Annotated in this window: 36 protein-coding genes and 1 tRNA gene; 13 read left to right on the forward strand and 24 right to left on the reverse strand. The window is 71.6% G+C overall.

What is annotated here, in order from left to right:
- Positions 1–28: 28 nt before the first annotated feature.
- From ABD127_RS08415 to ABD127_RS08425, 3 genes are all read right to left on the reverse strand, one after another.
- A complete protein-coding gene (locus ABD127_RS08415; RefSeq protein WP_344199927.1) occupies positions 29–1,612 on the reverse strand; it encodes a choice-of-anchor G family protein in 1,584 nt (527 codons plus the stop codon).
- A gap of 181 nt (positions 1,613–1,793) precedes the next feature.
- Positions 1,794–2,759: an HTTM domain-containing protein gene (locus ABD127_RS08420; RefSeq protein ID WP_344199930.1), complete on the reverse strand. Its 966-nt coding sequence runs from the start codon at positions 2,757–2,759 to the stop codon at positions 1,794–1,796.
- Entirely contained in the window at positions 2,756–3,511 is a 756-nt protein-coding gene (locus tag ABD127_RS08425) for a DUF5819 family protein (protein ID WP_344199933.1), read from the reverse strand. Before ABD127_RS08425 ends, ABD127_RS08420 begins: the two co-directional genes overlap by 4 nt.
- 152 nt (positions 3,512–3,663) lie before the next feature.
- Here ABD127_RS08425 and ABD127_RS08430 point away from each other — a divergent pair, with 152 nt between their 5' ends.
- The 3 genes from ABD127_RS08430 to ABD127_RS08440 all read left to right on the forward strand — a co-directional run bounded on the left by ABD127_RS08430 (position 3,664) and on the right by ABD127_RS08440 (position 9,106).
- Entirely contained in the window at positions 3,664–5,274 is a 1,611-nt protein-coding gene (locus ABD127_RS08430) for an ABC transporter substrate-binding protein (RefSeq protein WP_344199936.1), read from the forward strand.
- A gap of 77 nt (positions 5,275–5,351) precedes the next feature.
- Complete coding sequence (locus tag ABD127_RS08435; RefSeq protein ID WP_344199939.1) at positions 5,352–6,449, forward strand: ABC transporter permease; 1,098 nt, start codon at positions 5,352–5,354, stop codon at positions 6,447–6,449.
- Complete coding sequence (locus tag ABD127_RS08440; protein ID WP_344199942.1) at positions 6,449–9,106, forward strand: dipeptide ABC transporter ATP-binding protein; 2,658 nt, start codon at positions 6,449–6,451, stop codon at positions 9,104–9,106. Before ABD127_RS08435 ends, ABD127_RS08440 begins: the two co-directional genes overlap by 1 nt.
- 159 nt (positions 9,107–9,265) lie before the next feature.
- Here the strand turns inward: ABD127_RS08440 and ABD127_RS08445 are convergent, their stop codons facing one another.
- Positions 9,266–11,158: a TIGR03767 family metallophosphoesterase gene (locus tag ABD127_RS08445; protein ID WP_344199944.1), complete on the reverse strand. Its 1,893-nt coding sequence runs from the start codon at positions 11,156–11,158 to the stop codon at positions 9,266–9,268.
- Between the two features lie 225 nt (positions 11,159–11,383).
- Between ABD127_RS08445 and ABD127_RS08450 the strand changes: the two genes are divergently transcribed.
- Together ABD127_RS08450 and nemA are read left to right on the forward strand one after the other, a co-directional pair.
- Positions 11,384–13,015, forward strand: coding sequence for an ABC-F family ATP-binding cassette domain-containing protein (locus ABD127_RS08450; RefSeq protein ID WP_344199946.1), 1,632 nt, complete (start codon positions 11,384–11,386; stop codon positions 13,013–13,015).
- A 4-nt stretch (positions 13,016–13,019) separates the two neighbouring features.
- The gene (gene nemA / locus ABD127_RS08455; RefSeq protein ID WP_344199948.1) at positions 13,020–14,111 is read left to right on the forward strand and encodes an N-ethylmaleimide reductase; all 1,092 of its coding nucleotides are present in this window, start codon (positions 13,020–13,022) and stop codon (positions 14,109–14,111) included.
- Positions 14,112–14,184: 73 nt separating this feature from the next.
- Here the strand turns inward: nemA and katG are convergent, their stop codons facing one another.
- On the reverse strand, positions 14,185–16,422 hold the full coding sequence (katG, locus tag ABD127_RS08460; protein WP_344199950.1) for a catalase/peroxidase HPI: 2,238 nt from the start codon (positions 16,420–16,422) through the stop codon (positions 14,185–14,187).
- Positions 16,423–16,480: 58 nt separating this feature from the next.
- On the reverse strand, positions 16,481–16,900 hold the full coding sequence (locus ABD127_RS08465; RefSeq protein WP_344199953.1) for a Fur family transcriptional regulator: 420 nt from the start codon (positions 16,898–16,900) through the stop codon (positions 16,481–16,483).
- 149 nt (positions 16,901–17,049) lie between these two features.
- On the opposite strand from ABD127_RS08465, the gene ABD127_RS08470 reads away from it, so the two are divergent.
- Together ABD127_RS08470 and ABD127_RS08475 are read left to right on the forward strand one after the other, a co-directional pair.
- A complete protein-coding gene (locus ABD127_RS08470) occupies positions 17,050–18,291 on the forward strand; it encodes an HNH endonuclease (RefSeq protein ID WP_344199956.1) in 1,242 nt (413 codons plus the stop codon).
- Positions 18,288–19,163 (forward strand): alpha/beta fold hydrolase, encoded by an 876-nt coding sequence (locus tag ABD127_RS08475; RefSeq protein ID WP_344199959.1) that lies wholly within the window; start codon positions 18,288–18,290, stop codon positions 19,161–19,163. The genes ABD127_RS08470 and ABD127_RS08475 overlap by 4 nt, the downstream gene beginning before the upstream one ends.
- 134 nt (positions 19,164–19,297) lie before the next feature.
- Here the strand turns inward: ABD127_RS08475 and ABD127_RS08480 are convergent, their stop codons facing one another.
- From ABD127_RS08480 to ABD127_RS08495, 4 genes are all read right to left on the reverse strand, one after another.
- On the reverse strand, positions 19,298–20,551 hold the full coding sequence (locus ABD127_RS08480; protein ID WP_344199961.1) for an RNA polymerase sigma factor: 1,254 nt from the start codon (positions 20,549–20,551) through the stop codon (positions 19,298–19,300).
- Between the two features lie 3 nt (positions 20,552–20,554).
- Entirely contained in the window at positions 20,555–20,929 is a 375-nt protein-coding gene (locus ABD127_RS08485) for a YciI family protein (protein ID WP_344199964.1), read from the reverse strand.
- A gap of 28 nt (positions 20,930–20,957) precedes the next feature.
- Positions 20,958–21,383, reverse strand: coding sequence for a YciI family protein (locus tag ABD127_RS08490; RefSeq protein WP_344199967.1), 426 nt, complete (start codon positions 21,381–21,383; stop codon positions 20,958–20,960).
- A gap of 141 nt (positions 21,384–21,524) precedes the next feature.
- Complete coding sequence (locus tag ABD127_RS08495) at positions 21,525–21,725, reverse strand: hypothetical protein (protein WP_344199970.1); 201 nt, start codon at positions 21,723–21,725, stop codon at positions 21,525–21,527.
- Positions 21,726–21,830: 105 nt separating this feature from the next.
- Between ABD127_RS08495 and ABD127_RS08500 the strand changes: the two genes are divergently transcribed.
- The 4 genes from ABD127_RS08500 to ABD127_RS08515 all read left to right on the forward strand — a co-directional run bounded on the left by ABD127_RS08500 (position 21,831) and on the right by ABD127_RS08515 (position 26,851).
- Complete coding sequence (locus ABD127_RS08500) at positions 21,831–23,177, forward strand: GntP family permease (RefSeq protein ID WP_344199973.1); 1,347 nt, start codon at positions 21,831–21,833, stop codon at positions 23,175–23,177.
- A 272-nt stretch (positions 23,178–23,449) separates the two neighbouring features.
- A complete protein-coding gene (locus ABD127_RS08505) occupies positions 23,450–24,700 on the forward strand; it encodes an MFS transporter (RefSeq protein WP_425545818.1) in 1,251 nt (416 codons plus the stop codon).
- 91 nt (positions 24,701–24,791) lie between these two features.
- Positions 24,792–25,454 (forward strand): response regulator transcription factor, encoded by a 663-nt coding sequence (locus ABD127_RS08510; RefSeq protein WP_344199978.1) that lies wholly within the window; start codon positions 24,792–24,794, stop codon positions 25,452–25,454.
- A complete protein-coding gene (locus ABD127_RS08515; protein ID WP_344199980.1) occupies positions 25,451–26,851 on the forward strand; it encodes a HAMP domain-containing sensor histidine kinase in 1,401 nt (466 codons plus the stop codon). The genes ABD127_RS08510 and ABD127_RS08515 overlap by 4 nt, the downstream gene beginning before the upstream one ends.
- Here ABD127_RS08515 and ABD127_RS08520 read toward each other — a convergent pair.
- Positions 26,781–27,761 (reverse strand): TAXI family TRAP transporter solute-binding subunit, encoded by a 981-nt coding sequence (locus ABD127_RS08520; protein ID WP_344199982.1) that lies wholly within the window; start codon positions 27,759–27,761, stop codon positions 26,781–26,783. The genes ABD127_RS08515 and ABD127_RS08520 overlap by 71 nt on opposite strands.
- Before the next feature lie 76 nt (positions 27,762–27,837).
- On the opposite strand from ABD127_RS08520, the gene ABD127_RS08525 reads away from it, so the two are divergent.
- Both ABD127_RS08525 and ABD127_RS08530 read left to right on the forward strand, forming a co-directional pair.
- Entirely contained in the window at positions 27,838–29,064 is a 1,227-nt protein-coding gene (locus ABD127_RS08525; protein WP_344199985.1) for an MFS transporter, read from the forward strand.
- Positions 29,065–29,131: 67 nt separating this feature from the next.
- Entirely contained in the window at positions 29,132–29,587 is a 456-nt protein-coding gene (locus ABD127_RS08530; protein ID WP_344199988.1) for a hypothetical protein, read from the forward strand.
- A 71-nt stretch (positions 29,588–29,658) separates the two neighbouring features.
- On the opposite strand, the gene ABD127_RS08535 is transcribed toward ABD127_RS08530, so the two are convergent.
- The 13 genes from ABD127_RS08535 to ABD127_RS08595 all read right to left on the reverse strand — a co-directional run.
- Positions 29,659–29,731, reverse strand: a tRNA-Ala gene (locus ABD127_RS08535).
- 66 nt (positions 29,732–29,797) lie between these two features.
- Complete coding sequence (locus tag ABD127_RS08540; protein ID WP_344199990.1) at positions 29,798–30,442, reverse strand: histidine phosphatase family protein; 645 nt, start codon at positions 30,440–30,442, stop codon at positions 29,798–29,800.
- The gene (gene rsfS, locus ABD127_RS08545) at positions 30,439–30,801 is read right to left on the reverse strand and encodes a ribosome silencing factor (RefSeq protein WP_344199992.1); all 363 of its coding nucleotides are present in this window, start codon (positions 30,799–30,801) and stop codon (positions 30,439–30,441) included. The genes ABD127_RS08540 and rsfS overlap by 4 nt, the downstream gene beginning before the upstream one ends.
- Positions 30,798–31,457, reverse strand: a complete 660-nt coding sequence (gene nadD, locus ABD127_RS08550) for a nicotinate-nucleotide adenylyltransferase (RefSeq protein ID WP_344202593.1) — start codon at positions 31,455–31,457, stop codon at positions 30,798–30,800. Before nadD ends, rsfS begins: the two co-directional genes overlap by 4 nt.
- Positions 31,454–31,603, reverse strand: a complete 150-nt coding sequence (locus ABD127_RS08555; protein WP_344199994.1) for a hypothetical protein — start codon at positions 31,601–31,603, stop codon at positions 31,454–31,456. The genes nadD and ABD127_RS08555 overlap by 4 nt, the downstream gene beginning before the upstream one ends.
- A gap of 26 nt (positions 31,604–31,629) precedes the next feature.
- Entirely contained in the window at positions 31,630–32,904 is a 1,275-nt protein-coding gene (locus tag ABD127_RS08560) for a glutamate-5-semialdehyde dehydrogenase (protein ID WP_344199996.1), read from the reverse strand.
- Positions 32,905–33,006: 102 nt separating this feature from the next.
- The gene (locus ABD127_RS08565) at positions 33,007–33,603 is read right to left on the reverse strand and encodes a hypothetical protein (RefSeq protein ID WP_344199998.1); all 597 of its coding nucleotides are present in this window, start codon (positions 33,601–33,603) and stop codon (positions 33,007–33,009) included.
- A 609-nt stretch (positions 33,604–34,212) separates the two neighbouring features.
- Positions 34,213–35,742, reverse strand: a complete 1,530-nt coding sequence (locus tag ABD127_RS08570; RefSeq protein ID WP_344200000.1) for a LuxR C-terminal-related transcriptional regulator — start codon at positions 35,740–35,742, stop codon at positions 34,213–34,215.
- Between the two features lie 58 nt (positions 35,743–35,800).
- Complete coding sequence (gene proB / locus ABD127_RS08575) at positions 35,801–36,895, reverse strand: glutamate 5-kinase (RefSeq protein ID WP_344200002.1); 1,095 nt, start codon at positions 36,893–36,895, stop codon at positions 35,801–35,803.
- The gene (gene obgE / locus ABD127_RS08580; RefSeq protein WP_344200004.1) at positions 36,892–38,505 is read right to left on the reverse strand and encodes a GTPase ObgE; all 1,614 of its coding nucleotides are present in this window, start codon (positions 38,503–38,505) and stop codon (positions 36,892–36,894) included. The genes proB and obgE overlap by 4 nt, the downstream gene beginning before the upstream one ends.
- 118 nt (positions 38,506–38,623) lie before the next feature.
- The gene (gene rpmA / locus ABD127_RS08585) at positions 38,624–38,878 is read right to left on the reverse strand and encodes a 50S ribosomal protein L27 (RefSeq protein WP_344200008.1); all 255 of its coding nucleotides are present in this window, start codon (positions 38,876–38,878) and stop codon (positions 38,624–38,626) included.
- Between the two features lie 12 nt (positions 38,879–38,890).
- On the reverse strand, positions 38,891–39,196 hold the full coding sequence (rplU, locus tag ABD127_RS08590) for a 50S ribosomal protein L21 (protein WP_344202594.1): 306 nt from the start codon (positions 39,194–39,196) through the stop codon (positions 38,891–38,893).
- 120 nt (positions 39,197–39,316) lie between these two features.
- The coding region (locus tag ABD127_RS08595) for an Rne/Rng family ribonuclease (protein WP_344200011.1) at positions 39,317–41,665 on the reverse strand (2,349 nt) is incomplete at its 5' end.

The following is a 41,665-nucleotide window of genomic DNA, read 5'->3' on the forward strand; positions in this document are numbered from 1 at the left end:
TCACCGGCATCCGTTCAGTGGTCGCTGATCAGGCGAGGAGAGCCGACTCGCGGCGCTTCTCGTTGATCATCGCCGCGGCACCCAGGGCCACGAGGAGCAGACCCAGCAGCCAGAAGGGCCACAGGTTCGAGGCGCCCGTGCTCGGCAGGGTGTCGACCGACTTGTCGGCCAGGCCGCCGTTGCCGTTGAGGTTGGCGTTCGCCGGGGCGTTCGCGTTGGCCGGAGCGTTGGCGTTCGCCGGGGCGTTGGCCGGAGCGTTCGCGTTCGTCTGGTCGTCGGTCGTGACGGCCGAGTTGGCGCCGGCGAGCGAGTTGCCCAGGTTGAGCGCGAGGGCGGGGTCGCCCGCAGCGCTCAGGAGGGCGACGCGCAGGGCCGTCGTCGAGAACACGTTCGTCGTGGTCGGCAGGCGGTCCGCGATGAGGCTGCGGTAGCTGCCCGGGTTGGCCTCCTGCACGTTCACGCGGATGTCGACGAGCGGCTCGAGCGCCGTCAGCAGCTGCGTCAGCGCCGGGCCGAGGGCGTCGCCCACGGTGACCAGCAGCGGGTTGACGATGTCGTCGACCAGCGGCTTCAGGACGGGGCCGAGCAGACCGTTGAGCGCCTCGCCCAGCGGGACGACGATCGGGTTGCCCAGCAGGTCGAGCAGCGTGACCTCGAGGTTGGCGATGCCGTCCGTGAGGGTGCTGGTCAGGTTGCTGAGCAGCGTCGGGAGCTCGTCGAGGACGCCCTCGATGACGACCGGGAGGATCGGCGTGTTCGGGTCGAGGTTGTTCACGTCGACGCCCGCGGCGACCAGGAGCGGCTCGATGTCGATCGTGACCGTGCCCGTGGACAGGTCGATCGTCAGGCCGTTGCCGGTCAGGGTGGTCAGCGAGTCGACCAGGGTGCCGACGCCGTTGATGCCGACGAGACCCAGGACGCTGATGTCCTCGACCTGGTCGAGCGTGCCCAGCAGGTCCGCCAGGAGCGGGACCTCGAGGACGAGCGCGCCACCGGCGATGCCGTAGTCGTGGATGCCGACCGTCGGGGCGCCGGCGGCGACCTCGGTCGACGAGCCGACGGCACCGATGATCAGGCTCGCGTTCGCCAGGCCGTTGAGGGCCTCGAGCGGGCTGCCCGGACCGGTGAGGTCGAGGCTCGCGTTGGTCGGGTCGGCGGCGTCGAAGTTGCCGACGTCGACGATGCCGTCGGAGGTCAGCAGGCCGGAGGCCGCGCGGGACGCGTCCTGGTTCGCGACGGCGAAGCTGCCGGCCGGGCCGACGCCAGCGCCGAGGAGGTCACCGAGCGGGCCGGTGAGGGCCTCGAGTGGCTCCAGCGGCGTGTTGTCGGTGGAGAAGGGGCCCGACGTGGCCGGGGTGCCCGCGGCGGTGTCGACGAAGGCGGCGGCGCCAGCGGCGCCGTCGTCCTCACCGAAGGATCCACCCTCGAGGAAGTCGGCCAGCGGGTCGACGAGAGCGTCGCCCAGCAGCGCGCCGGAGGCGGCGATGTACTGCGCCTCGGCGTAGGACTTGTAGTTGGTGACCGTCGCGGCACCAGCGTTCAGGCTGGCGACGGACGTGATGAGCAGCGTCGCGACGCCGGCTCCAATCACCTTCTTGCCGATGTGCTTCATTCGGGAGAGCTCCTCGTAAGTTCTTACGTCGGACGGGGCGTGGGGGTGTTCCCGGCCCGTGACAGCAGGACTAGTCCAATCGGACCGGTTCTGTCCGATCGACAGTTAACCACATTCTCAGCAGGACTTAATACCCGTCCGAAACCCGGCGCTGTGGCATGGGTCACAGCCTCATGGCCCCTCAGGCGGGGACCGACCGCTGGCGCCATCGCGCACTGCGTTTCCGGAGATTCCCGGCCGCGGCCCGCCAGCTGTCGTCACTGATGAGCACGGCGTCCGCGGCGATCATCGCCAGCGAGAAGTACATGAGTCCCATCAGGACGCCGATGCCCAGGTGCGTTCCGGTGATGAGGACGAATCCGATGATGCGGGTGCGCCTGGTCAGCAGGAGCAGGGGGAAGCCGAGCTGGATCACCATCGCGCTCCACGACGCCAGGTGCACGAACGGGGACCACTCGTAGAGCCACCCCAGCTCGCCGAGCCAGGGCGAGTACTGGTGGACCTGCAGCGGGTAGTAGACGGCCGTGCCGTCGATCCACACCGATCCGTCGAACTTCCACAGCGCCGACCCGACGTAGATCATCACGATCTGGTGGGCGATCAGGACCACGGCGGCGTTGTTGAGCAGGATCGTGACCCACTCCCGCGACGGCGTCGGGCGGTCCAGACGCCGGCGACGCCGGGCGTCCAGCGAGGCGGCGGCGCCGCTGTCGCTGAAGCACAGGTAGAAGAGGACGAGCCGCACGACGTCCTCGGCGCCCGAGCGCAGGATGGGCGACGCGTCGATCATCAGGGCCCACAGCAGGAAGGTCGCGATGCACGCCGTGCGCGTGTGCCACCCCAGCAGCAGCGCGATCCCGGCCAGCACCGAGGCCAGCACCGCGAGCTCGGTGACCCACGCCGGGCCTGCCGGCAGCCACGGGATCCACGTGACCACGGCCTGACGGTCGTGGAACGGCTCGGCCCACCGGTGGCCGACGCCCCAGATGTACTGCCGATCGGCGAAACCCACCGCGATCTGCACGAGGATCGTGAAGGCGAGGGTGATCCGCGTCGCCGCCAGGCCGAAGGTCGACCAGCGGTGCGACGTCAGCCAGGCGACCAGGCGGTCGACGGAGGTCGCGACGACGTCGGTGCGGGCGCTCACGAGTTCCGCTCCAGGTAGCCGGCGATGCTCTCGCGCCGCTCGGGATCGTCCCGGGCGGGCGTCCGCCAGGGCCCGTCGATCACCGCACCCACGGACTTCTCGGCCTCGTGCCTCTGGTCCCACGTCGGCGCGGTCGACAACCGGGTCCCGTAGCGGACCGCGACGAGCTCGCGATCCGGCTCGAGCGACCGGAAGACGTCGGTGAGGTAGGTCGTGGCGCCCTGGTCGCGCTCGACGATGAGGTCACGGGCCAGGCCGGTGACCTCCTCCGCGCCGAGCAGGTCGTGGAGGTCCTCGGTCGTCAGCGGAGACGACTCGGTCGTCTCGTCGGACACGCCCCTGCGGACCTCCGCGGACACGTTCGACCACACGGCGTCGAGACCTCCGGCCAGCCGCGATGTCAGGTAGGCCGACCGCGGGGCTCCGACCGAGTGCGCGACGACCGCGTCGTCGACCGCCGTGATGTTGACCCACTCCCCCACCTCGACGGTGTCCCCGTCGCGCCAGGCCGCCTGGATCATGAGGTCGCGGTCGGCGTTGACGGGGCTCGGCGCGAAGAGCTTCCACTCCTCCTCGAAGTACGCGTTGAGGACGAGTTCCGACGCGGCCCGGGTACCCGGCGGCGCCGACTGGGGCGGGATCGAGATGAACGTGACGCCGAACAGCTGGACGCAGGTCACGAGCACCACCAGCACCACGACCACCCCGCGCACCCTCGAGGCGCGGCTCGGCGTGGGGGGTTCGTTCGACACCGGGCCACTGTAGGGCGCACGGCTCCGGCAGGTGACAAGTTGCCTACGTCACCCTTTTGCAACCTGCTGAACCTCCCCAGGACGCCTCCCCGCTGGCTACGGTTCCGAGGACTCGGGTCCGACGGGCGGGCCTGTTCTCGTGAGGAGTTCGCATGACGTTGCGCCGAGGCGCTGCCATCGCGCTGACCACGGCCGTCTCGGCCGCCGCTCTCGTCGCCTGCGGTTCGGGCGACGCCACGGCCGGCCTGATCGTCGGCACGACCGACAAGGTCGTCTCGATCGATCCCGCCGGCTCGTACGACAACGGCTCGACGACCGTGCAGACGCAGGTGTACCAGTACCTGCTCAACTTCAAGCCGGGCTCGACCGAGCTCAGCCCCGACGCGGCGGAGTCCTGCGACTTCACCGAGCCCACCGTGTACACCTGCACGGTCAAGCCGGGCCTCACGTTCGCCAACGGCAACGACCTCACGGCCTCCGACGTCGCCTTCTCCTTCCAGCGCGTCGTCGACATCAACGACCCCAACGGCCCCGCGTCGCTGCTCGGCAACATGGCCTCGGTCGAGGCCGTCGACGACTCGACCGTGACGTTCACGCTCAACTCGCCGAACGACCAGACGTTCCCGCAGATCCTCGTGACCTCGGCCGGCCCGATCGTCGACGAGGAGACCTACCCGGCCGACGAGGTGCTGGCCGACGACGACGCGGTGGAGGCCAACGGCTTCTCCGGCCCGTACACGATCACGTCGTACGACAAGAACGAGCTCGCGGAGTTCACGGCCAACCCCGACTACGACGGTGCGTACGACGCGCCGGCCGAGGACGTCGTGACGCTGAAGTACTACGCGAAGTCCGAGAACCTCAAGCTCGACATCGAGAACGAGGCCATCGACGTCGCCTACCGCTCGCTGACGCCGACCGACATCGCCGACCTCGAGAAGAAGGACGGCATCACGGTCCACACCGGCGCCGGCGGCGAGCTGCGGTACATGGTCTTCAACCTCGACACGATGCCGGGCGGCACGCCCGCGCAGAAGCTCGCCGTCCGTCAGGCCGTCGCCTCGTCGGTCGACCGCAGCGAGCTGTCCGAGGACGTCTACCAGGGCACTTACTCCCCCGCGTGGTCGATGGTCCCGGAGGGACAGACCGGCGCGACCGAGGCGTTCAAGGAGCTCTACGGTGACGCGCCGAACCTCGACGCCGCGACGAAGTACCTGACCGACGCCGGCGTCACGACGCCGGTCGAGATCCAGCTCCAGTACAACCCCGACCACTACGGCTCGAACTCCGACCAGGAGTACAACGCCGTGAAGCGCCAGCTCGAGGACACGGGGCTGTTCACCGTGAACCTGCAGTCGACCGAGTGGGTCACGTACTCCGAGGAGTTCCCGACCGACGGATACCCGGTCTTCCAGCTCGGCTGGTTCCCGGACTTCCCCGACGCCGACAACTACCTGTCGCCGTTCCTCAGCCCGTACTCCGAGGACAAGGCCGGCAACTTCACGAACTCGCACTACAACGAGGACGGCACGCCGTACTCCGATCCGGAGATGACGAGCCTCCTGGAGTCCGAGCGCACCGACGGCGACCCGACCACGCGGGCCGCGACCCTGGGCCAGATCCAGACGCGCCTCGCCGAGCAGGTGCCGTTCCTGCCGCTGCTGACCGGCACCTCGGTCGCCATCGCGGTCGACGGCGTGAAGGGGGTCGAGGACACCCTCGACGCGTCCTTCAAGTTCCGCTTCACCTCGCTGTCCCAGTAGGTCGCCAGCGCAGGGGCGGGTCCGTCGGACCCGCCCCTGCTGCGCGATGCCACCGCCCGTCGAAAGGGACCACGCCCATGTCCTCCGCCGAAGTCCTCGGCCAGGCCGACCTCCCCTCCTCCGGGCCGCCCACCGCCGACGCGCCGCGTCGCGGCCGCCTCAACCCGCTGGCCCGCTACCTGCTCGTGCGGCTCGCCCTGATCGTCCCGATGATGTGGGTCCTCGTGACGCTCGTCTTCGTGCTGATGCGTGTCATCGGCGACCCGATCCAGGCGGCGCAGGGCGGACGCCTGCAGCCCGCGCAGATCGCCGAGCGCAAGGCCGAGGCCGGGCTGGACCGCCCGATCCTGACCCAGTACTTCGAGTACCTCGGCGGCATCCTCCGCGGCGACTTCGGCACGACGCTGACCGACAACCGCAAGGTCTCCGACATCCTCGTGCAGAACGGTGCCGCGACCCTCGAGCTGACGGTCTACGCCCTGATCGTGGCCTTCGCGGTCGGCGTGCCGCTGGGCCGCCTCGCCGCCCGCCACCGCGACCGCTTCCCGGACGTCGTCCTGCGGCTCGGCGCGATCCTGGTCTACGCCGCGCCCGTCTTCTTCGTGGGCCTGCTGCTCAAGCTGGCCTTCACCCCGTTCGGCTGGCCGTCCTCGGGTCGGGCCAGCACCACGACCGAGCTCGCGCTCTCGCGGGCCGACGGGCAGACCCACATCCTGCTGCTCGACGCGATCCTCCACGGAACTCCCGCGATGGTCGTCGACGTCCTCCAGCACGCGGTGCTGCCCGCCGTCGCGCTCGGCCTGCTGACCGGCGGCGTGTTCCTGCGCCTGGTTCGCGTCAACCTGCTCCAGACCCTGCGGGCCGACTTCGTCACCGCGGCCCGCGCCAGAGGGGTCTCGGAGCGCCGCGTCGTGCGCAAGCACGCCTTCCGCACCGCCCTCGTGCCGGTCGTCACCGTCATGGGCATGCAGATCGCGATGCTGCTGGCCGGTGCGATCCTGACCGAGACGACCTTCGAGTGGAAGGGCATCGGCTACGAGCTGTCGGAGTACCTGATCGCCCGCGACTTCCTCGCGGTGCAGGGCATCGTCACGCTGATCGCCCTCATCGTGGGCGTCACGAGCTTCCTGATCGACGTCATCGTCGCGATCGTCGACCCGCGAGTGAGGTTCTGATGAGCGTCGCCACCCCGACCCGCTCGCTCCGCCCGCGGGTGCCCGCCGTGGTGCGGCAGTCGCACGGCCTGCAGCGGTTCATGCTGCTGCTCGGCTTCGCGTTGATGGCGGTCTTCCTCGTCGTCGCGATCTTCGCGCCGTGGATCGCCCCTTACGACTTCAACGCCGTCCGTGACGCCGAGGGCGTGCGGTTCGGCACGCAGCAGGCTCCGTCCGCGGCGCACTGGTTCGGCACCACGGTCGGCGGGCAGGACGTCCTGTCCCGGGTCGTGTTCGGCGCCCGCACCGCCGTCGAGGTGATCCTCATGGCGGTCGTGCTGTCGAGCCTCGTCGGCGTGCCGCTCGGGCTGGTCTCGGGCTACCTCGGCGGCTGGCTCGACCGCGTGCTCGTGCTGGTCATGGACGCCCTCTACTCGTTCCCCTCGCTGCTCCTCGCGATCGTCGTGTCGATCGTGCTGACCGGCGGGCAGAGCAGCGCGTTCGGCGGCATCCTCGCGGCGGCGATCTCGATCACCGTCGTGTTCGTGCCGCAGTACTACCGCGTCGTGCGCAACGCGACGCTCGCGGTGAAGTCCGAGCCGTACGTCGACGCGGCGCGGGTCGCGGGCGTCCGGACCCCGCGGATCCTGTTCCGCCACGTCTTCTCCAACGTGTCGCAGTCGCTGCCCGTGATCGCGACGCTCAACGCCTCCGAGGCGATCCTGACGCTGGCCGGGCTGGGCTTCCTCGGCTTCGGCATCGAGCCGTCGGCCGCGGCCGAGTGGGGGTACGACCTCAACAAGGCGCTGCCCGACGCCGCGTCCGGCATCTGGTGGACCGGCACGTTCCCCGGCCTGGCGATCGTGCTGATCGTCCTCGGCGTGACGCTGGTCGGCGAGAGCCTCAACGACATCCTCAACCCGCTCCTGCGGACGCGTGGCGGCAACGACGCCCACGACGCCGAGGAGGTGGCCGAGATCGTGGCCGACGACGTTCCCGTCCAGGCGGCTCGGGCGACCCCCGACGGCGAGCGCGTCGCCGTGCTGTCGCTGCGGGACCTGTCGGTCTCGTTCCGCACCGACGGGTCGCCCGTGCGCGCCGTGCGCGAGATCGGGTTCGACGTGGCGCCGGGCGAGGTCGTGGCGGTGGTCGGCGAGTCCGGTTCCGGCAAGTCCGTCAGCTCACGTGCCGTGCTGGGCCTGCTGCCCGACACCGCGACGGTGGAGGGGTCCGCCGTGCTGACCACGCCCGGCGACGAGCCTCGCGAGCTCATCGGTGCGGCTCCGGGCGCCCTGCGCTCGGTGCGCGGTGACGAGATCTCGATGGTCTTCCAGGAGCCGTCCACGGCGCTCAACCCCGTGCGCACGATCGGCTGGCAGATCGTCGAGGGCATCCGCGCCCACCGCGACGTCTCGGTCGCCGACGCCCGGAAGCGAGCCGTCGAGCTGCTCGAGCTGGTCGGCATGCCCGACCCCGCCGAGCGGATCGACCACTACCCGCACCAGCTCTCCGGCGGTCAGAAGCAGCGCGTCGTCATCGCGATGGCGATCGCCTGCGACCCCGACGTGATCATCGCCGACGAGCCCACCACGGCCCTCGATGTCACGGTGCAGGCGTCGATCCTGGAGCTGCTCCTGTCCCTGCGCGACCGGCTCGGCACCGCGATCGTCCTGATCACGCACAACATGGGCGTCGTGGCGGACGTCGCCGACCGGGTCGTCGTGATGTACCGGGGCACGATCGTCGAACAGGCTCCCGTCGACCGGCTGTTCGCCGCCCCCGCCCACGCCTACACGCGAGCGCTGCTCGACGCGGTGCCGCACCTGGGCAACGAGTCGGGCCCGGACCCGCTCTCGGGCGACCAGGAGGTCGTGCTCGACGTCGACCGACTCGTCGTCGACTTCCCGGGTGGCTTCGGCCGGCCCACGTTCCGCGCGGTCGACGACGTCTCGCTGCAGGTGCGCCGCGGCGAGGTGCTCGGCCTCGTCGGCGAGTCGGGCTCCGGCAAGTCCACGATCGGCCGCACGACGGTCGGTCTGCAGCAGCCCACCAGCGGGTCGGTCGTGGTGTCGGGCCAGCAGGTCTCGGGCGTCAGCGACGCCAAGCTGCGACCGCAGCGCAAGAAGTTCGGCTTCGTCTTCCAGGACCCGGCGGCCTCGCTCAACCCGCGGATGTCGGTCGGCGACTGCCTGGCCGAACCGCTGCGCACGCAGACCGACCTGGGCGAGACCGCGGTGCGGGCCAAGGTCCGCCAGCTGCTCGACGACGTCGAGCTCCCGGGGGCCTACGAGGGCCGCTTCCCGCACGAGCTGTCCGGCGGCCAGCGCCAGCGGGTCTCGCTCGCCCGCGCGCTGGCGCTCGACCCCGACCTGCTGATCGCCGACGAACCGACGTCCGCGCTCGACGTGTCTGTGCAGGCCCGGGTGCTCGAGGTCTTCCGCGAGCTCCAGGAGCGTCTGCAGTTCGCGTGCCTGTTCATCAGCCACGACCTCGCGGTGGTCGACTCACTCGCGAACCGTGTCGCGGTGCTGCAGCACGGACGTCTCGTCGAGATCGGCCCGCGCGCCGAGGTGCTGGGGTCGCCCCGCGAGGAGTACACGCAGCGCCTCATCGCGGCCGTGCCCGTGCCCGACCCGGTCGAGCAGCGCCGCCGCCGCGCGGAGCGAAGCGGGGTCTGACCACCTGCTCCTGACCGCTCCGGGTGCCGCGCCGGTCCGCTCGGCGAAGCAGGGCACGGCAATTGGTCCCCGGGCACGGCAAATTTGCTGTGCCCGGGGACCATTTGCCGTGCCGACTCCGTCATTCGACCGTCGGGGTGCGGGCAGGAGCCCGCCGCGCTACCGGCGGAGCCCGAACAGGCCGCCGGTCAGGGTGTTGATCAGCGAGGTCAGGACGCCCTGGATGCCCGCGGCCGGCGCCGGGGCGGGGGGTGCGGTCGGGGCGGGTGTCGGGTTCGTGACGGTGCCCGGGACGACGGCCGGGGTCGTGCCGACGCCCGGCGGGCGCTGGACGAGGAGCTCGACGTTGCGTGAGGTGACCTCGCCGCGGTACTTCGCGCGGTCGGTCTGCGGGTCGTTCGCCGACAGCTCACGCGACAGGGCCGCGAGCGAGACGGGGTTGTCCAGGTCGCCGTCGAACGCGGCCGGCGCCGCGTGGTCGAGCAGGGTGCCGAAGATCGACCACGTGCCGTCGCGGTTGTCGGCGATCTCGATGACGCGCGCCTGCTGCGGGAAGTCGATGTGCGCCGCCGTGTTGATCTCCCAGAACCCGCCCGAGCCGTCGGCCCGCGGGTGCTGGATGACGCGGTTGGTGTGCGTGTGGCCGTTGACCCACGCGATGACCTGCGGCTTGGAGAGCAGGTAGCTCACGAGCGCCGGGCCGAGCACCCGCGTGCGCACGTCGCCACCGAGGCCCTGCAGCGAGTTGCCCATCGTGTCGGACGTGTGGTGGCTGAACAGCACCACGGCCTTGTCGGTCGTCGCGTCGACGACCTGCTTGAGCCAGGCGAACTGGGTGTCGTCGAGCGAGCCGTCGGAGTAGCCGTTCGGGTTGACCGTGTCCATCACGACCATGCGGACGTCACCACGGTCGAACGTGTAGTACGCCGTCCCGTTGCTGCGGTTCTGCGCCGTGAAGCCGTGCCCCACAGGCGATCCGGTGGTCGTGAAGTGCTGGTCGACGACCTGTTTGCGAGTCAGGAGCCGGCGGTTCTGGTCGGCCGTCACGACGCGCGCGCCCAGGCCGAGCGTCAGGCCCTGCAGCAGGATGCCGAGGTCGGCGCGCGTCACGGCGTCCAGCAGGTTGGCCTGCGAGACGCCGAGCGGGGGCGAGATGACCTTGAGGTTGCCCGTCGAGAGCAGGCCGAACGGCACCGTGCCGGCCGGGAAGAGCCCCTGCACCAGGCCGTCGTGGTTGCCGTAGACCGAGAACCACGGCACGCCCAGGCCCTCGGCCTGGAAGCGCTTGCGCGCGGCGTCCAGCAGGCCGGGGATCGTCGGGTAGCCGAAGTCGCCGCGGTAGTCGTCGTCGGCGCGGCCGGGCGGGGACCCGTCGGGGTGCCAGTAGTGCGTGTCGTAGGTCAGCGCGTCCTGGTCGGCGACCCCCTCGTACCGGTTCGGGTCGCCGCTGTCCGGGGTCACCGGCCCGCCGTCGAGGATGTCGATGTTCCAGCGGATCTCGTTGTGCTGGCTGTTGTCGGAGTTGTCGCCGGTCTGGATCGCAAACTGCAGCGGCGTGCCGAGCACCGGGCCCGCGCCGAGGGCGTTGATCGCGCGCACCATCGAGTCGGCGACCTGGGCCGAGAGGATCTCTTGGGGGCGGTACGCCGAGCTGAACAGGCCGACCGTGGGGGCGCCCGAGGTGCCCGGGTCGTCAAAGCGGTCGAACCACTCCAGGCGGGCGGGCGACTGGTGGTCGACGACGTGCACGTCGCTGAGCTGCACGAACGTCGCCTTGTGCACCCGGCCGGAGGCGCGCCCGGGAGCGGCCGCGATGCCCAGGTCGGTGCGCACGACGTGCGGGTCCGGTGCCGCGATCGCGACGTTGCGGTAGCCGCGCGCGTTCGGCGCGGTCACGGTGAAGGTCGACTGCAGGGTGCTGCGCGCGAGCAGAGCATTGACGCGCGCGGGCGAGACGGCCTGGGCTGACAACGGCCCCAGCACCTGGCTGCCCACCACGACCACGGCGCCGAGGGCGCCTCCACGAATCACGTCACGCCGGGAGATGTCCACGCCCACTCAACGTCGAAACGTGACCTAGGTCACGGGTCGCCGGGCACCAAACTGTGGCGCCGCTGTACAGTGGTCCGCGTACCACTCCCGCCGATTCGAGGTTTCCGGTGAAGATCGCCGACCGTCACCCCACGCGTTCCACGCGCTGACGTCGCCGATTCACCCGTCCCCTCATCCTCGGGACCGGCTCCGCGGTCAGCGCTCGACTGACCACCCGGGAGCCCCATGTCCACCCCCTTCCACCCTGCCGTCGTGCTCGACGGCCTCACCTTCGCCTGGCCTGACGGCACGAGCGTCCTGGCCGATGTCTCCGGCACCTTCGGCCGCGGCCGCACGGGCTTGGTCGGCGCCAACGGCGTCGGCAAGTCGACCCTCCTGAGGCTCGCGCTCGGCGACCTCACCCCGACGAGCGGCAGCATCACGGTCGACGGGTCGATCGCCCACCTCGACCAGTTCGTGCACCGGCGTTCCGGCGCCACGGTCGCCGACCTCCTCGGCGTGCGGACCGTCGTCGACGCGCTCACCGCGGTCGAGGGCGGCAGCACCGACGTCGCCCACTTCGACGCGATCGGCGACGCGTGGGACGTACACGAGCGCAGCGAGGCCGACCTGGCCGCGCTGGGCCTCGACACCCTCACCCTCGATCGTCCGCTGACGACCCTCAGCGGCGGCGAGATCGTGCTGGCGGCGCTGGCCGGTCTGCGGCGTGAGCCGGCCGACGTCACGGTGCTCGACGAGCCCACCAACAACCTGGACAGGAGCACCCGCTCACGGGTGCACGACCTCGTCGCGACGTGGCCGGGCGCCCTGATCGTGGTCAGCCACGACGTGGCCCTGCTCGACCGCATGGAGGACACGGCCGAGCTGCACTCCGGCGGGCTGACGACGTTCGGCGGCGGGTACTCGGCGTGGCGCGAGCACCTGCTGGCCGAGCAGGAGGCCGCGGAGCAGACGCTGCGCACGGCCGAGCAGAAGCTCCGGGCCGAGAAGCGTCAGCGCCAGGAGGTCGAGACGAGGCTCGCGCACCGCAGCAAGCAGGGCGCCAAGGCGGCGCGCGAGAAGCGGGTGCCGAAGATCCTGCTCAACACCCGCAAGTTCAAGTCCGAGAACTCGATGGCCAAGGTCCGGGGCACGCAGGAGGCCAGGATCGACGAGGCCCGTCAGGCCGTCGACACCGCGGCCGAGGCGGTTCGCGAGGACCGCACGATCCGGATCGACCTCCCCGACCCGCGCCTCTCGCCCCGGCGGCGGCTCGTCGAGCTCACGAGCGGCGACACCGTCGTGGAGGTGCGGGGTCCCGAGCGGGTCGCCCTGATGGGGCGCAACGGGATCGGGAAGACCCGCCTGCTGCGGCAGCTCGTGCGGGGCACCGACACCGACGCCCCGGTCTCGGGCGTCGCGCTGACCGACCGGATCGGACACCTGGACCAGCGGCTCGACGACTTCGACGAGGCCGCCAGCGTGCTCGACACCGTGCGGTCGGCCTGTCCCGACGCCCCACCGGGGCAGGTGCGGGGCCAGCTCGCGCGGTTCCTGCTGCGCGGCGAGGAGATCGCCCGCCCCGTCGGCACCCTCTCCGGCGGGGAGCGGTTCCGGGTGGCCCTGGCGCGGCTGCTGCTGGCCGATCCGGCGCACGAGCTGCTGGTGCTGGACGAGCCGACCAACAACCTCGACCTCGACTCGATCGACGCACTGGTCTCGGCGCTGTGGTCGAGCCGCTCGGGCCTGGTCGTCGTCAGCCACGACGACGATTTCCTGGAGCGGCTCGGGATCGACCGTTGGCTCGAGCTGACCGAGGACGGTCTGGCGGAGGTCGCGGGGCCCGGAATACCCGAGGAGGACCAGACGGTTGACTGAGGACGTGACCACGAGCCTCTTCTCCCCCGTGACCCTCGGAGCCGTCGAGCTCCCCAACCGCGTCCTGATGGCGCCGCTGACCCGCATGCGGGCCACGCCGCCCGGTGACGTGCCGAACGACCTGATGCGCGACTACTACGTGCAGCGCGCCGGCGCGGGCCTGATCGTGTCCGAGGGCACGCAGGTCTCGACGTGGGGCAAGGGCTACATGGACACCCCCGGCATCTACTCCCCCGAGCAGGTCGCCGGCTGGCGCCGCATCACGGACGCCGTGCACGAGGCGGGCGGCCGGATCGCGGCCCAGCTGTGGCACGTCGGGCGGGTCTCGCACGAGTCGTTCCACGGCGGCGAGGCCCCCGTGTCGGCCTCGGGCGAGCCCTACCGCAACCGCACGTCGATCCGCGGCGAGGACGGCCTCCCGCAGCGGGTCAGCTGCCCGACCCCGCAGGCCCTGACGGCCGAGGGCATCGCTCGCACCGTCGAGGAGTTCCGCCACGCGACGGTCGCCGCCCGCGAGGCCGGCTTCGACGCCGTCGAGATCCACGGCGCCCACGGGTATCTGCTGCACCAGTTCCTGAGCCCGGTCAGCAACCTGCGCGACGACGAGTACGGCGGTTCGGTCGAGAACCGCGCCCGCCTGCCGCTGGCGATCGTGGACGCGGTCGTGGGCGCCTGGTCGGCCGATCGCGTCGGCATCCGGATCTCCCCCATCGGCTCGTTCAACGGCCTGGAGGACCTCGCGGGCGGCGACACGGGTCTCTACTTCGCCCGCGAGCTCGCGAAGCGTGACCTTGCGTTCCTGCACCTCTCCGAGCCCGACTGGGCCGGCGGTCCGGCGCTCGACGACGCCTTCCGCACCTCGCTCCGCGAGGCGTTCCCCGGCCCGATCGTGGGCGCCGGCGCCTACACGACCGAGAAGGCCGACCGCCTGCTCGCGGCCGGCTTCATCGACGCGGTCGCCTTCGGCCGCAGCTACATCGCCAACCCCGACCTGGCCGAGCGGCTCGAGGCGGGCGAGAGCCTGAACGACCCGAACCCGACGACGTTCTACGGCGGCGGCGCGGAGGGCTACACCGACTACCCCGCCCTCGCCTGACCCGCCCAGATGTGTCGAGTTTGGGCCCGATCTGCGGACAGAAACGGGCCCAAACTCGACAATTCTTGCTGGATCAGCGGACGTCGTAGCGGTCGGCGTCCATGACCTTGACCCAGGCGTCGACGAACTCGGACACGAAGCGCTCGGCGCCGTCGTCGCTCGCGTAGACCTCGGACAGCGCCCGCAGCTCGGAGTTCGAGCCGAAGACCAGGTCGGCCCGCGAGCCGGTCCAGCGCACGGCACCCGAGGCGTCGCGGGCCTCGAAGACCGTCTGGGTGTCGTCGGTGGCCTTCCACTCCAGGCCGAAGGCCAGCAGGTTGACGAAGAAGTCGTTCGTCAGCGTGCCCGGCGCGTCGGTCAGGACACCCAGCGAGGAACGGTCGTACGTGGCACCGAGGACGCGCAGACCACCCACGAGCACGGTCATCTCCGGCGCGCTCAGGTCGAGCAGGTTGGCCTTGTCGACCAGCAGGTACTCGGCGGGCAGACGCGCGCCCTTGGCCTGGTAGTTGCGGAAGCCGTCGGCCGCGGGCTCGAGCCACGCGAACGACTCGACGTCGGTCTGCTCCTGCGAGGCGTCGACCCGGCCCGGCGTGAACGGCACCGTGAGGTCGCGGCCGGCGGCCTTCGCCGCCTGCTCGACGCCCACGTTGCCGGCAAGGACGATGACGTCCGCGAGCGAGACCTGCGCGCCACCGGCGGCGTTGAACTCGCCCTGGACGCCCTCGAGCACGCGCAGCACGCGCGCCAGCTGGTCGGGGTTGTTCGACTCCCACGCTGCCTGCGGCTGCAGGCGGACCCGCGCACCGTTGGCGCCGCCGCGCATGTCGCTGATGCGGAACGACGAGGCCGACGCCCAGGCCGTCGTGACCAGGTCGGCGACCGACAGGTCGGTCGCGGCGATCGCGGCCTTGAGCGTGGCGACGTCGGCGTCACCGATCGGCGCACCCTCGGCGGCGGGCAGCGGGTCCTGCCAGAGCAGCTCCTCGCTGGGCACCTCGGGGCCGAGGTAGCGGACGACCGGACCCATGTCGCGGTGCGTCAGCTTGAACCAGGCGCGCGCGAACGCGTCGGCGAGCTCCTCGGGGTTGTCCTTGAAGCGGCGCGAGATCTTCTCGTAGACCGGGTCGAAGCGCAGCGCCAGGTCGGAGGTCAGCATGCGCGGCTCCCGCTTGCCGTCACCGAAGGCCTCGGGCACGAGGCCCTCGCCCGCGTTGTTCTTCGGACGCCACTGGTGCGCACCCGCCGGCGAGGAGAACAGCTCCCACTCGTAGGCGAACAGGATGTGGAAGAACTCGTTGTCCCACCGGGTCGGGTGGTAGGTCCAGGTGACCTCCAGGCCCGACGTGATCGCGTCGGCGCCCACGCCCGTGCCGTGGGTCGACTTCCAGCCCAGACCCTGCTGCTCGATCGTGCCACCCTCGGGCTCGGCGCCCACGAGGTCGGCCGGGCCGGCGCCGTGGGTCTTGCCGAAGGTGTGGCCGCCGGCGATCAGCGCGACGGTCTCCTCGTCGTTCATCGCCATGCGGGCAAACGTGTCGCGGATGTCGCGCGCCGAGGCGAGCGGGTCGGGGTTGCCCTCCGGGCCCTCCGGGTTGACGTAGATGAGGCCCATCTGGACGGCCGCGAGCGGGTTCTCCAGCTCGCGGTCGCCCGAGTAGCGCTGCTGGCCACCCTGCTCACCGCCGAGCCACTCGGTCTCCGGGCCCCAGTACACGTCCTGCTCGGCCTCCCAGACGTCCTCGCGGCCGCCGGCGAAGCCGAACGTCTGGAAGCCCATCTCCTCCAGGGCGACGTTGCCCGTGAGGACCATGAGGTCGGCCCACGAGATCGACTGGCCGTACTTCTTCTTGACCGGCCACAGCAGGCGGCGGGCCTTGTCGAGGTTGCCGTTGTCGGGCCAGCTGTTGAGCGGGGCGAACCGCTGCTGACCGGCGCCCGCGCCACCGCGGCCGTCGTAGACGCGGTACGTGCCGGCGCTGTGCCACGCCATGCGGATCATGAACGGCGCGTACGTACCGAAGTCGGCGGGCCACCAGTCCTGCGAGTCGGTGAGGATCGCGGCGATGTCGGCCTTGACGGCCGCGAGGTCCAGTGCGTTGAAGGCGGCGGCGTAGTCGAAGTCCTCGCCCAGCGGGTTGCCGACGGCGGGGTTCTTCGCGAGGAGGCGCAGGTTGAGGCGCTTGGGCCACCAGCCCTCGTTGACGCTGCCGCTCTCGGCAGGGAAGTCGGTCTTGCCGTGGGCGACGGGGCAGCGTCCCTCGTTGCTCGGGTCGTTGAGGTCGCCGACCTCGGCGTTGTGCTCGGCCATGTCGATCCTTTCGTCGGGTTACGTGGGTGTCGGTTGACGTGCGGGTGAATCGGGGTGGTCAGGGGGCGCAGGCCGAGCACAGGCCCCAGTAGATGACCTCGGCCTCGTCGATGACGTAGCCGTGGTCGTGCGCAGGGGTGAGGCAGGGGGCGGGACCAACGGCGCAGTCGACGTCGGTGATCGAGCCGCACGTGCGGCACACCAGGTGGTGGTGGTTGTCGCCGACGCGCGACTCGTAGCGCGCGACCGAGCCGTTCGGCTGGATGCGCCGCACCAGACCGGCGTCGGTCAGGGTGTGCAGCGAGTCGTAGACCGCCTGGTGCGAGACCTCGGGGAGGTCGGTGCGGGCGGCCGAGATCAGCGACTCGGTGTCGGCGTGCGGGTGCGCGTGCACGGCCGTGAGCACGGCGACGCGGGGGCGCGTGACCCGCAGGCCCACCTCGCGGAGCAGCTGCTCCGCATCCGCCGCCGTGGTCATGACTCGACCGTACCGCTTTTCTTGAACGGGTCAAGATAAGGCAGACCTTCGTGTCGCGCCGAGGTCCTCCCTCGGTGGTTCTCCACGGTTGTCCCCAGGCCCGTTCGCACTTCAGGTCCACTGTCGGTGGGGGCTTGTTGGCTGGAGTCATGTTCGAGGACCTGGCGCCGGAGGAGGTGCTCGCCGCGGTGGCGAGCACCGACTACTCCGTGATCGAGCCCATCGATCTGACGGGTGTGAAGCGGATCGACGCGATCCGCGCGCTGGAGCGCCTGGTCCGCGCGGCCCAGGCACAGCTGGCCGAGCAGACCGCAGCACTGCTGGCCGACCGCCGCCGCGACACCCCGTTCGGGCTCGGCGACCCGTTCCTGTCCGTCGCGGCCGAGGTCGCGATGGCGAGGGGCATGTCGCCCTCGTCGGGTGTCGCCCTGCTGAACGTGGCCACGGGCCTGCGGCCCATGGTGAACGTCCGCACCGCGCTGACGAACGGGGTGATCAGCGAGGCCACGATGCGCGCCATCGTGCGCGAGAGCGACACGTTGGACCCCGCAGCGGCCGCCGACCTGGACGCGGCGATCGCCGACCACCTGCCCGGGCTCACCCCCCGCAAGGCCGCCGAGCTGACCCGGTCCCTCGTGGTCACGATCGACATGGAGGCCGCGGCCGAGCGCGAGAAGACCGAACGCCAGAACCAGTACGTCACCTACTTCGGCGAAGCGCACGGCATGGGCACCCTGATCGCCCGCGGACCGGCCGAGCAGCTCCTGCTCATCCGCGACTCGCTCCAGAAGCACGCCGACACCCTCCGCACCAAGGGCGACCCGAGGGATCGGGGTCAGATCATGCTCAACAGCCTCTACGAACGTGCCACCGGCCAGGTCGTCCTCGACGGACCCGACGTCCACCTCGACATCCTGCTGCCCATCGAAGCCCTCAACGGCCAGGCGGTCGCGGCCGAGCTCGGCGGCCACGGCCCGATCACCCCACACCTGGCCGCCCAGCTCGTCGACCACGCCGGTCAGACCTGGTACCGACGACTCTTCACCGACCCCACCGGCACCCTGGTCGGCCTCGACACCAGAAAGCGCTGCTTCACCGGACTCCTCGCGAAGTGGATCCACACCCGCGACCACCAACGCTGCAGCCAACCGGGATGCGAGTGCAGGTCCCGGGAGATCGACCACATCACGCCCCACCGACACGGCGGACCCACCACCCAGACCAACGGCCAAGGGGTGTGCCGCCTGTCCAATCTCGTCAAGGAGCTCCCCGGCTGGCAGGTCGAACCCGGAGACGGTGGCGAGGTCACCTGGACCACACCCACCGGCCACACCTACACGTCGCCGCCCCCTCGCGCGCACCGCAGTTCCGCGCGACACTCGGGTCCATGACCTGGAGCGACGTGCGGTTCGTCGTCGGCGACGGTGTGTCGCTGGCCGTCGAGGAGGTGGGCGACGTCGGCGCTCCCCCGCTCGTGCTGGTCTGCGGCGGGTCGACCTCCAAGGAGTGGTGGGACGACGACCTGTGCGAGCTGCTGGCCACCGCCGGTCGTCGCGTCGTCCGGTACGACCTGCGCGACAGCGGCCAGTCGAGCACCTCGCCTCCCGGTGAGCCCGACTACACCGGCACCGACCTGGCCGACGACCTCGCTGCGGTGATCCGCTCACTCGATGCCGGACCCGCGCACGTGTGGGGCCTGTCGCTGGGAGGCGGCGTGGTGCAGGCGTTCGCGACGCGCCATCCCGACCTCGTCGCGGCGGTCGTGCTCGAGTCGACGAGCCCCGGCGGTCCGAACACCCCGGGCGCACCCGAGCTGCCAGGACCCTCACCGGCCGTTCTCGCGACCTTCGAGGAGACCGACCCCGGCCCCGACTGGGACGATCTCGACGCCTCCGTGGCCCATCTCGTCGAGGCCGAGCGACCGTTCGCCGGCACGCTCGGGCTCGATGTCGGACGGATGAGCCGGATCGTCCGACGCATGCTCGAGCGGGGTGGCCCGCAACGGTCCGCTCCGAACCAGTTCATCGTCGAGGACGGCCCCCACGTCATCGATCTCGCAGCCCTGACGGCGCCGACGCTCGTGATCCACGGCGACGCCGACCCGCTGTTCCCGCTCGCGCACGGGGAACGGCTCGTCGAGGTCCTGCCGCACGCCGAGCTGCTGGTCGTGCCCGGGCTCGGCCACGAGTACCCGCCGCCGGCCACCTGGGACGTCATCGTCCCCGCCGTCCTGGCGCACACCTCAGCCACCGGCGGCTCATGAGGTTTCGAGGCTCGCAAGCTCGCACCTCAACCACCGGTGGTTGAGGTGCGAACGCCGCCTGCGGCGTGAGCCTCGAAGCCTCGAGGCACCCTTCGAGGCGCCTCGCAGAGCTCGTCGCGCCTCAGGGAGCGGGGTCAGCCCAGGCCGGCGGCCTTGGCCTCGAGCACGGCGCGCTCGCGCTCGTTGCGGGCCAGTGAGGCCGCCGTCAGGAGCTCGCCGCGCGCCTCCTGGGTGCGCTCCATCCGCGCCAGCAGCTCGCCCCGCACGCTCGGCACCAGGTGCGACCCGGCCAGCGCCCCCTGCGCCACGAGGCCGTCCACGATCACGAGGGCCTCCTCCGCGGTGCGAGCCATCGACACTGCGACGGCCCGGTTCAGGTCGACCACCGGGTTGGGTGCCAGCCGGCCGAGCGCCTCGTACAGCACCACGATCTGCTCCCAGTCGGTCTCGTCGACCGACGGCGCGACCGCGTGGCACTCGGCGATCGCTGCCTGCAGGGCGTAAGGCCCACGCCCCCGCCCGAGCCGGTCGACCTGCGCCAGCGCCGCACGCCCGCGGGCGATCGCGTTGCGGTCCCAGCGTCGACGGTCCTGGTCGCCCAGGAGGATCGGATCCCCTGCCGCGTCGACGCGCGCTGCGAAGCGGGACGACTGGATCTCCATCAGTGCGACGAGGCCACGCGGCTCGGGCTCTGCGGGCACCAGGGCGCTGACGAGTCGACCGAGGCGCAGCGCCTCGTCGGCCAGCTCCCGACGCACCCACTGGTCGCCGCTGGTCGCGGAGTAGCCCTCGGTGAAGACGAGGTAGACGACCTTGAGCACCGCGCCGAGCCGCCCCGACCACTCGGTGTGGTCCGGAACCTCGAACGGGACCCGCGCCTCGGTCAGCGTGCGCTTGGCCCGCACGATCCGCTGCTGCATCGTGGACGTCGGCACGAGGAACAGTCGAGCGATCTCCTCGCTCGAGAGTCCGCCGACGACCCGGAGTGTCAGCGCGACCTGCGCCTCGCGCGACAGCACCGGGTGGCAGGCCGTGAACACGAGTCGCAGACCGTCGTCGGCGATCGGCTCCCAGGTGTCCTCGGCGCTCTCGTCGAGGTCACGGGCGATCGCCTCGTGGCGGGCGTCGAGGCGCTCACGGCGGCGGAAGGCGTCGATCGCGCGGCGCTTGGCCACGGCCGTGAGCCACGCGGCGGCGTTGCGGGGCACGCCCGTCGTGGGCCACTGCTCGAGCGCCTCGGCGACGGCCTCCTGCGCCAGGTCCTCGGCCAGGGCCAGGTCGCCCGTCATGCGAGCCACCGTCGCGACGACCTTCGCCCCCTCGATGCGCCAGACGGCGTCGACGGTCCGGGCGATCCCGGCCGCCGACGCCGTGTCCTGGTGCGTCATGGCTCAGTCATCGCCGAGCTCGAGGTCGGACGCGTCGCCGAAGCGGCGCACCTCCAGCTTCGAGCCGGGGCCGAGCGGGCAGCGCTTGCCCCACGCGACGGCCTCCTCCTTCGTGGCGGTCTCGATGACCCAGAAGCCGTTGAACAGCTCGTGCACCTCGCCGTACGGCCCGTCGGTCGCGACCCGGTCCGCGGAGGAGAAGTCGATCACGACGCTCTCGGACGGGTCCGAGAGGCCCTCGCTCGCGACGAGCACCCCAGCGGCCTCCAGCGCCTCGTTGTAGGCGCCCATCGCTGCGATGATCTCGGCGAAGTCGACGTGCTGCGACGCCTCATAGGCCTCGGCGGAGTCCCGCATGACCAGCATGTACCTGCTCATGGCGATCCTTTCGATCCCGGGTCCGCGCTCAGTCCGTGCCGAGCTGCTCGCGCCAACCGGCTTCCTTCTGCACGTACTCGTTGTCGGCGAAGTCCTCGAAGTCCGTCTCGTCGGTGATGCGGCGGACCTCCAGCTTCGAGCCCGCGCCGAGCGGGGCCCGCTTGGCCCACTCGACGGCCTCCTCCTTCGAGGACACCTGGATGATCCAGAAGCCGTTGAACAGCTCGTGCACCTCGCCGTAGGGGCCGTCGGTGACGATCGGCTCGTCGGCCGAGAAGTCGACCACGACGCCCTCGGCGGCGTCGGTCAGGCCGTCGCCGCCGGCCATCACGCCGGCGTTGATCATCGCCTCGTTGTAGGCGCCCATCTGGTTGATGATCTCCTCGAAGTCGACGTCCTTCGAGGCCTCGATCGCCTCGGCCGTGCTCCGCATGATCAGCATGTACTTGCTCATGGTGTTCCCCTTCGATGTGGGGCGATCTCTTCGCCCTTCACCCACACGTCGAACGGCACGGCGCCGGATCGACACGGACGCCGAAACTTTTTCACGGATCGGTGGACGAGGGCCAGGGCGCGGGCCGAAAAGGGGACGCGGTCAGGAGCCGCCGCCACCGCCGCGGGTCCACGAGGTGCGGCCGATCGCACGGCGGGCGGCCTCGTCGGGGCTGACGTCGTCGGTGCGGCCCGCGCGGCGGTCGGGGCCGTGCGTCGGCTCGTCGGGACCCGTGAGCCACCACGCGCCGAGGCCGCCGAGCACCAGGACTCCGAGGAACACCACCACGATCACGACGGCCATGACGCCACGCTACGCCCCTTGCGCCAGCCCTGCCAGGACGTGGCAGGGTGTGACGCAGGCCGCAGCAACGGAGCTGCGCGCCCGGACGACGTCGGGGGTTGGCGCATGGAGGTCCTGCACACCGCGATCGCGATCGTGCTCGCGATCGGTCTGATCATCTGGGTCAAGGTCGACCCGGTGATCTCGCTGATCATCGCCTCGCTCTACCTCGGCCTGGCCGCCGGCGTGGGCTTCGCCGACACGGTGGAGGCGATCACGATCGGCTTCGGCGACATCATGGCCAAGGTCGGTCTGCTGATCGGCTTCGGTGTGGCGATCGGTGCGCTCCTGCACTCGATGGGCGCGTTCCGCAAGCTCGTGCACGCCCTGCTGCGCGTCTTCGGGCCCCGACGCCTTCCGTACGCGCTCGCCACGGCGCTCTCCACGATCTTCCCCTCGATCTACGTCGACGTGCAGGTCGTGCTCGCCGCCCCCATCGCCCGCACCTCCGCACCGCACGTCGGGCGACGGGGCCTCGCGCTGCTCTCCGGGGCGATCGGCACCGGCATCTTCGCCGGCTACGTGTTCGTCGTGCCGGGCCTGGCGGCGGTCTCGATCGCGAGCCTCCTGGAGATCCAGCTCGGTCAGTACCTGCTCTTCGGCATCTTCCTGGGGCCGCTCACGGCGGTCGCCACGACCCTGCTCTTCGCGCTGCTCCTGCGCACCCGCTACTGGAACCCCGAGACCGACGAGGAGCCCGAGGCCCGCGAGGCGGAGGAGGGGCCCACCCAGGACGATCCCGAGGCCGTCGACGCCGGGCTGCCGCTGGTCGTGCTCCTCCTGCCGATCCTCGTCCCCCTCGTCCTCATCGCGTTCGGGGCGGTGGCCGACGTCGCCGGCTTCTCGAACGCGGTCATCGCCTTCCTCGGCAACGCCACGATCGCCCTGTTCATCGGTCTGCTCGGCGCCTACGGCCTGTCGCGCTGGCGGTCCGGGAGCCACCTGACGGACGAGGCGCTCTCGAACGGCTTCAAGACGACCGGCGAGATCCTGCTCATCACCGGCATCGGCGGCTCGCTGGGCGAGGTCATCTCGGCGACCGGCATGGACAAGACGCTGGGCGACCTCTTCTCGGCCGACGCCGGCGCCCCGGTCGTCATCACGATCCTCCTGGCCTGGTTCATCGCCGCAGTCCTGCACCTCGCCATCGGATCGGTCTCCGTCGCGGCCATCGCGGCCGCCGGCATCATCGGCCCGGTCGTCGGGTCGACGGGTGTCGCGCCGGTCGCCGTGGGTCTGGCGATCGCCTCGGGTGCGATGTTCGCGCTCCAGGTCAACAGCAACTTCTTCTGGATGTTCAAGTCGCTGCTCAACCTCACGACGTCGGGCGCGCTCAAGACGATGACGATGGTCACGAGCATCGCCTCGCTCGTGTCGCTGCCGCCCGTCATCGTGCTCGCGCTGGTCCTGTAGCCCCCTCAGGCGGGGGCCCGCCGGCGAATGCAAAGTCTCCGTAAAGGCTGGCGCGTGACCGCTGCCACATGACGGCGGTCACACCTAGTGTCCGGGAGGTCCGACGAGCGACTGGCCCCTCGTCCGGCGTGCACGTTCCCGGGCCGTGAGGTGGCGACATGAGCAAGGCGATGACAGCGGAGGCGACCGGAGGAGCCCAGGCTCCCGGGATCCGGAGGGCCGTGTTCAACACGATCCGCGGATCCCTCGGCAACCTCGTCGAGTGGTACGACGTGTACGTCTACACGGTCTTCGCCTCGTACCTGCAGAGCAGCTTCTTCGCCGAGGGCGAGCCGAACGCCGGCATCTACACGATGGCGATCTTCGCCGTCACGTTCGTGATGCGTCCGATCGGCTCGTGGTTCTTCGGCCGGTTCGCCGACAAGCACGGGCGTCGCCCGGCGCTGGTGTTCAGCATCTCGGTCATGGCGGCCGCGTCACTGCTCATCGCGATCACCCCGACCGTCGAGACGATCGGCAGCGCGGCGGTCGTGATCCTCGTGCTGTGCCGCCTGCTCCAGGGCTTCGCGACCGGCGGCGAGTACGGCACGTCCGCGACCTACATGTCCGAGGCGGCCACGCCTGGACTGCGCGGCTTCTTCTCGTCCTTCCAGTACGTGACGCTCGTCGGCGGCCACGTCCTGGCCCAGCTGACGCTGCTGATCCAGCAGGCCGTCCTGACCGACGAGCAGATCGCGGCGTTCGGCTGGCGCATCGCGTTCGGCATCGGCGCCGTCGGCGCGCTCGTGGTGTTCTGGCTGCGCCGCAGCATGGACGAGTCGCTGCAGGAGACCGACGGCGAGCGTCGCGCGGGCTCGATGGTCGAGCTGTTCACGGCCTACCCCAAGCAGCTCCTGCTGTGCTTCCTGATCACGCTCGGCGGCACGGTCGCGTTCTACACGTACAGCGTCAACGGGCCGCTCATCGTGAAGTCGACCTACGCCGACGAGGGCATGACGGCGACCTGGATCAACTTCGCCGCGCTCGTGCTGCTGATGGTCATCCAGCCGCTCGGCGGCCTGCTGAGCGACAAGATCGGGCGCAAGCCTCTGCTGGTCGGGTTCGGCGTGCTGGGCGTGCTCTGGACCTACACCTTCCTGACGCTGCTGCCGCAGATCACGACCCCGATGGCCTCGTTCCTGATGCTCGCGGGCACCTACGTGATCCTGACCGGGTACACCTCGATCAACGCCATCGTGAAGGCCGAGCTGTTCCCGTCGCACGTCCGCGCCCTGGGCGTCGGGCTCGGGTACGCCCTGGCCAACTCGATGTTCGGCGGCACCTCGCCCCTGATCTACGAGGCGGCCAAGAGCCGCGACGTGCTCGACGCGTTCGCGATCTACGTGACGATCGCGATCGGCATCTCCCTGCTCGTCTACGTCTTCGCCCTGCGCAACAAGGCGCCGACGTTCCTCGACGCCGAGCAGGCCGGCCGCGGGCCGAGCACGAACCGCGCGGCGCGCGAGAGCGTGTCGGCGGGCTGATCCCCGGACGGTGGGCGGGTCTGCGGCGGTGCCGTGGACCCGCCCACCGTCGTGCGCGGCGCTATCGTCGAGCGGTCGGAAGGACAGTCGGGTGAGAGTCGTCATCGTCGAGGACGATCCCGGGGTCGCGGACGCCCTCACGCAGGCGCTCCGCGGGCACGGGTGGTCGGTCCGTCACGCGTCGACCGCCCACGCCGCGCTCGAGCTCGTCGACGACGCCGAGCTGGTCCTGCTCGACATGGGCCTGCCCGACCGCGACGGGCTGTGGGTGTGCCAGCAGGTCCGGCAGCGGTCGGCGGTGCCGATCGTCGCGCTCACGGCACGACGCCACGAGAGCGCGATCGTCAACGCGCTGCGCGCCGGGGTCGACGACTACGTGACCAAGCCGTACAGCACCGACGTGCTGCTGGCCCGGATCGACGCCGTGGTCCGGCGCGCCAGCGGGACCGCCGTCGCCGCGCCCGCCGTCGATCCCGGGTTCACGATCGACGCCACGGCCCGGGAGGTGCGGTTCGCCGCCGGCCAGGTCGTGCAGCTGACGGCCAAGGAGTGCGAGCTGCTGCAGGCGCTCGCCCGCACCCCGGGCCGTCCCGTCACCCGCGCCGCCTTGATGGAGGAGGTCTGGGACACGACGTGGGTCGGGGCGTCCCGCACCCTCGACGTCCACGTCGCCACGCTGCGGGCCAAGCTCGACCCCCACGCGCAGATCGACACCGTGCGCGGTGTCGGCTACCGCCTGGCGGAGCCGACGTGAGGCGACGGCTGCTGGTCCTCACGGTCACCACGACGGCCGCCGTCCTCGTGCTGCTGACCGTGCCGCTCCTCGCGGCGTACGCCGAGCAGCGCGCGGTCGACCTGCACCAGCAGCGTCTCGCCGCCGCCACCCGCTTCGCGGCACTGGCCGACAGCCTGCCTGCCACGGTCGACACGGCGACCCTGGGCTCGGACCTCGAGCGCTACGACGAGGTCACCCGCACCACCACGTCCTGGCTCGTCGACACCGACGGCTCGGTCCTCGCCCCGGCCGACCAGCCGCTCCCCGACGACGTCCCCGGGCTGGACGCAGCGATCGCGCAAGCGCTCAACGGAACGCCGACGACCGCACCCGGCGGCCTGTGGCCGTGGAGCGAGGACCGGATGGTCGTCGCGACGCCGATCGGGCGCGACGCGCAGGTCCTGGGAGCCGTCGTGATGGTCGACGACACGGCCGGGCCCCGCGCCGACGTCGGCACGTGGATGGCGGTCGCGGCGGTGGCCGGCACCCTCTTCGTCGCCCTCCTGGCCTGGCTCGTCGGCGTACCCCTGGTCCGGTGGGTCGTGCGCCCGGTCGAGGAGCTCGAGGAGCGGGTCCAGGACCTCGGGCAGGGACGGGCCGCCGCCTCGGGCCGCGTCGAGGGTCCGCCGGAGCTCCGCCGGCTGGTCGCCTCGTTCAACGAGATGGCCAGCAACGTCGAGCACTCGCGGCAGCAGCAGCGCGACCTCATCGCCGACGTCTCCCACCAGCTCGCGAACCCGCTGACCGCCTTGAGACTCCGCCTGGAGCACCTCGCGCGCGACGACGAGTCGGTCCTGCCCGTGCTGGCCGAGACCGACCGGATGGCGCGATCGCTCGAGGACGTCATCGAGATCAGCCGCGCCGGCGGGCTCGACCGGGCGGCGGTCGACGTCGACGTCGCGGCGCAGGTCCGCGAGCGGGTCGAGCTGTGGCAGCCGCTGTTCGGCGACCTGCTCACGCTGCACGCGCCCGACGGCAGCCTGCCCGCCCTCCTGGAGGACGACCTGGTTCCCACGATCGTCGACGTCGCGCTCGACAACGCCGCCAAGTACGCCCCGGGCGCCGCTGTGGAGATCGGTCTGGAGCTCGATCCACGGGCCGGGCTGGCACGCCTCCGCGTCCTCGACCACGGGCCGGGGGTGACGGGTGCCGAGGCCGACGAGATCGGCGGCAGGTTCCACCGACTCCCCCGTCACGCCGACGTCGACGGCACGGGTCTGGGGCTCTCGATCCTCCAGCTGCGCGTCCGCGACGCCGACGGCACCGTGACGATCAGGCCGGGCACCCCGGGCCTCGAGATCGTCGTCACTCTGCCCGTTCGTCCCGCTCCTGGAAGTACCGCAGCGCGCCCGGGTGGAGCGGGATCGGCTGGGTGAAGATCCCGGCAGCCGCCGTCGGCTGCCGGATGTCCGGCACCGTCCGGGACAGGACGTCCTGCCGGTCGAAGATCACCGACGCGAACCCGTGTGCCACGTCGTCGGCGAGCTGCGGCGTCGCGAGCATGTACGTCGTGATGCTGACCGTCTCGACGGCCTCGGGCAGGCCGTAGGGGCCGGCGGGGAAGGGGCCCGCCACGTACTGGCCCGCGAAGTCGGACGCCAACGAGGCGACGAGGTCACCCAGGTCGATCGCGCGCAGCGGCATCCTCCGTCCGAGGTCCACGAGGGCCGCGACCGGGAACCCGCTCACGAAGGCGAGGGCGTCCACCTCGCCCCGCTCGAGGGCCGCCGTGGAGTCCTCGAGTGACAGCCCGAGCTGCTCGGTGTCCCCGTCGGTCAGCCCGGCGGCGCGCAGGCAGCGCTCCACGACGAGCTTGGTGCCCGATCCGACTTGCCCCGACGCGAGACGCCGCCCGGCCAGGTCGCGCACGGCGACGATCGGCGAGTCCCGCGGCACGACGACCTGCAGGAAGCTGTCGTAGAGGCGGGCGATCGCCACGACGCCGGTCGGAGCCGTGAACGGCGGGGCGCCGTCGTGCGCCAGACGGGCTGCGTCGCCGAGGCAGAACCCGACGTCGGCCGTTCCGGCCAGCAGGTGCTCGACGTTGCCGACCGACCCGCCGCTGATCACGACGGACGACGAGACCTCAGGCATCACGACGCCCACCTCCCGCGCCAGGGCGGCGCCGTACCGGTCGAACACCGCCCCCGGGTTGCCGGTCGCGATTCGCAGTCGACCGCTCGCGTCGGCCCACGGGACGGAGCGCGCGCAGGCAGCGATGAGCGGTGCGGCCACGACGGACGCCGCGCCGGCGAGGAACAGCCGCCGTCCCACCTCGTGACCCATCGCCCCAGCATCTCAGGACGACCGCCGAACGCGCCGCGAGGTTGCACCGCGCCTGCGCAGTACCTAGCGTTCCGGGGTGAGACGTCCCGGCACCCCCGCATCCAGCCCACGACGCGCACGTGCGGGCGTCTCCCTGATGTTCTTCACCAACGGCGTCCTGTTCAGCGCCCTCCTCCCGCGCTATCCCGAGATCAAGGCCGCCTTCGACCTGAGCAACAGCCAGTTCGGGCTCGCGGTCGTCGCGTTCCCGGCCGGCGCGCTGGTCGCCGCCGGGTTGGCGGGCCGGATCATCCGCCGGTTCGGCACGCTGCGGACGAATGCCGTCGGCTCGGTCGCTCTGGCGGCCACCATGGCCGTCGCCGGAGCCAGCGCGGACGCCGGGCTCGGGGTGTGGCTGTTCGCGGTCGCGATGGTCGCCGCGGGCGTGAACGACGCGGTCGTCGACGCCGCGCAGAACGTGCAGGGCGTCCTGGTCGAGCAGTGGCGCGGGCGGTCGGCGGTCAACTCCTTCCACGCCCTGTGGTCCGTCGGTGCCGCGACGGGTGGCTTGATCGGGGCGGCCTGCATCGCGACGGACGTCTCGGTGTCGCTGCAGATGGGCGTCAACGGCGGGGTGTGGGCCGTGGTCGCAGTGCTCGCGTGCCGGCTCGCCGTGGTCCCGTCCTCGATCCGCGACGAGCTCCGCGATGACGAGAGCACGACGACCACCGACGGTGCGCTGCACCGTCCGTGGCGGTTGCTCCTGCCGCTCGTCCTGCTCGCGATCGCCGGGACGACGGTCGAGGAGGTCTCCAACAGCTGGTCGGCGCTGTACCTCGGGCGCGACGCGGGCGCACCCGCGTGGGCCGCTGGCCTGGGCCTCACGGTCGCGATCGGCGCCCAGTTCGTCGGTCGCATCCTCGGCGACCCGATGACCGACCGCTGGGGCCGCGCCGCCGTCGCCCGAGCCGGGGGCGTGCTGATCGCGGTCGGCGGCGTCCTCGTGGTCGCCGCGCCGGGCTATCCCCTGGTGTTCGCCGGCTTCGCCCTGGCCGGCTTCGGCTGCGCGACGCTCGTCCCGGCCGCGTTCGCTGCGGCGGGCCGGGTGCCCGGGCTCCCGGAGGCGACCGGCATCGCGATGCTGGGCTGGCTCATGCGCGTCGGCTTCCTCGCGACCTCACCCGCGATCGGGGCGATCTCCGACCTCGTCAGCCTCCAGGCCGCGCTGGGCATCCTCGTGCTCGCGGGCCTCGCCGCCACCCTGCTCGCCCACCTCCTAGGGCAGGCTCGTCCGCAGCCGCCTCTCGCCCGAGAGGGCCCCTGACTCCTAGACTCGCGTCGACCAGGCCCGCACCACCACCAGGCGGCGGGACCCGAGGCAGGGGGCACCGATGTTCGGATCGAAGAAGTCACGCAGGACGACCACGCTGGACGACCTGGTGGGCCGGTTGCGGCCGGACCTGACTCGTGAGGCGCTGGGCGTGGGGCCCGACTTCCCCGGCGTCGCGCCGAATCCGTTGCTGAGCCGTCAGGCGCGGCGACGGAACGCGGACCTGCGCTCGGGAGTCCTCGCCCTCGGCACCCTGGTCGACTGGCGGGAGGTCAGCAGCGACGGCATTCCCCGCGTGGTGCTGATGCTGGACGTGAGCACGGCTGAGGGCATCACGTTCCGCGGGATCGCCGACGAGACCCTGACCATCACCGAGCTCACCCGGCTCGCTGCGGGTCAGGTGCTGCCCGTGCGCTACCGCCCGGCGGTCATGGACCACTACGTCGCCCTCGCCCCCGACGCCGATCAGGCCGAGGTGCAGCGCCTGGCGGACGTCATCGCGCAGCACGGAGCCTGAGGCAGCCCCACGACCAGGCAGCTCACACAGCAAGGGCCCCACGACAGTGTCGTGGGGCCCTGCGCTGCGAGTGGAGCATAGGAGATTCGAACTCCTGACCTCTTCCATGCCATGGAAGCGCGCTACCAACTGCGCCAATGCCCCGCATTCGGGTGACCCGAAGGCCGATCACCGATCTTAGTAGATGCCCCCGGCGAGGTCCAAACCGGGTCAGTCGTCGTCGGTCATGACGGGCTCCGGCAGGGTGCCTGCGTTCCACTCCGTCAGTCGCCAGTAGCGGTGGCTCGGCGGGCCGGACTCGGTCAGGACCGACCAGGAGCAGTTGCTGAGCGCCCCGAACGTGCGCCAGGTCGACTGCGGGAACTTCAGGAAGGAAGCCACGCCCGTGCGGATGACGGCACCGTGCGCGACGACCACGAGGGTCTCCCCCGCGGGCAGGTCCTCGAGCACGTCGTGCAGGGCGGCGGCGAACCGCTCGCCCGCCTCCAGGTGCGTCTCGGTGTCGGGGACCTGGGTCTCGTCACCGGAGATCCACGCCTTCATCGCCTCGGGGAAGCGTTCGAACGACTCCTCCCACGTGAGGCCCTCGCGCGCGCCGAAGTTCATCTCGCGGAAGCGCTCGTCCGGCTCGACCTCGACGCCGGCGACCCTCCCCAGCGCCTCGGCCGTGTGGCGGGCGCGCTGCAGGTCGGAGCACACGATGCGGTGCGGCTGCAGCGCAGCCAGTCGCAGCGCGGCCGACTCGGCCTGCTCGCGTCCGACCTCGTCGAGCGGGGTGTCGGTCTGGCCCTGCACGCGACCGGCGACGTTCCACTCGGTCCGGCCGTGGCGCCAGACGATGACCTGCCGGCTCACCGAGCGGCCTCGACCGACACCTCGGGGCAGTCGCGCCAGAGGCGCTCCAGGGAGTAGAACTCGCGCTCCTCGACGTGCTGGACGTGGACGACGATGTCGGTGAAGTCGAGCAGGATCCAACGGCCCTCGCGGGAGCCCTCGCGGCGCACCGCCTTGGCGCCGTGCTCCCGCAAGGCGTCCTCGACGGCGTCCTGCACGGCGCGCGCCTGGGTCGAGCTCGTGACCGAGCAGATCAGGAAGACGTCGGTGATGAAGAGCTGCTCGGACACGTCGAAGGCGCGCACGTTCGTGGCGGACTTCTCGGTCGCGGCGGCGGCCGCGAGGCGCGTCAGGTCGAGGGCGAGCTGGGTGGCAGTCATGCAGGAACGATTCCTTCGGTGGGGGCGTACAGCTCGTGCTTGGCGACGTACTGGACGACGCCGTCGGGCACGAGGTACCAGACAGGTTGACCGCTGCGCACGCGGTCGCGGCAGGCGGTCGAGGAGATGGCCAGGGCGGGGATCTCGAGGATCGTGACCCGGCCCTGCGGGAGGTCGGACATCATCGCCTCGTCGAGCTCGTGGCCCGGACGGGTGCAGGCGACGAACTGGGCGAGCTCGAACAGCTCGTCGTGATCGCGCCAGGTGAGGATCTGGGCCATCGCGTCGGCGCCGGTGATGAAGAACAGGTCGGCGTCAGGTCGCTGCGCCGCGATGTCGCGCAGCGTGTCGATCGTGTAGGTCGGACCGTCGCGCTCGATGTCGACGCGGCTGACCTCGAAGCGCGGGTTCGCCGCCGTGGCGATGACGGTCATCAGGTAGCGGTGCTCGGCCGGCGAGACCTCACGGTGCGCCTTCTGCCACGGCCGACCCGTCGGGACGAAGACGACCTCGTCGAGGGCGAAGCGGGCCTGGGCCTCGCTCGCCGCCACGAGGTGTCCGTGGTGGATCGGATCGAACGTGCCACCCATGACACCGACCCTTCTCCTCCGCGGGGCGGGAGACGAGGGTCGCGAGGTGGCGTCGTGCGCGCTCAGGTGTGCTCGCGGCCCTTGCCGAAGGCGAGCAGGATCAGCAGCAGCGTGAACAGGATGCCCAGCGCCACGCCTCCGATGATGTACGGATTGATGGCCTCGGCTTCCTCGGCGTGCTCGGACGCGGCAACCAGGATCGTGGAGAGCATGCGCACAATCTACCAGCGCCAGAGCCTCAGCGGACGTGCCCGTCGCCCTCGACCACGTAGGTCGTCGTGGTCATCTCGGTCAGGCCCATCGGCCCCCGCGCGTGGAGCTTCTGGGTGGAGATCCCGATCTCGGCCCCGAAGCCGAACTCGCCACCGTCGGTGAAGCGGGTCGAGGCGTTGACCATGACGGCAGCCGAGTCCACGCCGAGGGTGAAGCGGCGGGCCGTCCTGGCCGAGGCGGTGACGATCGCCTCGGTGTGGCCCGAGGAGAACCGGCGGACGTGCGTGATCGCGTCGTCGACCGAGTCGACGACCTTGGCCGAGATCTCCAGGTCGAGGTACTCGGTGGCGTAGTCCTCGTCGGTCGCCTCGGTGACGGCAGGATCGACGGCCTGGAACGCGGCGTCGCCGTGGATCACCACGTCGTGCTCACGCAGCGCGGCGACCACGCGCGGCAGGAAGGCCTCGGCCACGTCCCGGTGCACCAGCAGCGACTCGGCCGCGTTGCACACGCTGGTGCGGTGGGTCTTGGCGTTGACCACGATCGCCAGCGCCATCTCGAGGTCGGCCTCGGCGTCGACGTAGACGTGGCAGTTGCCGGTGCCGGTCTCGATCACGGGGACGGTCGACTCCTCGACCACCGTGCGGATCAGGCCGGCGCCGCCGCGCGGGATGACGAGGTCGACCAGGCCGCGGGCTCGCATGAGCTCGGTCGCGGACGCCCGGTCGGCGCTGGGCAGCAGGGAGATCAGGTCGGCCGGGAGGCCGGCCTTCTCGATCGCAGCCCGCATGACCTCGACGATGACCTCGTTCGAGCGGGCGGCCGAGGCCGAGCCGCGCAGCACGACCGCGCTGCCGGCCTTGAGACAGATCGCGGCGGCGTCGGCGGTCACGTTGGGTCGGCCCTCGTAGATCATGCCGATGACGCCCATCGGCACCCGGACCTGCGTGAGCCGGAGCCCGTTGGGCAGCACGGAGCCGCGCACCACCTCCCCGATCGGGTCGGGCAGCGCAGCGACGTCACGGACGCCCTGCGCGAACGCGGCCACCCGGGCGGGGTCGAGTCGCAGGCGGTCCAGGACGTGCTCGCCGGTGCCTCCGTCGCGGGCCGCCTCGACGTCGAGCTCGTTGGCGGCGACGATGCGATCGGTGTCGGCGACGAGCGCGTCGGCCGCAGCCAGCAGTGCCGCGTCCTTCGCGAGCCGCGTGGCGGTGGCCAGGCTGATCGACGCCTCGCGGGCCAGGCGCGCGGTGGCGTGGACCTGGTCACGGATCGCGGCGGCGGGGGCCTCAGTGCTCATGGGCGAATTCTATGACCCCGCCGCGCGAGCCGTGAGCGCGACCGACGCGGCGACCCGGCGCCCTCGTAGCACCGAACCGCCGCGTCAGCCCCCATCACCGGGTCAGCTGGACCGTCGTCCGCCGACACCGGGCACTGCCGCCAGACCGAGGTTCTGGCGAATCTTCTGCACCGCGCGTGCGGTGAGGCCGATCCGGGCTCCGATGACCGAGTCGGTCGAGCCCTGGGCGTTCATGCGCCGGATGACCTCGGCCCGCTCCGCGGTCGACAGCCGCTCCGGCGGCTCCCCCGCGCAGGCCCGCTCGACCGCGAGGTGGTCGATGTCGGTGGCGTCCTGGGCGCTCGCCGGGGACGGCACGAGCTCGATGTCGGGGTCGCGACGGTGCACCCACGCGTAGGGCCGGGGCACGCCTCGCACGAAGGGTCGGCCCCCGGCGATGCCGGTGTAGTGGTCGAGCTCGGCCCACTTCGCGCACGCGACGATGACCGCGCATCCGCCGCAGATGTCGACCAGGGGTGCGGCGGCTGCGAGCGCCGTGCCTGCCGATCGCGCCGAGGTCCAGCTGCGCTCGCCGTCGGCCCACTCGATCTCGCGGCCTGCACAGTTCGCGCCCCCAAGGTTCGCCGACGCGCTCGCCGCGAGCAGGTCGCGGTTCGACGGCCGAAGGCTGGGGCCCTGACGCTGGCCCGCCGCGGTCACGCGGGACGCCCGTGGGCGTGGTGAGGGACACCGGTGGGGAGGCCGTGGTTCGTGAGCGGCCCCCGACAGGTCTCGAGCATGATGTTCTCCCTTCGTCCCTAGGTAAACGGGATTTGCCCCCTGCACATGACGCGATACCGACCAGGACTTCCGGACCCGTCCTTCCGACTGCCGTCATCCCGGGCAGAACGTCCCGAAGTTTTCGCGCGCGCGGGGCGGTGGTGGGGCGGGCGCTGCCGGAGGTTGTCCCCCGACGACGTCGTCGTGGGAGGTACCCCCAGTGCGAGTGCCGCCTGCGGCGCGAGCCTCGAAACCGCCCGCCATCTGACCTCGCGCCTCGGTACCGGACCAGCGGCATGGACCAGGAGCAGTGGGTCTCGGTTCGCGATCGGGTGCGCGACCGAGGTCGTCAGGGACCGGAAACGATGCATCCGGGTAGCCCCAACAACAGCAATGCCTCATCCCCGGTCCGACCAGGACCGCCGATGATGCATTTCGGTCGCTCCGGCAGCCCGAATGCATCATCTCCGGTCCCGGCCCCGCTGGGTCGTCCGTGCCCGCTTGTCCGCCACCACCGCGAGCCCTCAGATCCCGTCCCCGCGACCGGAGTCAGCGGACGGGCGGCGGGTCCTCCCGCAGGGCTGCGGCGATGGCCGTGCGCGACTCGACCCCGAGCCGCTCGAAGATCGCCGAGACGTGCTTCTCGACGGCCTTGACCGTCAGACCCAGCGAGTCCCCGATCTCGGCGTTCGTCAGGCCCAGGGCGACGCGGGAGGCGACCTCGGTCTGCCGCTGCGTCAGCGGCAGCCGCAGGCCTCGGGCGCCGGTGTCGCCTCCCGGGACGATCTGCACCAGGTCGATCCGCCGGGTCGCTGACATGAGCCGCAGGATCTCCGACACGTCGCGCTCGACGGTCTTCACCGAGACGCGCATGAGCTCGGCGATCTCCCGGTTCCGCCGGCCCTGCGCCGCCAGGCGGGCGACGAGCTGACGCCGTTCGTCGAGCTGGTCCCAGCCGATCCCCGGCACCGGGCGCGACTCCGTGCCCAGCCCCTCGAGCTCCCGCTCCGCCCAGGCCGTGACGTCCCCGGGGCCCACCTCGCTCGCGAGTCGCGCTGCCTCGGCCGCGGCCGCCGGGTCGCCGGACTCGCGCTCCGCGACCGCGTGCAGGAGCCGGGCCCGGATGACGTACAGGGCTCCCCCGACGTCCTCGGCCCGCCGACCGGACTGCTGGGCGTGCTCGGCGGCCACGACGGAGTCGCCCACCACGACGGCCAGCCGGGCCCGCGCGCGGTCGAGGGCGGCGTCGGCCATCGGGTGCTCGGACACGTCGAACCCGTCCGCCAGCCGCACGTACTCGGCCGCGACCGCGATCTGCGCCGTCCCGATCGCGCCCTCCACCATCACGTCGACCGCGTAGGCCCGCGCGAACAGCGGCAGGTCGGGCAGCCCTCGGCCGCCGCACGAGCCGAACAGGAGCTCGGCGCCGGCGGTCGGCCGGCCCGCGGCGCTGAGGGCCAACGCGCCGAGCAGGTAGGCCATCTGCTCGCCGTAGGAGCGCGCCGTCGGGACGCGCAGACGCAGCGACTCCGCCCACGACTCCACGGCGGCCACGTCACCCAGGTGGGCAGCGACGAAGGTCGAGACCGAGTCGGCGACGAGTGCCGGGGCGGCCCACCCGTGGCTGCGGGCGAGCTGGGCGACGGCCTCCGCCTCCGCCCGCGACTCCGTCAGACGTCCCAGGAACGCCAGCGACCGGGCGCGCACCAGACGGGCCATGACGAACCAGGGCTGGTCGGCCGGGATGACCTCGATCGCCGCCACCGCGAGCCGCTCCGACTCCGCCACCAGGCCCGCGGTCATCGCCGTCTCAGCGCGCAGGTACCGCACGAGGCACGCCTCGTCGCGGGCCTCCGGGAGCGCATCCTCCAGGTGCTGCGGCGCACGCGCCAGGCAGGCGGCTCCGACCAGGTCGCGCACCGCGTCCGCGACCGGCCCCCCGGGTACCGGCGCGTCGAGCTGGTCGACCGCCTCGCGGTAACGCCGCGCCAGGAGCAGCGCGTAGGGCCACACGGGACCGCCCACCCCACCCGGAGGTGCCACTCCCGTCAGGAGGGCGTGCTCGGCCACCTGCGTCATGGCCGCAGCGTAGGGCAGCCGGGCACCGCGCAGGGCGGGTTCGGTCAGGGCCGCCGGGTCAGGGGCGCTGCAGCACCATGAGGTCGTCGCGGTGCACGACCTCACGGTCGTAGTCGGGGCCCAGCTCCGCCACGATGTCGGCGGTCGAGCGTCCGAGCAGCGAGGGCAGCTCGGTGCTGTCGAAGTTGACCAGCCCGCGAGCGATCACGCCGCCACCGGGTGCGACCAGGTCGACCGGGTCGCCCGCGCTGAACGTGCCGTCGACCCCGGTGATCCCGGCCGCCAGCAGCGACGCCCCCCGCTGCGTGAGCGCGCGGACGGCACCGTCGTCCAGCAGGACCGCGCCCTTGGTCTGGCTGGCGTGCGCGAGCCAGAGCAGGCGCGACGAACGCCGCTTGCCCGTGGGCTCGAAGCGTGTGCCGACGGCCTGACCCTCGAGGGCCGTCGCCGCGTTCTGGGCACTGGTCAGCACGACCGGGATGCCGGCGGCGGTGGCGATGCGGGCGGCCTCGACCTTCGTCACCATGCCGCCGGTGCCCACCGCCGAGCCGACCCGGGCGATGTCGACGCCGGCCAGGTCCGCGTCGGAGGCGACCGACGCGATGAGCCGCGACCCCGGCTCCGACGGGTGCGCCGTGTAGAGACCGTCGACGTCCGAGAGCAGCACGAGGAGGTCGGCGTGCACGAGGTGCGCGACGAGCGCGGCCAGCCGGTCGTTGTCGCCGAACCGGATCTCGCTCGTGGCGACCGTGTCGTTCTCGTTGACGATCGGGACGATCCCGAGCTCGAGCAGCTTCGCGAACGTCTGGTGGGCGTTGCGGTAGTGGCCCCGGCGCGTGACGTCGTCGACGGTCAGCAGGACCTGGCCGACGGCCAGGCCGAGCCGCGCGAACCGGTCGGAGTACTGCGCCATGAGCGCGCCCTGACCGACGCTCGCGGCAGCCTGCTGGGTCGCGAGGTCGCGGGGCCGCTCGGGCAGCCCCAGCGGGCCGAGACCCGCCGCGATGGCACCGGAGCTGACGAGGACGACGTCGTCGCCCCGCTGCCGCGCCCCGCCCACGGCCTCGACGAGGCCCGCGAGCCGCTGGGGGTCGATGTGGCCGTCAGGCGTCGTCAGGGACGACGATCCGACCTTGACGACGACGCGGCTCATCGGGAGTCGGCCTCCTGGTCGACATCGGTCTCGACGACCTCGTCGCCGTCGTACTCCTCGTCGAGGTCGTGGACCTCGACCTCGGTGCCGTCGGGACCGACGAAGTACTCGTCGTCGCTCTGGCTCTCGCGCGCCTCACGCGCTTCCGCCTCACGCTGACGCCGGGCCTCGAGCGACTCGCGGCGCTCGCGGTTGGTCCGGCGGTCGTTCTCGTCGAAGCGGAGGTCGCCACCGCGGGGGCCGAGCACCTCGGCGCCGGCCGGCGTCTGCGGGTCGAAGTCGAACACGACGGCGCCGTCGTCCTCGGGACCGGAGCCACCGATGATGACGTCGTCGCCGGCTCGGGCACCCAGCGTGAGGAGCTTGTCCTCGACGCCCAGCCGGTTGAGGCGGTCGGCGAGGAAGCCCACGGCCTCGTCGTTGCTGAAGTCGGTCTGACGGACCCACCGGGTCGTCTTCTCGCCACGCACGACCCACTGGGGCGCGTCCTCGGGGCCACGACGGTGGACCGTGAACTCGGCGTCGACACCGGAGTCGGCGCGCGGACGCAGCACGATGCGGGTCGGCGGGGCGTCGGGCTCGGCGGCGCGGCGCGCGCTGACGATGTCGGCCATCGCGAACCCGAGCTCGCGCAGGCCGGCGTGGCTGGCGGCCGAGACGTCGAAGACCCGCAGGCCGCGAGCCACCAGGTCGGCGCGCACGAACTCGGCGATCTCGGCCGCGTCCGGCACGTCGGTCTTGTTGAGCGCCACCAGGCGGGGACGGTCGAGCAGGTCGGTCTCGGTCGCCGCGGCGTACTGGGCCAGCTCGTTCTCGATGATGTCGAGGTCGGTCAGCGGGTCACGTCCGGGCTCGACCGTCGCGCAGTCGATCACGTGCACGAGCGCCGCGCAGCGCTCGATGTGGCGCAGGAAGTCGTGGCCGAGGCCCTTGCCCTCGCTGGCGCCCTCGATCAGACCGGGGACGTCGGCGACGGTGAACGTCACCTCGCCCGCCGTGACGACGCCAAGGTTCGGGACGAGGGTCGTGAAGGGGTAGTCCGCGATCTTCGGGCGGGCGCGCGACAGGGCCGCGATCAGGCTGGACTTCCCGGCGCTGGGGAAGCCCACCAGCCCGATGTCGGCGACGACCTTGAGCTCGAGGGTGACGACGAGCTCGTCGCCCGGCTCACCCTTGAGCGCGAAGCCGGGGGCCTTGCGCTTCGACGAGGCGAGCGCCGCGTTGCCGAGGCCGCCGCGGCCGCCCGCGGCGATGACGATCTCGGTGCCGACGCCGACGAGGTCGGCGAGCTCCTCGCCCGTGGCCTCGTCCTTGACGACCGTGCCGTCGGGGACGGGCAGGACCAGGTCGGCGCCGTTGGCGCCGCTGCGGTTGGAGCCCGCGCCGGGCATGCCCTTGCCACCCGCGCGACGGGGCTCGTGGTGGTAGTCGATCAGGGTCGTGACGTCGGCAGCGACCCGCAGGATCACGTCGCCGCCGTGCCCGCCGTTGCCGCCGTCGGGGCCGCCGAGGGGCTTGAACTTCTCGCGGTGGACCGACGCGACGCCGTGGCCACCGGAACCGCCGGCGACGTGGAGCGTCACCCGGTCGATGAAGCTGGGGATCGCCATGACGTCACCTTCTGGGTGATGAGGGACCTGGAGTCAGGTGCCCGGTGGAAAAAAGACAGCAGGAGGACGGCCGCACCTGGCGGTCCGTCCCCCTGCTGGGAGAGCTGTCAGCGCCGGTTCAGACCGACGGGACGATGTTGACGACCTTGCGGCCGCGCTTGGTGCCGAACTCGACCGCACCGGCCGAGAGGGCGAACAGCGTGTCGTCGCCGCCACGGCCGACGTTGCTGCCGGGGTGGAAGTGGGTGCCACGCTGGCGGACGATGATCTCGCCGGCGTTCACCTCCTGACCACCGAAGCGCTTGACGCCGAGTCGCTGGGCATTGGAGTCGCGGCCGTTCTTGGTGGACGCCGCGCCCTTCTTGTGAGCCATGTGTCAGGTCCTCTACTTGATTCCGGTGATCTTGACCTGGGTGTACTTCTGACGGTGACCCTGGCGCTTCTTGTAACCGGTCTTGTTCTTGTACTTCTGGATGATGATCTTCTTGCCCTTGGTGCCACCGAGGACCTCGGCCGTCACGCTGACCTTGGCCAGCGTGGCGGTGTCGGTCGTGACGGCGTCGCCGTCGACGAGGAGCACGGCGGGAAGCGAGACGGACTCGCCGGCGGCGGTAGCCACCTGGTCGATCTCGATGACGTCGCCGACGGCCACCTTCTGCTGGCCGGCGCCACTGCGCACGATTGCGTACACCACGGGAAAATCCTTCGTCGAGAGCCTTGCGGGAGCGATGCGCACGGGTGGCGCATCCGAGTACTTCAGAGTGCTTGGGGGCGCTTCACGACCAGGCCGTGCGCGCACCGACGGTCCAGTCTACGGAGCCTGACCCTCGTCGGTCAAAACGGGGGCCTCGTCGACCGGCGGGGCCGGCGTCTCGTCGGGCGCGGGAGCGCTCTCGGAGGGGGTCGTCTCGGCCGTCTCGACCGCCGGGGGCGCCTCGTCGACCGGCGGTGCGGGCACCTGGTCGGTCACCTCGGGTGCCGACTCAGCGGGCTCGGCGGTCTCGGCGGTCTCGACGGCCTCGACCGGCTCGTCCTGCTGCTGGCCGTTGCCGTTGCCGCCACGACCGCCCCGACCACGGCCGTTGCCGCCGCCGTTGCCGCCGTTGCCGTTGCCGTTGCCGTTCTGCTGGCCGCCCTTGTTCTGCTGGCCACCGGACTGCTGTCCGTTGCCCTGCTGGCCGCCGCCCTGACCGCCACGGCCGCCACGGCCGCCGCGGCCGCCACGACGTCCGTCGTCCTTCTTGGGCTCGATGGGCTCGGCGTGCAGCTGCACGCCGCTGCCCTTGCAGTGCTCGCACTCGGTGCTGAAGGACTCCAGCAGGCCCGTGCCGATGCGCTTGCGCGTCATCTGCACCAGGCCCAGCGAGGTGACCTCGGCGACCTGGTGGCGCGTGCGGTCGCGGCCGAGGCACTCGACCAGGCGACGCAGCACGAGGTCACGGTTGGACTCCAGGACCATGTCGATGAAGTCGATGACGATGATGCCGCCGATGTCGCGCAGCCGGAGCTGGCGCACGACCTCCTCGGCCGCCTCGAGGTTGTTCTTCGTGACGGTCTCCTCGAGGTTGCCCCCCGAGCCGGTGAACTTGCCGGTGTTGACGTCGACGACCGTCATGGCCTCGGTGCGGTCGATCACGAGCGAGCCGCCCGACGGCAGCCAGACCTTGCGGTCGAGCGCCTTGTGGATCTGCTCGTCGACCCGGTACTCGGCGAAGACGTCGGACGCGGTCTCGTCGGTGGCCTCCCAGAGCGTGAGCCGCTCGGCGAGGTCGGAGGCGACGTGACCGACGTAGGACGAGATGTTGTCCCAGGCGTCGCGGCCCTCGACGACGAGCGTGCTGAAGTCCTCGTTGAACAGGTCGCGCACGACCTTGATGACCAGGTCGGGCTCGGCGTACAGGAGCTCGGGGGCCCGGCCCGCCGTCACCTTGCGCTCGATGTCGTCCCAGCGGGCCTTGAGCGACGTCACGTCGCGGGTCAGCTGGTCCTCGGAGGCACCCTCGGCCGCGGTGCGCACGATGACGCCGGCATCCTCCGGCAGGACCTCCTTGAGGAGGTTCTTGAGGCGGTTGCGCTCGGTGTCGGGCAGCTTGCGGGAGATGCCGTTGTTCTGGCCGCCCGGCACGTACACGAGGAACCGGCCCGGCAGGCTGATCTGGCTCGTGAGGCGGGCGCCCTTCTGGCCGATCGGGTCCTTGGAGACCTGCACGAGCACGGTCTGGCCCGGGCTCAGCGCGTCCTCGATCTTGCGCGCCTTGCCGTTGCCGAGGGTCGACCAGTCGACCTCACCGGCGTAGAGCACGGCGTTGCGGCCGGCGCCGATGTCGACGAACGCGGCCTCCATGCTGGGCAGCACGTTCTGGACCTTGCCGAGGTAGACGTTGCCGATCAGCGACGTCTGCGACTCGCGTGCCACGTAGTGCTCGACCAGGACCTTGTCCTCGAGCACCGCGATCTGCGTGTAGGTGTCGCCGTCGTTGCTGCCGGTGTGCTGACGCACGATCATCTGGCGGTCGACGGCCTCGCGGCGAGCCAGGAACTCGGCCTCGCTGACGATGGGGGCGCGGCGGCGCCCGGCCTCGCGGCCCTCGCGGCGGCGCTGCTTCTTGGCCTCGAGCCGAGTCGAGCCGGCGACGCTGGTGATCTCGTCCTCGGCCGAGCGGCCCTCGCGCACCCGCACGACGGTGTTCTCGGGGTCGTCGTTCGCGTTCCCGTTGCCGTTGCCGTTGTCGCCGGCGCGGCGACGGCTGCGGCGACGACGGGTCGTGCCGCCGTTGCCGGACTCGTCACCGGAGTCGTCGGCGTCGTCGCCGGTCTCGGAGTCGTCGGCGCCGTCGTCGGAGCCCGACTCGTCGTCGTTGCCCTGCTGGCCACCGGACTTGCGACGGCGGCGACCCCCACGGCTGCGGCGGCGACGCTTGTTGGCGTTGCCGTCCTCGTCGTCGTCATCGTCGGCGTCGTCTGCGTCGTCGCCCGAGTCGTCGGAGCCACGGGCGTCATCGGTCCGGCGGTCGCGGCGCGCCGGAGATGCGGCGGCCTCGGAGTCGTCGTCGGTGTCGTCCTCGACCTCGTCGCGCGGGGCCCGGCGGCGCGCCGGGGCGGGGGCCGCCGGGGGCGCCTGGAACAGCAGTCCGCCGATGCCCGGCACGACGACCTCGGC

Origin of the sequence: Aeromicrobium alkaliterrae, assembly GCF_039529015.1 — a bacterium.
In the GTDB taxonomy this organism is placed as follows: Bacteria; Actinomycetota; Actinomycetes; order Propionibacteriales; family Nocardioidaceae; genus Aeromicrobium; species Aeromicrobium alkaliterrae.

Excerpts from the sequence above, each read along its gene's own strand:
- rpmA (WP_344200008.1), bottom strand. The coding sequence starts at position 38,878 with ATGGCTCACAAGAAGGGCGCGGCGTCCACCAAGAACGGCCGCGACTCC.
- ABD127_RS08570 (WP_344200000.1), bottom strand. The coding sequence starts at position 35,742 with ATGACGCAGGTGGCCGAGCACGCCCTCCTGACGGGAGTGGCACCTCCG.
- ABD127_RS08555 (WP_344199994.1), bottom strand. The coding sequence starts at position 31,603 with ATGCTCTCCACGATCCTGGTTGCCGCGTCCGAGCACGCCGAGGAAGCC.
- ABD127_RS08440 (WP_344199942.1), top strand. The coding sequence starts at position 6,449 with ATGAGCGTCGCCACCCCGACCCGCTCGCTCCGCCCGCGGGTGCCCGCC.
- rsfS (WP_344199992.1), bottom strand. The coding sequence starts at position 30,801 with ATGACTGCCACCCAGCTCGCCCTCGACCTGACGCGCCTCGCGGCCGCC.
- ABD127_RS08475 (WP_344199959.1), top strand. The coding sequence starts at position 18,288 with ATGACCTGGAGCGACGTGCGGTTCGTCGTCGGCGACGGTGTGTCGCTG.
- obgE (WP_344200004.1), bottom strand. The coding sequence starts at position 38,505 with ATGGCGATCCCCAGCTTCATCGACCGGGTGACGCTCCACGTCGCCGGC.
- ABD127_RS08520 (WP_344199982.1), bottom strand. The coding sequence starts at position 27,761 with ATGGGTCACGAGGTGGGACGGCGGCTGTTCCTCGCCGGCGCGGCGTCC.
- ABD127_RS08435 (WP_344199939.1), top strand. The coding sequence starts at position 5,352 with ATGTCCTCCGCCGAAGTCCTCGGCCAGGCCGACCTCCCCTCCTCCGGG.
- ABD127_RS08560 (WP_344199996.1), bottom strand. The coding sequence starts at position 32,904 with ATGAGCACTGAGGCCCCCGCCGCCGCGATCCGTGACCAGGTCCACGCC.
- katG (WP_344199950.1), bottom strand. The coding sequence starts at position 16,422 with ATGGCCGAGCACAACGCCGAGGTCGGCGACCTCAACGACCCGAGCAAC.
- proB (WP_344200002.1), bottom strand. The coding sequence starts at position 36,895 with ATGAGCCGCGTCGTCGTCAAGGTCGGATCGTCGTCCCTGACGACGCCT.
- ABD127_RS08450 (WP_344199946.1), top strand. The coding sequence starts at position 11,384 with ATGTCCACCCCCTTCCACCCTGCCGTCGTGCTCGACGGCCTCACCTTC.
- ABD127_RS08480 (WP_344199961.1), bottom strand. The coding sequence starts at position 20,551 with ATGACGCACCAGGACACGGCGTCGGCGGCCGGGATCGCCCGGACCGTC.
- ABD127_RS08530 (WP_344199988.1), top strand. The coding sequence starts at position 29,132 with ATGTTCGGATCGAAGAAGTCACGCAGGACGACCACGCTGGACGACCTG.
- ABD127_RS08495 (WP_344199970.1), bottom strand. The coding sequence starts at position 21,725 with ATGGCCGTCGTGATCGTGGTGGTGTTCCTCGGAGTCCTGGTGCTCGGC.
- ABD127_RS08415 (WP_344199927.1), bottom strand. The coding sequence starts at position 1,612 with ATGAAGCACATCGGCAAGAAGGTGATTGGAGCCGGCGTCGCGACGCTG.
- ABD127_RS08465 (WP_344199953.1), bottom strand. The coding sequence starts at position 16,900 with ATGACCACGGCGGCGGATGCGGAGCAGCTGCTCCGCGAGGTGGGCCTG.
- ABD127_RS08430 (WP_344199936.1), top strand. The coding sequence starts at position 3,664 with ATGACGTTGCGCCGAGGCGCTGCCATCGCGCTGACCACGGCCGTCTCG.
- ABD127_RS08470 (WP_344199956.1), top strand. The coding sequence starts at position 17,050 with ATGTTCGAGGACCTGGCGCCGGAGGAGGTGCTCGCCGCGGTGGCGAGC.
- ABD127_RS08485 (WP_344199964.1), bottom strand. The coding sequence starts at position 20,929 with ATGAGCAGGTACATGCTGGTCATGCGGGACTCCGCCGAGGCCTATGAG.
- ABD127_RS08490 (WP_344199967.1), bottom strand. The coding sequence starts at position 21,383 with ATGAGCAAGTACATGCTGATCATGCGGAGCACGGCCGAGGCGATCGAG.
- ABD127_RS08500 (WP_344199973.1), top strand. The coding sequence starts at position 21,831 with ATGGAGGTCCTGCACACCGCGATCGCGATCGTGCTCGCGATCGGTCTG.